General features: G+C 72.1%; 53 protein-coding genes and 5 tRNA genes (1 of these 58 cut by a window edge). 37 read left to right on the forward strand and 21 right to left on the reverse strand.

Features of this window, described 5'->3' with window-relative positions:
- Positions 1-385 precede the first annotated feature (385 nt).
- The 3 genes from ACSNOK_RS01125 to ACSNOK_RS01135 all read left to right on the forward strand — a co-directional run bounded on the left by ACSNOK_RS01125 (position 386) and on the right by ACSNOK_RS01135 (position 3,786).
- Positions 386-658, forward strand: coding sequence for a DUF1876 domain-containing protein (locus tag ACSNOK_RS01125; RefSeq protein WP_436778614.1), 273 nt, complete (start codon positions 386-388; stop codon positions 656-658).
- A gap of 789 nt (positions 659-1,447) precedes the next feature.
- Positions 1,448-2,656 (forward strand): cytochrome P450, encoded by a 1,209-nt coding sequence (locus tag ACSNOK_RS01130; RefSeq protein WP_436778615.1) that lies wholly within the window; start codon positions 1,448-1,450, stop codon positions 2,654-2,656.
- 11 nt (positions 2,657-2,667) lie between these two features.
- A complete protein-coding gene (locus ACSNOK_RS01135) occupies positions 2,668-3,786 on the forward strand; it encodes a type III polyketide synthase (protein ID WP_436778616.1) in 1,119 nt (372 codons plus the stop codon).
- A 101-nt stretch (positions 3,787-3,887) separates the two neighbouring features.
- On the opposite strand, the gene ACSNOK_RS01140 is transcribed toward ACSNOK_RS01135, so the two are convergent.
- Together ACSNOK_RS01140 and ACSNOK_RS01145 are read right to left on the reverse strand one after the other, a co-directional pair.
- Positions 3,888-4,343: a tellurite resistance TerB family protein gene (locus tag ACSNOK_RS01140; RefSeq protein WP_436778617.1), complete on the reverse strand. Its 456-nt coding sequence runs from the start codon at positions 4,341-4,343 to the stop codon at positions 3,888-3,890.
- Positions 4,344-4,532: 189 nt separating this feature from the next.
- Positions 4,533-5,567 carry a rod shape-determining protein gene (locus ACSNOK_RS01145; RefSeq protein WP_436778670.1) on the reverse strand — a complete coding sequence of 345 codons (1,035 nt, stop codon included), beginning with the start codon at positions 5,565-5,567 and terminating at the stop codon, positions 4,533-4,535.
- A gap of 315 nt (positions 5,568-5,882) precedes the next feature.
- On the opposite strand from ACSNOK_RS01145, the gene ACSNOK_RS01150 reads away from it, so the two are divergent.
- From ACSNOK_RS01150 to ACSNOK_RS01160, 3 genes are all read left to right on the forward strand, one after another.
- Entirely contained in the window at positions 5,883-6,242 is a 360-nt protein-coding gene (locus ACSNOK_RS01150; protein WP_436778618.1) for a ubiquitin carboxyl-terminal hydrolase 14, read from the forward strand.
- A gap of 258 nt (positions 6,243-6,500) precedes the next feature.
- Positions 6,501-7,385 (forward strand): NAD(P)-dependent oxidoreductase, encoded by an 885-nt coding sequence (locus tag ACSNOK_RS01155; protein ID WP_436778619.1) that lies wholly within the window; start codon positions 6,501-6,503, stop codon positions 7,383-7,385.
- A 501-nt stretch (positions 7,386-7,886) separates the two neighbouring features.
- The gene (locus ACSNOK_RS01160; protein WP_436778620.1) at positions 7,887-8,126 is read left to right on the forward strand and encodes a DUF397 domain-containing protein; all 240 of its coding nucleotides are present in this window, start codon (positions 7,887-7,889) and stop codon (positions 8,124-8,126) included.
- 13 nt (positions 8,127-8,139) lie between these two features.
- On the opposite strand, the gene ACSNOK_RS01165 is transcribed toward ACSNOK_RS01160, so the two are convergent.
- Positions 8,140-8,628: an ATP-binding protein gene (locus ACSNOK_RS01165; RefSeq protein ID WP_436778621.1), complete on the reverse strand. Its 489-nt coding sequence runs from the start codon at positions 8,626-8,628 to the stop codon at positions 8,140-8,142.
- A gap of 317 nt (positions 8,629-8,945) precedes the next feature.
- On the opposite strand from ACSNOK_RS01165, the gene ACSNOK_RS01170 reads away from it, so the two are divergent.
- The 3 genes from ACSNOK_RS01170 to ACSNOK_RS01180 all read left to right on the forward strand — a co-directional run bounded on the left by ACSNOK_RS01170 (position 8,946) and on the right by ACSNOK_RS01180 (position 12,060).
- Complete coding sequence (locus ACSNOK_RS01170) at positions 8,946-9,809, forward strand: helix-turn-helix domain-containing protein (RefSeq protein ID WP_436778622.1); 864 nt, start codon at positions 8,946-8,948, stop codon at positions 9,807-9,809.
- Positions 9,810-9,890: 81 nt separating this feature from the next.
- The gene (locus tag ACSNOK_RS01175; RefSeq protein WP_436778623.1) at positions 9,891-11,357 is read left to right on the forward strand and encodes an aldehyde dehydrogenase family protein; all 1,467 of its coding nucleotides are present in this window, start codon (positions 9,891-9,893) and stop codon (positions 11,355-11,357) included.
- A 151-nt stretch (positions 11,358-11,508) separates the two neighbouring features.
- Entirely contained in the window at positions 11,509-12,060 is a 552-nt protein-coding gene (locus ACSNOK_RS01180) for a DinB family protein (protein ID WP_436778624.1), read from the forward strand.
- A gap of 166 nt (positions 12,061-12,226) precedes the next feature.
- Here the strand turns inward: ACSNOK_RS01180 and ACSNOK_RS01185 are convergent, their stop codons facing one another.
- A complete protein-coding gene (locus ACSNOK_RS01185) occupies positions 12,227-13,642 on the reverse strand; it encodes a glutamate decarboxylase (RefSeq protein WP_436778625.1) in 1,416 nt (471 codons plus the stop codon).
- Positions 13,643-13,795: 153 nt separating this feature from the next.
- On the opposite strand from ACSNOK_RS01185, the gene ACSNOK_RS01190 reads away from it, so the two are divergent.
- The gene (locus ACSNOK_RS01190; RefSeq protein WP_436778626.1) at positions 13,796-14,554 is read left to right on the forward strand and encodes a MerR family transcriptional regulator; all 759 of its coding nucleotides are present in this window, start codon (positions 13,796-13,798) and stop codon (positions 14,552-14,554) included.
- Positions 14,555-14,605: 51 nt separating this feature from the next.
- Here the strand turns inward: ACSNOK_RS01190 and ACSNOK_RS01195 are convergent, their stop codons facing one another.
- A complete protein-coding gene (locus ACSNOK_RS01195) occupies positions 14,606-14,974 on the reverse strand; it encodes a YbjQ family protein (protein ID WP_436778627.1) in 369 nt (122 codons plus the stop codon).
- A 303-nt stretch (positions 14,975-15,277) separates the two neighbouring features.
- Here ACSNOK_RS01195 and ACSNOK_RS01200 point away from each other — a divergent pair, with 303 nt between their 5' ends.
- Together ACSNOK_RS01200 and ACSNOK_RS01205 are read left to right on the forward strand one after the other, a co-directional pair.
- A complete protein-coding gene (locus tag ACSNOK_RS01200) occupies positions 15,278-16,612 on the forward strand; it encodes a DedA family protein (protein ID WP_436778628.1) in 1,335 nt (444 codons plus the stop codon).
- Positions 16,613-16,789: 177 nt separating this feature from the next.
- Positions 16,790-18,448: a threonine/serine ThrE exporter family protein gene (locus ACSNOK_RS01205; protein ID WP_436778629.1), complete on the forward strand. Its 1,659-nt coding sequence runs from the start codon at positions 16,790-16,792 to the stop codon at positions 18,446-18,448.
- Between the two features lie 131 nt (positions 18,449-18,579).
- Here ACSNOK_RS01205 and ACSNOK_RS01210 read toward each other — a convergent pair whose 3' ends face one another.
- Positions 18,580-19,077, reverse strand: a complete 498-nt coding sequence (locus ACSNOK_RS01210; RefSeq protein WP_004940362.1) for an inorganic diphosphatase — start codon at positions 19,075-19,077, stop codon at positions 18,580-18,582.
- Positions 19,078-19,163: 86 nt separating this feature from the next.
- On the opposite strand from ACSNOK_RS01210, the gene dacB reads away from it, so the two are divergent.
- Entirely contained in the window at positions 19,164-20,630 is a 1,467-nt protein-coding gene (gene dacB, locus ACSNOK_RS01215) for a D-alanyl-D-alanine carboxypeptidase/D-alanyl-D-alanine endopeptidase (protein ID WP_436778630.1), read from the forward strand.
- A gap of 236 nt (positions 20,631-20,866) precedes the next feature.
- On the opposite strand, the gene ACSNOK_RS01220 is transcribed toward dacB, so the two are convergent.
- From ACSNOK_RS01220 to ACSNOK_RS01255, 8 genes are all read right to left on the reverse strand, one after another.
- On the reverse strand, positions 20,867-21,448 hold the full coding sequence (locus ACSNOK_RS01220) for a GTP-binding protein (RefSeq protein WP_049717346.1): 582 nt from the start codon (positions 21,446-21,448) through the stop codon (positions 20,867-20,869).
- Entirely contained in the window at positions 21,429-22,070 is a 642-nt protein-coding gene (locus ACSNOK_RS01225; protein WP_436778631.1) for a DUF742 domain-containing protein, read from the reverse strand. Before ACSNOK_RS01225 ends, ACSNOK_RS01220 begins: the two co-directional genes overlap by 20 nt.
- A gap of 84 nt (positions 22,071-22,154) precedes the next feature.
- Positions 22,155-22,568, reverse strand: a complete 414-nt coding sequence (locus ACSNOK_RS01230; RefSeq protein ID WP_436778671.1) for a roadblock/LC7 domain-containing protein — start codon at positions 22,566-22,568, stop codon at positions 22,155-22,157.
- Positions 22,569-22,578: 10 nt separating this feature from the next.
- Positions 22,579-25,704: a nitrate- and nitrite sensing domain-containing protein gene (locus ACSNOK_RS01235; RefSeq protein ID WP_436778632.1), complete on the reverse strand. Its 3,126-nt coding sequence runs from the start codon at positions 25,702-25,704 to the stop codon at positions 22,579-22,581.
- A 325-nt stretch (positions 25,705-26,029) separates the two neighbouring features.
- Positions 26,030-26,611, reverse strand: coding sequence for a GTP-binding protein (locus ACSNOK_RS01240; RefSeq protein ID WP_436778633.1), 582 nt, complete (start codon positions 26,609-26,611; stop codon positions 26,030-26,032).
- Positions 26,592-26,999: a DUF742 domain-containing protein gene (locus ACSNOK_RS01245; RefSeq protein WP_436778634.1), complete on the reverse strand. Its 408-nt coding sequence runs from the start codon at positions 26,997-26,999 to the stop codon at positions 26,592-26,594. The genes ACSNOK_RS01240 and ACSNOK_RS01245 overlap by 20 nt, the downstream gene beginning before the upstream one ends.
- Positions 27,000-27,102: 103 nt before the next feature.
- A complete protein-coding gene (locus ACSNOK_RS01250; RefSeq protein ID WP_436778672.1) occupies positions 27,103-27,516 on the reverse strand; it encodes a roadblock/LC7 domain-containing protein in 414 nt (137 codons plus the stop codon).
- 9 nt (positions 27,517-27,525) lie between these two features.
- On the reverse strand, positions 27,526-31,398 hold the full coding sequence (locus tag ACSNOK_RS01255; RefSeq protein ID WP_436778635.1) for a nitrate- and nitrite sensing domain-containing protein: 3,873 nt from the start codon (positions 31,396-31,398) through the stop codon (positions 27,526-27,528).
- A 552-nt stretch (positions 31,399-31,950) separates the two neighbouring features.
- On the opposite strand from ACSNOK_RS01255, the gene ACSNOK_RS01260 reads away from it, so the two are divergent.
- The 9 genes from ACSNOK_RS01260 to ACSNOK_RS01300 all read left to right on the forward strand — a co-directional run bounded on the left by ACSNOK_RS01260 (position 31,951) and on the right by ACSNOK_RS01300 (position 36,355).
- Entirely contained in the window at positions 31,951-32,139 is a 189-nt protein-coding gene (locus tag ACSNOK_RS01260) for a hypothetical protein (RefSeq protein ID WP_436778636.1), read from the forward strand.
- 168 nt (positions 32,140-32,307) lie between these two features.
- Positions 32,308-33,090 (forward strand): fumarylacetoacetate hydrolase family protein, encoded by a 783-nt coding sequence (locus ACSNOK_RS01265; RefSeq protein ID WP_436778637.1) that lies wholly within the window; start codon positions 32,308-32,310, stop codon positions 33,088-33,090.
- Complete coding sequence (gene gltX / locus ACSNOK_RS01270; protein WP_436778638.1) at positions 33,083-34,564, forward strand: glutamate--tRNA ligase; 1,482 nt, start codon at positions 33,083-33,085, stop codon at positions 34,562-34,564. Before ACSNOK_RS01265 ends, gltX begins: the two co-directional genes overlap by 8 nt.
- 270 nt (positions 34,565-34,834) lie before the next feature.
- Positions 34,835-34,906: transfer RNA gene (locus tag ACSNOK_RS01275), tRNA-Gln, on the forward strand.
- Between the two features lie 80 nt (positions 34,907-34,986).
- A tRNA-Glu gene (locus ACSNOK_RS01280) sits at positions 34,987-35,059 on the forward strand.
- 60 nt (positions 35,060-35,119) lie between these two features.
- Positions 35,120-35,192 (forward strand) — tRNA-Glu (locus ACSNOK_RS01285).
- A 13-nt stretch (positions 35,193-35,205) separates the two neighbouring features.
- Positions 35,206-35,277: transfer RNA gene (locus ACSNOK_RS01290), tRNA-Gln, on the forward strand.
- Between the two features lie 28 nt (positions 35,278-35,305).
- A tRNA-Glu gene (locus tag ACSNOK_RS01295) sits at positions 35,306-35,378 on the forward strand.
- 95 nt (positions 35,379-35,473) lie between these two features.
- Positions 35,474-36,355: an MEDS domain-containing protein gene (locus tag ACSNOK_RS01300; protein WP_436778639.1), complete on the forward strand. Its 882-nt coding sequence runs from the start codon at positions 35,474-35,476 to the stop codon at positions 36,353-36,355.
- Positions 36,356-36,373: 18 nt separating this feature from the next.
- Here ACSNOK_RS01300 and ACSNOK_RS01305 read toward each other — a convergent pair whose 3' ends face one another.
- Positions 36,374-37,060 (reverse strand): MerR family transcriptional regulator, encoded by a 687-nt coding sequence (locus tag ACSNOK_RS01305; RefSeq protein WP_436778640.1) that lies wholly within the window; start codon positions 37,058-37,060, stop codon positions 36,374-36,376.
- Between the two features lie 81 nt (positions 37,061-37,141).
- Between ACSNOK_RS01305 and ACSNOK_RS01310 the strand changes: the two genes are divergently transcribed.
- Positions 37,142-37,642 (forward strand): DUF4188 domain-containing protein, encoded by a 501-nt coding sequence (locus tag ACSNOK_RS01310; protein WP_436778641.1) that lies wholly within the window; start codon positions 37,142-37,144, stop codon positions 37,640-37,642.
- A 204-nt stretch (positions 37,643-37,846) separates the two neighbouring features.
- On the opposite strand, the gene ndgR is transcribed toward ACSNOK_RS01310, so the two are convergent.
- Positions 37,847-38,575: an IclR family transcriptional regulator NdgR gene (gene ndgR / locus ACSNOK_RS01315; protein ID WP_040889156.1), complete on the reverse strand. Its 729-nt coding sequence runs from the start codon at positions 38,573-38,575 to the stop codon at positions 37,847-37,849.
- A gap of 97 nt (positions 38,576-38,672) precedes the next feature.
- On the opposite strand from ndgR, the gene leuC reads away from it, so the two are divergent.
- The 4 genes from leuC (at position 38,673) to ACSNOK_RS01335 (ending at position 42,003) form a co-directional block, all read left to right on the forward strand.
- The gene (gene leuC, locus ACSNOK_RS01320) at positions 38,673-40,094 is read left to right on the forward strand and encodes a 3-isopropylmalate dehydratase large subunit (RefSeq protein ID WP_436778642.1); all 1,422 of its coding nucleotides are present in this window, start codon (positions 38,673-38,675) and stop codon (positions 40,092-40,094) included.
- A 52-nt stretch (positions 40,095-40,146) separates the two neighbouring features.
- Positions 40,147-40,740, forward strand: a complete 594-nt coding sequence (gene leuD, locus ACSNOK_RS01325; RefSeq protein WP_436778643.1) for a 3-isopropylmalate dehydratase small subunit — start codon at positions 40,147-40,149, stop codon at positions 40,738-40,740.
- A gap of 214 nt (positions 40,741-40,954) precedes the next feature.
- Positions 40,955-41,200 carry a hypothetical protein gene (locus tag ACSNOK_RS01330; RefSeq protein WP_436778644.1) on the forward strand — a complete coding sequence of 82 codons (246 nt, stop codon included), beginning with the start codon at positions 40,955-40,957 and terminating at the stop codon, positions 41,198-41,200.
- Positions 41,201-41,322: 122 nt separating this feature from the next.
- Positions 41,323-42,003: an HU family DNA-binding protein gene (locus ACSNOK_RS01335; protein WP_436778645.1), complete on the forward strand. Its 681-nt coding sequence runs from the start codon at positions 41,323-41,325 to the stop codon at positions 42,001-42,003.
- Positions 42,004-42,383: 380 nt separating this feature from the next.
- Here ACSNOK_RS01335 and ACSNOK_RS01340 read toward each other — a convergent pair whose 3' ends face one another.
- A complete protein-coding gene (locus tag ACSNOK_RS01340; protein WP_436778646.1) occupies positions 42,384-42,596 on the reverse strand; it encodes a hypothetical protein in 213 nt (70 codons plus the stop codon).
- A gap of 10 nt (positions 42,597-42,606) precedes the next feature.
- On the reverse strand, positions 42,607-43,290 hold the full coding sequence (gene cofC / locus ACSNOK_RS01345; RefSeq protein ID WP_436778647.1) for a 2-phospho-L-lactate guanylyltransferase: 684 nt from the start codon (positions 43,288-43,290) through the stop codon (positions 42,607-42,609).
- A 240-nt stretch (positions 43,291-43,530) separates the two neighbouring features.
- On the opposite strand from cofC, the gene ACSNOK_RS01350 reads away from it, so the two are divergent.
- The 3 genes from ACSNOK_RS01350 to ACSNOK_RS01360 are packed head-to-tail and all read left to right on the forward strand — an operon-like array spanning position 43,531 to position 46,507.
- Positions 43,531-44,328: a lysophospholipid acyltransferase family protein gene (locus ACSNOK_RS01350; RefSeq protein ID WP_436778648.1), complete on the forward strand. Its 798-nt coding sequence runs from the start codon at positions 43,531-43,533 to the stop codon at positions 44,326-44,328.
- Positions 44,325-45,323, forward strand: coding sequence for an NAD(P)H-dependent glycerol-3-phosphate dehydrogenase (locus tag ACSNOK_RS01355; protein ID WP_436778649.1), 999 nt, complete (start codon positions 44,325-44,327; stop codon positions 45,321-45,323). Before ACSNOK_RS01350 ends, ACSNOK_RS01355 begins: the two co-directional genes overlap by 4 nt.
- Positions 45,324-45,358: 35 nt before the next feature.
- Entirely contained in the window at positions 45,359-46,507 is a 1,149-nt protein-coding gene (locus ACSNOK_RS01360; protein ID WP_436778650.1) for a D-alanine--D-alanine ligase family protein, read from the forward strand.
- Between the two features lie 5 nt (positions 46,508-46,512).
- Here ACSNOK_RS01360 and ACSNOK_RS01365 read toward each other — a convergent pair whose 3' ends face one another.
- A complete protein-coding gene (locus ACSNOK_RS01365) occupies positions 46,513-47,058 on the reverse strand; it encodes a DUF3515 domain-containing protein (RefSeq protein WP_436778651.1) in 546 nt (181 codons plus the stop codon).
- A gap of 19 nt (positions 47,059-47,077) precedes the next feature.
- Positions 47,078-47,311, reverse strand: coding sequence for an Lrp/AsnC ligand binding domain-containing protein (locus tag ACSNOK_RS01370; RefSeq protein ID WP_004942812.1), 234 nt, complete (start codon positions 47,309-47,311; stop codon positions 47,078-47,080).
- Between the two features lie 155 nt (positions 47,312-47,466).
- Between ACSNOK_RS01370 and ACSNOK_RS01375 the strand changes: the two genes are divergently transcribed.
- Both ACSNOK_RS01375 and thiD read left to right on the forward strand, forming a co-directional pair.
- A complete protein-coding gene (locus ACSNOK_RS01375) occupies positions 47,467-48,450 on the forward strand; it encodes a thiamine-phosphate kinase (RefSeq protein ID WP_436778652.1) in 984 nt (327 codons plus the stop codon).
- 20 nt (positions 48,451-48,470) lie between these two features.
- Entirely contained in the window at positions 48,471-49,277 is an 807-nt protein-coding gene (gene thiD / locus ACSNOK_RS01380) for a bifunctional hydroxymethylpyrimidine kinase/phosphomethylpyrimidine kinase (protein ID WP_436778653.1), read from the forward strand.
- Between the two features lie 287 nt (positions 49,278-49,564).
- On the opposite strand, the gene rpmB is transcribed toward thiD, so the two are convergent.
- The gene (gene rpmB, locus ACSNOK_RS01385) at positions 49,565-49,750 is read right to left on the reverse strand and encodes a 50S ribosomal protein L28 (RefSeq protein WP_004942804.1); all 186 of its coding nucleotides are present in this window, start codon (positions 49,748-49,750) and stop codon (positions 49,565-49,567) included.
- A 306-nt stretch (positions 49,751-50,056) separates the two neighbouring features.
- Between rpmB and ACSNOK_RS01390 the strand changes: the two genes are divergently transcribed.
- The 5 genes from ACSNOK_RS01390 to coaD all read left to right on the forward strand — a co-directional run.
- A complete protein-coding gene (locus tag ACSNOK_RS01390; RefSeq protein WP_436778654.1) occupies positions 50,057-51,706 on the forward strand; it encodes a DAK2 domain-containing protein in 1,650 nt (549 codons plus the stop codon).
- A gap of 180 nt (positions 51,707-51,886) precedes the next feature.
- Positions 51,887-54,091, forward strand: a complete 2,205-nt coding sequence (gene recG / locus ACSNOK_RS01395) for an ATP-dependent DNA helicase RecG (protein WP_436778655.1) — start codon at positions 51,887-51,889, stop codon at positions 54,089-54,091.
- 118 nt (positions 54,092-54,209) lie between these two features.
- A complete protein-coding gene (locus ACSNOK_RS01400) occupies positions 54,210-54,653 on the forward strand; it encodes a cupin domain-containing protein (RefSeq protein ID WP_436778656.1) in 444 nt (147 codons plus the stop codon).
- A gap of 112 nt (positions 54,654-54,765) precedes the next feature.
- A complete protein-coding gene (gene rsmD / locus ACSNOK_RS01405) occupies positions 54,766-55,374 on the forward strand; it encodes a 16S rRNA (guanine(966)-N(2))-methyltransferase RsmD (protein WP_436778657.1) in 609 nt (202 codons plus the stop codon).
- Positions 55,375-55,403: 29 nt separating this feature from the next.
- Positions 55,404-55,597, forward strand: partial view of a pantetheine-phosphate adenylyltransferase gene (gene coaD / locus ACSNOK_RS01410; RefSeq protein WP_436778673.1) — the beginning only. 286 nt of this gene lie beyond the right edge of the window; only the first 194 of its 480 coding nucleotides appear in the window; its start codon is at positions 55,404-55,406; its stop codon lies off the right edge, out of view.

Below are 55,597 nucleotides of genomic sequence, written 5' to 3' on the forward strand. Positions count from 1 at the left end.
GCCCCAGCCCCCACCCCGACCCGGACCTCGGCCGGAGCCGAGCTGGCCTCGACCGCGGTGGCCTCGTGGCCCTGCGCGGCGGGGTCGCGTCCGTGCCCGTCCGAGGGGCCGCCCGCGCCCGCCAGGGGCCGGTACGCCGGGCGAGCCCGCGGCGGCCACGGCCCGACGCGGGGGCTCCCCGCGAGAGGACCGCCCGGAGCTCGGGGACGGTGATCCCTTTCCGCCGCCCGGGGACAGGCGGCGGTGGCCCGCGGGTGGAGTGACGTGGACGGCGGACGAGCCCGGCCCGCTGCCCGCGTGCAACCGGTCAGCCGTGGTGTGACGATGGTGATCGGGGGTGTTTTCCGGATGTGTTCATGCTGAAGGGCTGGAAGAGGGTGTTGCCATGACCGGCATGAAGAGCTGGAACGTACAGATCAGCATCAAGGAGAACGCCGAGACCGTGAACGCGGAGGCGCGACTGAGCGGAGCCGCCGCCGGGACGATGGTCGGGGAGGGCGTGGCGCGCTGCAATCCCGCCGACCGGAACGTCCCGGAAATCGGTGACGAGCTCGCCGTGGCCCGCGCCATGTCGTCGTTGTCCCACCAGTTGCTGAACACGGCCGCCACGGATATCGAGCGCCACACTCACAAGCCGGTCCGGGGGCTCACGGTCTGAGCATCATGCCGTGACGCGGTCACCATGCCGTCCGTTCCACGGCGGTCCCCGCCGCGACGGGCACGGGCTTCCGGCCGGAAAGGAAAACACTTCTTCCGGCCGGAAGAGAAAGCGGGCGGTAAGCGGATCGTTTTTCCGGCCGTCGCTTTGCCTGCCGCTCGGCCTTTTCCCGTCGGCACGGACACGGCTCCGCGTCGCCGCGCCCTGACGTCAGGCCGTCGCCACCTTCCCGCCCGGCCGCTTCGCGCACGCTGGACCCGCGGAACGCCGCCGCCCCAAGTGCCCGGAAACAGCCCCCGCCACCGGCCAGGTCCCCGTCTGCCATCACCCACTCACACCGGCGCTTCCACCACCGGCACCAAGGCCCTCACCAGCTACGACGGATTGGTGTGGTTCGCGCCGAGTTCCGTCCGCGGCTCCTGCCGGCTCAGGTGACCGGACCCCGACGGCGTCCTCCCAGACGCAGACGCAGACACAGACGGAGACACACCGCTCCGGCGACCCCGCTCTCCCCATGCCCCGAGCGAGCCGCGCACCCCGCCCAGTACGGGGCGCGTCGTACCGCTCCGTGCGCCCCCGGCATACCCCCGGGACGCTCCCGACAGGGTTCACCTACTTGGGTGAACACCTCTGGTGTGTTCGACAGAGACCTGTTTCATTTACACGGGTAAGTCCACAAATTGAGTGAATCATCCGGGTATAGGTGTGGCGTGCTTGCCCCTGCGGAATCGGTCTGTAGATATCGGCGCGCCACCAAGGCCGTGCCCTTGGGTATGGGGAGTGCTTCGCATGACCACTGAGGAATCCGAACGGACGTGTCCCTTCCGTCACGATGAAGCGCTGGAACCTGACCCGTTCATGGAGCGGATGCGCACCGAGGCCCCGGTCGCCAAGGTCCGCATGCCGTACGGCGAGGGCGAGTGCTGGCTGGTGACGCGCTACGAGGACGTGCGTACGGTCACCCAGGACCGACGCTTCAGCCGGGCCGCGCTGATCGGGAAGGACTTTCCGCGCATCACACCGGCGCCGATCGCCCAGTCGGAGGCGATCAACCTCATGGACCCGCCGGCGCTGAGCAGGCTCCGCCGCCTGGTGACCACCGGGTTCAGCAACAAGCAGGTGGAGGAGTTGCGGCCGAAGACGCAGCAGCTCGTCGACAAGCTGCTGGACGCCATGGAGGACGAGGGGTCACCCGCCGACGTGGCCCACCACCTGGCGGGCAAGCTGCCGCTGATGACCATCTGCGAGCTGCTGGCGGTCCCCATGGAGGACCGGCCGCAGCTGCGCGCCTGGGCCATGGCCATGATGTCCATGAAGCCCGCGGACAAGGAAGCGGCGGCCGAGGCCAAGGCCGGCCTCCGCCGGTACTTCGCCGGGCTGACGTCCGAGCGGCGCCGCAACCCCGGCAACGACCTGCTGAGCTCCCTCGCCACGGCGCGTGTGGGCGACGAGATGCTGGACGAGAAGGAGCTCGCCGTCATGGGCATGCTCCTGCTCGTCACCGGACACGACACCAGCACCTACGAGATCTGCAACATCATCTACACGCTGCTGACCCACCCGAAGCACCTGGCCCAGCTGCGCGAGCGGCCCGAGATCCTCCCGCGGGCCCTGGAGGAGCTGCTGCGGTACATCCCGTTCCGGCAGGGCGTCGGCATCCCCAGGGTGGCGCTGGAGGACGTCACGTTCAACGGTGTGACGATCCCGGCCGGGGATGTCGTCCACGTCTCGTACCTGTGCGCCAACCGCGACGGATCGGTCTACGAACGGGCGGACGAGCTCGACTTCGACCGGGACGACCCGGCGCCGCACATGACCTTCGGCCACGGCTCGCACCACTGCCTCGGAGCCCACCTGGCCCGGATGGAGCTCCAGATCGCCATCGGCACGCTCATCAACCGTTTCCCCGAACTGCGCTTGGCCGTACCGGCGGAGGAGGTGCAGTGGAACACCGTGTCGATCTGGCGTTACCCGCTCACCCTGCCGGTCGCCTGGTGAGGAGGCCGACCATGGCGACTCTGTGCAGACCGGCCATCGCCGTTCCCGAGCACATCATCACCAGGGAAGAGACCCTGGAACTGGCGCGCACCCTGCACGCGGACCATCCGCAGCTGGAGCTGGCGCTGCGCCTCATCGGCAACACCGGGGTCCAGACCCGGCACCTGGTGCAGCCGATCGAGGCCACCCTCAAGCATCCCGGCTTCACCGCCCGGAACAACCTCTACGAGGCGGAGGCCAAGGCCCGGGTGCCCGACGTGGTGAACCGGGCGCTGGAGCACGCGGAACTGACCGTCCAGGACATCGACATGATCGTGTACGTGTCCTGTACGGGCTTCATGATGCCCTCGATGACCGCCTGGCTCATCAACACCATGGGTTTCCGCAACGAGACCCGTCAACTCCCCATCGCCCAGCTCGGTTGTGCGGCGGGAGGGGCGGCGATCAACCGCTCCCACGACTTCTGCAGCGCCTATCCCGGGGCCAATGTGCTCATCGTGGCCTGTGAGTTCTGCTCCCTGCTCTACCAGCCCACCGACCTGGGCGTCGGCAACCTGCTCTCCAACGGCCTGTTCGGCGACGCCATCGCCTGCGCCGTGGTGCGCGGGGACGGCGGTACGGGAGTGAAGCTGGAACGCAACGGGTCGCATCTGGTGCCCGACACCGAGGAGTGGATCTCTTACGGGGTGAAGGACACCGGGTTCCACTTCATCCTGGACAAACGGGTGCCCGGCACGATGGCGATGCTGGCGCCGGCGATGCGGGAGATGGCCGAGCCGCACGAGTGGGACGTCTCCGACCTGGACTTCTACATCGTGCACGCGGGCGGTCCGCGCATCCTCGACGACCTCGGCAAGTATCTGCGGCTGGAGCAGTCGATGTTCCGCTACAGCCGGCAGACGCTCGTGGAGCGGGGCAACATCGCCAGCGCGGTGGTCTTCGACGCGCTGGAGCGGCTGTTCCAGGACGGCGGCGCCGAGCACGCGGCCCGCGGGGTGATCGCCGGCTTCGGGCCCGGCATCACCGCCGAGATCGCCCTGGGCACATGGTCGGGCGCGGTCGCCGGCAACGGCCACCGCACCCGGAAGACGTCCGCCGACCGGAACTCTTCCGTGACAGCGCCGGCCTGAGCGGACGCGGGAGCGCGGGTCACCTTCCCTCTCGGTGGCCCGCGCTCCTCGCTGCCTGAGCGCCCGAAGTCCCGTCAGATCAGGGCCTGTCGGCGGAACGCCTACAGGTCGAACTCGGCGGGCGCGATACCCAGCGCGAAGCACGCCTCCCGCACGACGGCCTGCTCCTCCTTGTCGAAGTCACCGTCCGCGCCGCCGATGACGATGCCGATCTGGATGACGGCACGCGCCTCGGTGGGCTTCTTCTGGACCTTGCCGATGGTCTGGAGGAGGCTGACCTTGCCGAAATCGAAGTCGACGGCCAGCTTCTGGCAGTAGTCCGTGAACTTCGCGTGCAGGTCGTCCGCCGGGAAGTTCTGCAGCACCTCGTTGGTGGCGATCAGCGAGGCGACCCGCTGCCGCTCCGAAGCGTCCACCGAGCCGTCGGCCGCCGCCACCAGGGCGCACATCGCCATGCTCGCGTCGCGGAAGGCGCCGCTCTTGAGGTCGTTCTTCTTCGCGACCAGCTGGCCCTGCATCGTCGTGGCCGATTCCTTGAGCCGGTCCCAGAGCGCCATTGTGCGTATATCTCCTTGTGAAAACGGGGGTAGCACTGGCAGAACTGCCCGGAACGCGTAGAAGTTCCCCCAGGGGCGGTCCGACAGGGGCATCCCCACAGAGGCAGGGGTGACGATCGCCCAAGGCCCCCGCCCCGCCCCCGCCGCCGCGGCTCGTCTCGTCTCGTATCGACGAGCCGTCACCAACCGTCAGCCGGCCGCCAGCGGGTCCAGCACCATCGGTTTGACCTTCCCCTCCATCATCGCCCCCAGCCCCAGCACCGAGCAGTGGTCCGGGTTGGCCGCGATGTGCACGGTCATCCCCGTCGCCTCCTCGATCATCGTGTCCAGCCCCGGCATCAGCGCGCTGCCGCCGGCGAGCATCACGCCGCGCGTCCCCAGGTCGGCCACCAAGTCCGGCGGGCAGTCCCGCAGCACGCGCCCTATGGCGTCCAGGACGACCGTGAGCGGGGTACGGACGGCCTCCCGCACATGCGCGGTGCTCACCAGGACGGTCCGGGAGAGGCCCGTCGCCACGTCACGGCCGCGGACCTCGGTCTCGGTGCCGCCGCCCATCCGGTCCGCGCGAAGGGCCATGTGCAGCGGGTACAGGCCCTGGGTGGGGAGCATCAACTGGTGTTCCCCGCGCAGGTGCTGGACGATCGCGTAGTCGATGGCGTCCCCGCCGACCTGCACCTTCTCGGCCGCCACGATCGCACCCAGGGAGAGCACGGCCACCTGGGTGGAGGCCGCCCCGCAGACGATGATCATCGTCGCCTCGGGCAGCTCGACCGGAAGTCCGCAGCCGACGGCGGCCGCGACGAGCGTGTCCACCAGCTCGACCCGGCGGGCGCCCAGCCCGGTCAGCGTTTCCACCGCGGCGCGCTGGGCGATCGGCTCGGCGTCGTGCGGCAGGCAGACCGCGGCCCGCAGCAGCGGCTTGCGCCGCCAGGCGCGGCGCACCTTGTCGCCGATCAGGTGGCGGAGCATGCGCTGGGCCATGTCGATGTCGACGACCGTGCCCCCGGAGACCGGGCGGACGACGCGGATGTGGGCCGGCGTCCGGCCCGCCATGCCCTCGGCGAGGGCGCCGACGGCGATGAGCGAGCCCGTCCTGGTGTTGACCGCGGCGATGCTCGGTTCGTCGACGATGAGGCCGGTGTCACGGGCGTAGACGCGTGTGCGGGACGCGCCGAGGTCGAAGGCGATGGTGCAGCGGCTCAGCTGGGCGAGGCTGAGGGTCATCACGGGTTCATCTCCCCGGCGGCGGTGCGGTGGCGCGGGACCGCCGAACGGCGGCCCTTGCGGTCATCGTGCGGTGCGGCGGGACGCCCCGCCCGCCGGACTGCGCCACTCGGAGGAACCCGAGGAGGGCAGGCACCGGCGGGCGGGCGCACCGGGGCACGCGGAGGTGAACACCCCCGTCACCCACCTCCGCGGACCCGGTGCGAAGAAGTCTGCCAGGGGGGTCTGACAACGCCGTTGACCTGCGGATTCGCCGTCATCAGGCCGGCCTCCGGCCGACGCGCGCCCGGTCCTCCTCCGGCCTACGCTCGGAGCATGAGCGCATCGAAGAAGGAACCCGGACCGGGCGCGGGGCGCCGGCCGGCGGCGTGGCAGGTCGCCGCCGACGTCGAGGGCCGCCCCGCCGACCGCGCCTGTGGCCACCTGGACCAGGTCCGCCCGGTGACGCCGAGCACCACCGAAGGCTGCGAGGAGTGCCTGCGCATCGGGAGTACCTGGGTGCACCTGCGGGAGTGCCTGGTCTGCGGCCATGTGGGCTGCTGCGACAGCTCGCCGCACCGGCACGCGAGCGCCCACGCGCACGGCACGCCCGGTCACGACCTCGCCCGCTCCATCGAGCCGGGTGAGGACTGGGCCTGGTGCTACGCGGACGAGCTGCTGCTCCTCCCGTCGTAGGTGACGGCCTTCAGAAGGGCGCGCCGGCACAGGCAGCGGACCACCGCCAGGTCACGGATCAGGGAACGGTCCCGCGGCGCGGCACTCCCACCACTGTTGAAAACCATTTTCACATAGTACCCACGATCCTCGCCGCGTCCACTGCGGCGCGAACCGGACAAATGGCCGGGACGCGCCATTGCGGGCGCAAGCCCCGCCTTCGACAATCGGGCACCACGGCGGACGCGCGGGTGGGCGTCCGGGGACGGGGGGCGGGTCATGGACACCGAGGTGAGCGTGGTCGGTCTGGGGGCGATGGGCGCCGCGCTGGCCGGCGCGTTCCTGGCCGCCGGGCGCTCGACGACGGTCTGGAACCGTACGCGCGGCAAGGCGCTGCCGCTCGTCGCGAGGGGCGCGGCGGAGGCCGCCTCGCCGGGGGCGGCCGTCGGCGCGAGCCCGCTCGTCGTCGTCTGCCTGAAGACGTACGACGTCGTGCGCGAGGTCCTGTCGCCGTGTGCCGAGGAGCTCGCCGGGCGGACGGTGGTCAACCTCACCTCCGGCTCGCCGGTGCATGCCCGGGAGGCCGCCGACCGGGCCGGGAAGCGGGGCGTCCGTTACCTCGACGGCGCGGTCCTGGCGACGCCGTCCGGCGTCGGCCGGCCGGACACCCTCCACCTCTACGGTGGCCCGCGGATCGTCTTCGACGCGCACCGCGACGTCCTGGCCGCCCTCGGCGACCCCGTGTATCTGGGGGACGACCCGGCCCTCCCCGCCGTCCACGACGTCGCGCTGCTGGGCCAGTTGTGGGCCACGCTGACCGGCTGGCTGCAGGGCGTCGCGCTCGTCGGCGCGGACGGGCCGGGCGGCGGGGTGTCGGCGACGGCCTACACGGCGGTCGCGAGCCGCTGGATGACGACCGCCGGGCGGCTGATGGACGAGTACGCCCGGCGGATCGACGCGGGGGAGTACCGGGACGGGGAGTTCCCCCTGGACCTGCACCTGATGCTGATGGGGCTGTTGGCGCACGCGGGCGAGCTGCGAGGGGTGGAATCCGGCCTTCCGGAGACGTTCCTCGGGCTGGCCGGACGCGCGGTGGCGGACGGTCACGGCGCCGACGGTTACGCCCGGCTGATCGACTACATCCGGCGCGACGCCGACCGGTGACGCCCGTCCGCCCCGGTGCGCACCCCCGCGACGACGGGCCGCGCGGCGCGCTCCGGCCTACGGCGCCCGCTCTCCGTACGCCTCCACCCGCTTTCACGGCCCGGCCGCTCCGGCCCGTTCCGAAAGGCTTCCGCCGCGGTCCCGTGAATGCGACCGGGAAGGGACCGGAGTGCGTTCGCGATACGGGAGGGGCGGGCGGCGCCGCAAAAGGACGTCCCGGGGGCGAAGTGCCGTAAAGGCGGTGACCGGACGCGGTACCGTCTCCCGGCCTTCCGCGTGCTATGCGGAGGATTTGCGTCAATGACCGCCGCGACAGCGGCAATTGTCCCGGGCAAGCGGAAATGGGTGTGGGAAATCGGCGCCGCGTCGTAGTGGCGGCGCCACCCTCAGTGCACGTGCATCTGCTCGTGCCGGGGAATGTGAACCGCGGCTATGATCCGAAGAAGTTGCCATCCCCGTAGACGAATGGGGATGCCCCCTGCGGCGATCCGGGAGACTCCAGTGCCACACGTCTACAACGGCATGGTTGCATCGGGCATCGACGGAGCCGTCTGGCGGAAGAGCCGGCACTCCAACTCACAGGGCTCCTGTGTGGAGTTCGCCAAGTTGCCGGGTGGCGGGGTCGCCGTTCGCAACTCCCGCCACCCGGATGGCCCCGCTCTCATCTACACCCCCGCGGAGATCGAGGCCATGCTCTTGGGCGTCAAGGACGGTGAATTCGACTACCTGGTGGGCGAGTGACCGCGAAATGCGGCTATTCGCGCGGCAGCCGGAACAGCGCCCAGACGACCTTGCCGTGGAGCGCGCCCGCCAGGGGGTGCCAGCCCCAGGCGTCGCTGAACGACTCCACCAGCAGCAGTCCGCGCCCGTGCTCGTCGCCGGGGGCCGCCTCCCCCGCGAGCGGCCCCTCCTCGCTCGGATCGCGTACCGCGCATACCAGCCGCGTCGTCCACCGCATCAGATGCAGGCGTACAGGGGGTTCATACCCTCCGTCGACACGGCCGGTCGGTATGGCGTAGCGCAGGGAATTGGTCACCAGTTCGGAGACCACCAGCGCCACGCTGTCGAAAATGTGCTGAACTCCCCAATGGGACAGGGTGGTTCCGGTGAAGCGCCGAGCGGTACGGACGGCTTCGAAGCGCGGTGGAAGTGCGCAGGAAGCGGAGTTCGACACCGCGGATGAGTCGAAACGGGGCAGTCCCCGCCAGGCGGGGGAGAGCACAGTCGATCCTTCGGTACCCATCCGAGGCACTCCTGCAATCGTGGACGTGACGTGCACGTGTGCGAGGTCCATCGTTCCCAATGCGCAGAGCGGATGCAAGGGCAGATGCACGTGCACGTGGGGGATTTGGGGGCGCACACGAGGATTGGTGAGCAATTATTCCTACGCCGCCGGAGGCGGGAAGCCCGCCGATGGCCGGTATCCGTAACCGGGTGTGCACACAACGGAGCCCCGGGGTGGCAGACTTCGGCGCCGGGGGCAGCGGGGGTCACCCTCGGAAGGGTGAGCGGAACGGCGGACAGGCAGGCCGGACCAGACCGGAAGGAAGGGTCGACGAGATGACCACGAGCGAGTCGAGCGGTTCCGTGGTACGCCGCATACTCCTCGGCTCCCAGCTGAGGAAGTTGCGCGAGTCCCGGGGTATCACCCGCGAGGCGGCCGGGTACTCGATCCGCGCGTCCGAGTCGAAGATCAGCCGCATGGAGCTCGGCCGGGTGAGCTTCAAGACGCGGGACGTGGAGGACCTGCTCACCCTGTACGGCATCACGCGGGAGAGTGAACGGGAGGCGCTGCTGGGCCTCGCCCGGGAGGCCAATGTCACCGGCTGGTGGCACAGCTACGGCGACGTGCTGCCCAGCTGGTTCCAGACCTACGTCGGCCTGGAGGGCGCCGCCTCGCACATCGGGATCTACGAGGTGCAGTTCGTGCACGGCCTGCTCCAGACCGAGGGCTACGCGCACGCCGTAGTGGTCCGGGGCCAGCCGAAGGCCGACGCCGCCGAGGTGGAACGCCGGGTGTCGCTGCGCATGGAGCGGCAGAAGCTGCTGTTCTCCGAGCGGGCGCCGCACTTCCACGCCGTCCTCGACGAGGCCGCGCTGCACCGCCCGTACGGTGACGCGGACGTGATGCGCGGGCAGCTCCAGCACCTCATCGACCTCTCCGAACAGCCGAACGTGACCCTCCAGGTGATGCCCTTCCGGCACGGTGGTCACGCCGGGGAGAGCGGGGCGTTCACCGTGCTCCGCTTCCCCGAGTCGGATCTTCCGGACGTGGTGTACCTGGAGCACCTCACGGGCGCGCTCTACCTGGACAAGAGGGACGAGGTCGACCAGTACGAGCGCGTGATGGGCCGGCTGCGGGCGGACAGCCTCTCCCCGTCCGGGACGCGCGACCTCATGCACCGGCTGCTTCAACTCGCCTAGCGCATCAGTACGATGACGCCCAATCAGCACGTCTGGACCAGTCCGGCCGGTCGGCCGGGCTCCGGCAGACAGGGATGACGCATGTCGTACTCCTCCGCGTTCAAGGATCTCGCGTGCCAGTACATCGACGGCCGGTGGCGGCCCGGTACCGGCTCGTGGGACATCGTCGACTTCAACCCGTACGACGGGGAGAAGCTCGCCTCCATCACGGTGGCCGGCGTGGACGAGGTCGATGAGGCGTACCGGGCGGCCGAGCGGGCCCAGGCGGCCTGGGGGGACACCAACCCGTACACCCGCCGGCTGGTCTTCGAGCGCGCCCTGCGGATCATCGACGATCACGAGGACGAGCTCAGCGCGGTGATCATGGCCGAGTGCGGTGGGACGGCGCTCAAGGCCGGCTTCGAGCTCCACTTGGCGCGCGAGTTCCTCCGGGACGCCGTCCAGCTCGCCCTGCGGCCCGAGGGCCGCATCCTGCCCTCGCCGGACGACACCCGCGAGAACCGGCTCTACCGGGTGCCGGTCGGGGTGGTCGGGGTGATCAGCCCGTTCAACTTCCCGTTCCTGCTGTCGCTGAAGTCCGTGGCGCCCGCCCTGGCGCTGGGCAACGCGGTGGTGCTCAAGCCGCACCAGAACACACCCGTCTGCGGCGGCGGGCTGCTCGCCAAGGTGCTGGAGGACGCGGGGCTGCCGCCCGGTGTGCTCAACGTGCTGGTGACGGACATCGCGGAGATCGGGGACGCGCTCATCGAGCACCCGGTGCCCAAGGTGCTGTCGTTCACCGGCTCCGACAAGGTCGGCCGGCATGTGGCGACCGTCGCCGCCGGTCACTTCAAGCGGGTGGTGCTCGAACTGGGCGGTAACAGCGCCCTGGTGGTCCTCGACGACGCGGACGTCGACTACGCGGTGGACGCGGCGGTCTTCAGCCGGTTCATCCACCAGGGGCAGGTCTGCATGGCCGCGAACCGGGTGCTCGTGGACCGGTCCCTGGTGGACGAGTTCACCGAGAAGTTCGTGGCGAGAGTGAAGGCCCTCAAGGTCGGCGACCCGGCCGACCCCGCCACGCACATCGGCCCGCTGATCAACTCCGGTCAGGCGGAGGCGATCACCTCCCTCGTGGACCAGACCGTCGCGGAAGGGGCGACCGCCCTCGTCCGCGGCCGGACGGTGGGCACCCTCGTGGAACCGAGCGTCCTCACCGACCTCCCCGAGGGCTCCCCCGTCCTCCGCCAGGAGATCTTCGGGCCGGTCGCGCTGATCATCCCGTTCTCGGGCGAGGAGGAGGCCCTGCGGATCGCCAACGCCACGCCCTACGGGCTGAGCGGCGCCGTCCACACGGGCGACGCCGAGCGGGGCGTCCGCTTCGCCAAGCGGGTGGACACCGGGATGATGCACGTCAACGACGGCACCGTGCACGACGAGGCGATCGTGCCGTTCGGCGGCGAGAAGCACTCGGGCCTCGGACGGCTCAACGGCGATGCCATGGTGGACGCCTTCACGACCACCAAGTGGATCTCCGTACAGCATGGGCGCAGCACCTTCCCGTTCTGATCCTTTCCGGCCCGGCCCCTCCGGTCCGTTCGTGTTCGCCGCGGTTCGCGCCCGAACCGGTGGCCCCAGTAGGTCACTTCCTGACCTACTGGGGGCCTACTGTTGCTTCGTCAGCAGGCAGTGAGAGAAGCGACGGAAGGAACGGCGAACCATGCCTACTCATGTGGTGGAAAAGGACGTCAGTGACGAGCGCGGCACCCTCCTCGCCTTCCTGGAGGCCCAGCGCGGCGGCATCCGCCGCGCGCTCCTCGGCCTGACGGCCGAGCAGGCCCTGTCCCGGCCGAGCGTCAGCGAGATGTCGCTGGCCGGCCTGCTCAAGCACGTCGACCAGGCGGAGAGCAACTGGCTGACACTCGCCGGCGGCGATGTCCCCGACATCAGCTTCGACGAGGCGATGAAGCAGTTCGAGGCGGGCTGGCGCCCGGAGGAGCGCGAGACCGTCCCCGCGCTCCTCGCCCGCTGGGAGGAGACGGCCGCCGCGGTGGAACGATTCATCCGCGCCGTGCCCTCGCTGGAGGACACCTTCGCCCTGCCGGACGCCCCCTGGTTCCCCAAGGGCTCCCGGGTGTCGATGCGCTGGCTGCTGGTCCACCTGATCGAGGAAGTCGCCCGGCACGCGGGCCACGCGGACATCATCCGCGAGTCGATCGACGGCAAAACCGCGTTCGAACTGGTCGAGGAGGAGCAGAAGCAGGCCGGCTGACAGCCGCCCGGAGCCCTCGCCCACCCCTGCCCGAGCACGCCGCCCGACCCGGACCCGGGACACCGGACCGGGCGGCACCGCCGGAACGGGGGTGGGCCCGCCGCCCTCAGCGGTGACCCGCCGCCCTCAGCGGTGACCCGCCGCCCTCAGCGGTGACCCGCCGTCCTCAGTGGTGGAACGCCGTGGCCGCCTCCTGCGGCCTCCCGAGCGGCGCGGGCTGCCGCCGCAACTCCGGCAGCAGCGCCGTCAGATCGCCCAGGAACAGATCGGCCAGATCCATCGAGAAACCGTTCCGGCACACGACCCGCAGCACCGACAGGTCCTCCCGGTTCGGCGGGAAGGTGTAGGCGGGAACCAGCCATCCCTTCTCCCGCATCCGCCGCGACACGTCGAAGACGTCGAACCCCGACACGCCCTCGGCCGTCGTGAAGGCGAACACCGGCAGCTCGTCCCCGCGCGTCAGCAGCCGGAAGTCGCCGAGCTCCCCGATGCGCCCGGCGAGCGAACGGGCGACGTCCCGGGCGTTGCGCTGCACGGCGCGGTAGCCGTCCCGGCCCAGCCGCAGGAACGTGTAGTACTGCGCGGCCACCTGGGCGCCCGGCCGGGAGAAGTTCAGCGCGAAGGTGGGCATGTCCCCGCCGAGGTAGTTCACCCGGAACACCAGCTCCTCCGGCAGCGCCGCCCCGTCCCGCCACAGCGCCCAGCCCACGCCCGGGTACACCAGCCCGTACTTGTGCCCCGAGGTGTTGATCGACGCCACGCGCGGCAGCCGGAAGTCCCAGACCAGCTCCTCGTCCAGGAACGGCGCGATCATCGCGCCGGAGGCGCCGTCCACGTGCACCGGCACGTCCAGCCCCGTCCGCTCCCGCAGCGCGTCCAGGGCCGCGCAGACCTCCGCCACCGGCTCGTACGATCCGTCGAAGGTGGATCCCAGCACGGTGACGACGCCGATGGTGTTCTCGTCGCAGAGGGCCGCCGCCGCCTCCGGGTCGAGGTGGAACCGGTCCCCCTCCATCGGCACCTGCCGCGCCTCCACCTCCCAGTAGGCGCAGAACTTCTCCCAGCAGACCTGGACGTTCGCCCCCATCACCAGATTCGGCCGGGCCTCCGCCGACGGATAGCGGTCCGCGTTGCGCAGCGCCCAGCGCCGCTTGAACGCCAGCCCGGCGAGCATGCACGCCTCGCTCGACCCGGTCGTCGAACAGCCGACGGCGGCCGTCGGGTCCGGCGCGTGCCACAGGTCGGCGAGCATCGCCACGCACCGCCGCTCCAGCTCGGCGGTCCGCGGGTACTCGTCCTTGTCGATCATGTTCTTGTCCCGGCACTCGCTCATCAGCACCCCGGCCTGCGGTTCCATCCAGGTGGTGACGAAGGTGGCCAGATTGAGCCGCGCGTTGCCGTCCAGCATCAGCTCGTCGTGGACGAGCTGGTAGGCGGCGTGCGGGGGCATCGGCCGGTCGGGCAGCCGGTGGCGCGGCGGCTCCAGCACCATGTCCGCGACGGGGTCGGCCTCGCCGTAGAAGGGGTTGAGGGAGTGGCCGCGCCGCGGCGCGCGCTCGTGTCCGCCCTGGTGGAGTGCCATGCCGGAGACGTACCACCCGCCGGCCCGCGCCACGCTCGGACGGGGGAGAGGAAGGGATGCGGAGGAGTTTTTCCGCCCGTACCTCGCCCTCGACTTGCACGTCACGCCACGTGACCCCGCACCGTGGAGCGGGACGGAAGAAGGAGCGCGGACGTGAGTTACAGCGTGGGACAGGTCGCCGCCGTCGCCGGCGTGACCAAGCGGACACTGCACCACTACGACGAGATCGGGCTGCTCGTGCCGAGCGGGCGCAGCCACGCGGGGCACCGGCGGTACGAGGACGCCGATCTCGACCGGTTGCAGCGGATCCTGTTCTACCGGGAGCTCGGGTTCCCGCTCGACGAGGTGGCGGAACTCCTGGACGACCCGGGCACCGACCCGATGGCGCACCTGCGGCGCCAGTACGGGCTGCTCACCGAGCGGATCGCCCGGCTCCGGAAGATGGCCGCCGCCGTGGAGCACGCCATGGAGGCACGGAAGATGGGCATCAGGCTGACCCCCGAGGAGAGGTTCGAGGTCTTCGGGGACTTCGACCCCGACGCGCACGCGGCGGAGGCGGAACGGCGCTGGGGCGGCGGCGACCCCTACCGCGAGTCACAGCGCAGGACCGCCGCGTACGGCAAGGAGGACTGGCTGCGCATCAAGGGCGAGACGGACGCCCTCAACGCCCGGATCGCCGCCCTGGCCGCCGAGGGCGCCTCCCCGGAGTCCGAGCCCGCCATGGACCTCGCGGAGGAGCACCGGCAGTTGATCAGCCGGTACTTCTACGCCTGCTCCTACGAGGTCCACACCGGGCTGGCGGAGATGTACGTCGCGGACGAGCGGTTCACGGCGGCGTACGAGGCGATCCGGCCGGGGCTGGCGGTCTTCCTCAGGGACGCGATCCTCGCCAACGCCGTCCGCGGGGCCTGAGAGAACGGGGGCGGGAGCGGCTTCGTACCGCGCCCGCCTCCGTCCGGTACGTCACGAATGCGGTGCGATCACCACCGCCGTCCCGTACGCGCACACCTCGGTACCGACGTCCGCCGCCTCGGTGACGTCGAAGCGGAACATCAGCACCGCGTTGGCGCCCCGGGCCCTGGCCTGCTCGACCAGGCGCTCCATCGCCTGGTTGCGGGTCTGGACGAGAGTCTTGGTGAGCCCTTTGAGCTCGCCGCCGATCAGCGACTTCAGGCCGGCGCCGATCTGGCTGCCGACGTGCCGGGACCGCACGGTGAGGCCGAAGACCTCGCCGATGACGCGCTCCACCCGGTAGCCGGGCACGTCGTTCGTCGTGACCACGAGCACATCCGCCTGCTCGTGCTGACCGCCGCCAAACTCGTCGATCCCCATCCCAGCCCACCTTCGTCCGTTCGGTCCGTACGGAAATTCTTCCGCCTGAGGAGCGGGACGCACCCCGGCGCCTTCCAGTTGCCCCGACCGGGTGACGCACGGGGAGTGGCCGGGAGAGCGGCGGGGGCGCGGGCCGGGAGGGGCGAGCGCGGGCGGTGAGCGGGGGTGCGGACGGAGGCGCCTGGAACCGGGGGAGTACCGGTCGCGTTGCTACCGTTGAGCGGCACGCCTTCTCCCCCCGCCTGTGCCCGGGCCTCGCACGAGCCTGCGCCCTCGACCCAGGAGCCTGTCACCGTGACCCCCGTGACCACACTCGCGCTCGGCCCCCAGTGGCTGGACGCGGACTACCTGATCGGCCAGTTCGGCCTGCTCGGTGTGTTGGCGATCGTCTTCGCCGAGTCCGGCCTGCTGATCGGTTTCTTCCTCCCGGGCGACTCGCTGCTCTTCACCACGGGTCTGCTGGTGACCACCGGCAAGCTGGACGACTACCCCCTGTGGGCGGTGTGCGCCATGGTCGTGCTGGCGGCGGTCCTCGGCGACCAGGCGGGCTACCTCTTCGGGCGGAAGGTGGGTCCCGCCCTCTTCCGGCGGCCGGATTCCAAGCTCTTCAAACAGGAGAACGTCGAGAAGGCGCACGAGTTCTTCGAGAAGTACGGTCCGAAATCGCTGGTCCTGGCCCGGTTCGTACCGATCATCCGGACCTTCACGCCGATCATCGCCGGCGTGAGCCGGATGAACTACCGCTCCTTCCTGATCTTCAACATCGTCGGCGGCACCCTGTGGGGCGCCGGGGTGACGCTGCTGGGTGCGGTGCTCGGCAAGATCGAATTCGTGCGGACCAACATCGAGATGATGCTGGTCGCGATCGTGCTGATCTCGGTCGTGCCGGTCGCGATCGAGTTCCTGCGGGCCCGCTCCAAGTCCCGCAAGGCAGGACCGGCGCCGGACGCCGGCGGGGTGCCCAGCGGGCCGCAGCCGCCCCGCCAGTACACCGAGGTCCCGCCGCACTACCAGGACGTGCAGCCGTATCCGCTGCGGCAGACCGAGCAGCAGCCCGGGAAGCGGCAGTCCGGGAAGCAGCGGCCCGCGCCCCAGCCGCAGCCGGGACAGGGGCCGGGGGCGGCGCCGCAGCCGCAGCCGGGGCCGGTGCGGGGATCGGTGCCGGACGACGTCCGTGATCCGCACCGGCCGCCGACCGCCCAGCCGCCGCAGGGCGCCCCGTACCCGCGGCCGGACGGGCAGCCGCAGCCTCCGCAGCATCCCCAACCTCCGCAGGCCGGTCAGTACCCCTACGCGCCGACTTCGCAGGTGCCGCAGGTGCCGCAGGCCGCGCAGAGCCCCCAGCACCCCCAGCAGCACCTCCAGAACGCCCCCTACGCACCTGGATACCCCCAGGCCGCGCATCAGCCGCATCAGCCGCAGCAACCTCCGTACCCGCAGCAGTCTCACTACGGGCAGCAGCCGCATCAGCCCCCGTACCCGTTCCAGCCGCAGCCCGCGGGGGACCTCGGATACACCCCGTACCCCCAGCCCCCGCAGGACGCACAGAACCCGCACGGCCCGCACGGCCCGCACGACCCCCAGGACCCGCAGGATCCGCACCAGGGCGGCCCGCGCGGACGGCACGCGCGCCGCTGACGCCCGTCCCGCCGCCTCACCCCGTCCCCTCCCGCCCGTCCGCTCATTCGTCCACCGGCGAGGATTGCCTCACCCACCAGGCCATCTGAGTTCACACGCGTCCCGCCACCCCCACTGGGCACTCGTACTCCTGATCGGGCATGGTTGACCTGGGCAGGAGGCGTGGAGGAGCGCGTGGTGGCTGATCGGCAGCGGGGCGGCGGCCCACCGGATCCCGGCGAGGACCGCAAACCGCAGAGCGACGAGGCGCGCAGCGCGTTCACGCCGCCCCTCGGGGTGCCCGTCCCGCCGCCGCCGGAGGACGAGCACCCGACGTCGGAGTTCGCCGTCCCGGAGGGCGTGGCGGAGCCGGAGGACCGGCGTCCGGAGGGCTCGGCCTTCAGCCGGCCCGCCTCCCTCTCGTACCCGGAGATCACCCCGCCGCTCGGCACCCCCCTCGTCAGCCTCACCAAGGACGCGCCCTGGCAGGACCGGATGCGGACCATGGTCCGGATGCCGGTCGGCGAGCGGCCGCTGCCCGAGCGCGCGGTCAAGGAGGAAGAGGACACCGGTCCGGCCGTCCCCCGCGTGCTCGACCTGACCCTGCGCATCGGCGAGCTGCTGCTCGCGGGCGGCGAGGGCGCCGAGGACGTCGAGGCGGCGATGTACGGCGTCGCGCACGCCTACGGGCTGCACCGGTGCGAGCCGAACGTGACGTTCACCCTGCTGTCCGTCAGCTATCAGCCGTCCCTCGTGGACGATCCGGTCACGGCCAGCCGCACGGTGCGCAGACGCGGCACGGACTACACCCGCCTCTCGGCCGTCTTCCGGCTCGTCCACGACATCACGTCCCACGGGCTCACGCTGGAGGAGGCGTACCGCGGCCTCGCCGAGATCCGCCGCAACCGGCACCCGTACCCCGGCTGGACGCTGACCCTGGCCGCCGGGCTGCTCGCCGGCGCGGCGAGCATGCTGGTCGGCGGCGGGGTGGTGGTGTTCCTGGCTGCGGCCGTCGGCGCGATGCTGGGCGACCGCCTGGCGTGGCTGGCCTCGGGGCGCGGGCTGCCGGAGTTCTATCAGTTCGTGGTGGCCGCGATGCCGCCCGCGGCGATGGGCGTGGCGCTCAGCACGGTCCAGGATCACGTCCACGTCCAGGCGTCCGCCGTGATCACGGGTGGGCTGTTCGCGCTGATTCCCGGGCGGGCGCTGGTCGCGGGCGTCCAGGACGGCCTGACCGGCTTCTACATCACCGCCTCGGCCCGGCTGCTGGAAGTGATGTACCTGATCGTCGGCATCGTCTGCGGCGTGATGATGGTGCTTTACGGCGGCGTCCGGGTGGGCGGTACGACCCTCGACCCGGAGGCGGTCCTCCAGCACCGGGAACGGCCGGTCATCCAGATCATCGCCGCGATGCTGCTGGTCTTCTCGTTCGCCCTGCTGCTCCAGCAGGAACGTCACACCGTGCTGTACGCGACGCTGAACGGCGGTGTCGCCTGGGTGGTCTACGGGGCGCTCGCCGACACCGGCGGCCTCGACCCGGTGCCCGCCACGGCCATCGCCGCCGGGCTGGTGGGCCTCTTCGGCCAGTTGTTCTCGCGCTACCAGCACACGTCCGCCCTGCCGTACGTCACGGCGGCGATCGGGCCGCTGCTGCCCGGTAGCGCGGTGTACTTCGCGTTGCTGAACTTCGCCCAGAACGAGCTGGACACCGGCATGGCGAGCCTCACCAAGGCGGCGGCCCTGGCGCTGGCCATCGCCATCGGGGTGAATCTCGGGTCGGAGATGGCCCGGATGTTCATCGTGGTGCCGGGCGGGGCGGCGTCCCGGCGCGCGGCGAAGCGGACGCGCGGCTTCTGAGTCTTCTGCGGCACCGGTGACGCCCGGGCCCGCGACCCGGCCCCGGAAACGCGGACGCGCGGCCTCCGAGGAGCCCCTCCGGGGCCCTCAGGAGCCGCGCGTTCCGTTCGGGCGCGTCAGATCACCACGGATCAGTGGTGGGAGCCGCCCGCGGCCTCCAGGCGCTTGTAGGACGCCTCGATCTCGGCCTCGGCCTCCGCGCGGCCGACCCACTCGGCGCCCTCGACCGACTTGCCCGGCTCCAGGTCCTTGTAGACCTCGAAGAAGTGCTGGATCTCCAGGCGGTCGAACTCCGACACGTGGTGGATGTCGCGCAGGTGCTCGACGCGCGGGTCGTTGGCCGGGACGCAGAGCAGCTTGTCGTCGCCGCCCGCCTCGTCCGTCATACGGAACATGCCGATGGCGCGGCAGGTGATGAGGCAGCCCGGGAAGGTGGGCTCGTCCAGGATGACGAGGGCGTCCAGCGGGTCGCCGTCCTCGCCGAGGGTGTTCTCGACGAAGCCGTAGTCGGCGGGGTAGCTGGTGGAGGTGAAGAGACGGCGGTCCAGACGGATGCGACCGGTCTCGTGGTCCACCTCGTACTTGTTCCGCGAACCCTTCGGAATCTCGATGGTGACGTCGAACTCCACGAGTGGCTCCTTCATGATCAACACATACGTCTGGTGATTAAGTGTCCCCTACGCAGGTGTGTGCTGGCGAAAGGGGCTGGTCCGTCATGCCCGAGAGCTTCCGGCGGCAGGCCCGGTGGTGGCCCGGCGCCCTGCCCCCGCTGTCCGTTACCGGGCGGTTCGTCGCGGCCTCCACCGTGGTGGGGCTGCTGGCCGCGGCCGGCGCGGTGGCGGCCGCGGGGCCCTGGGACGGCGGACAGCGTACGGCCGAACGGGTCCGCGCCGCAGCCGCCGACCGGGCGGCGTCCGCGGAGGGGTCCCCCTACGGGTCCGCCCGGGCCGGGGCCGTGCTCGTCGGTGTGCCGGGGGTGACCGGCGCGGGCTCCGCGGGATCCGGCGGGCCGGGGAGCCCGGCGGGAGCGGCCGGCCTTGCCGCCGCGCTGGAGCCGCTGCTCGCCGACGAGGCGCTGGGCTCCCGCGTCTCGGCGTCCGTCGTCGACGTGGCCACCGGCGACCGGCTGTTCGGGGCCGGCGAGGGAACGGCGGTCACGCCCGCCTCCACCGTCAAGCTCGCCACTTCCGCCGCGGCGCTCTCGGCGCTCGGCCCGGACCACCGCATCGAGACCTCGGTGACGCTCGGCGCCGACGGCATCGTCCTCGTCGGCGGCGGCGACCCCACCCTCACCGCCCGCCCCACCGCTCCCGGCGGGGAGCAGGCCGGCCTGCCGGCCCTGGCCGACGCCACCGCCCGCGCGCTCAAGGCGCTCGGCACCGACCACACGGCGCTGCGCTACGACGTCTCGCGCTACAGCGGGCCCGTACCGCACCCGATCGGCCCCAACGAGAACCTGGCACCGGTCAGCGCCCTCATGGTGGACGAGGGCCGGCTGGACGACAGTGACCACGGCCCCGCGGACCGTACGACCGACCCCGCCGGGGACGCCGCACGGAAGTTCGCCGCCCTGCTGGGGGAGCGGGGCGTACGCGTCGAGGGCGAGCCCGCCGAGGGCCGCTCGCCCGCCGGTGCGCGGCGGCTGGCCGTCGTCTCCTCCGCCCCGCTCTCCGACCTCGTGGAGCGGGCCCTGACCCACAGCGACAACGACATCGCCGAGGCGCTGGCCCGGCAGACCGCCCTCGCCGACGGGCAGCCGGCGAGCTTCGAGGGCGCGGGACGGGCGGTGGCCGCCCGGCTGGCCCGGCTCGGCCTGCCGACGGCCGGCGCGCACTTCGCCGACGGCAGCGGCCTCGACCGGGCGGACCGGGTCTCCGCCGACCTCCTGGCCCGGCTTCTGGCCCGCGCCGGCGAGCGGGGGTCGCCCGAGCTGCGTTCGGTGCTCACGGGGTTGCCGGTGGCCGGTTTCAGCGGGACGTTGCGGGAGCGTGTCGCCGGTGGGCGGGGGGTGGTGCGGGCCAAGACGGGCACTCTCACCGGGGTGAACGCGCTGGCCGGGACGGCGGTCACGGGGAGTGGGCGGTTGCTGGCGTTCGCCTTCCTGGCGGACGCGACGTCGGATTCGGAGGGGGCCCAGCGGGCTTTGGACGCGCTGGCGGCGGCGGTGGCCGCTGCGCGGTGAGGGTGCCCCGGTCCCGCCCTTTCGCCGTTTCCCGGGGGCTGCGCCCCAAACCCCGCTGATCGCGGCTTCGCCGCTCGTCCTCAAACGCCGGACGGGCTGGATAGTGCGCCCGAGCGCATCACTCAGCCCGTCCGGCGTTTGAGGACAACCGCGCGGAGCGCGGTTTCGGGGGTCTGGGGGCTGGCCCCCAGGAATCGGCGAAGGGGTGGGACCGGGGCACAGCCCGCCGCAGGCGCCTACCGCAAGCGCGCCATCAGCGCGTGCTCCACCAGCGTGATCAGCGCACTCTTCGCCTCGTTCCGATGCCGCGCGTCAGTCGTGATGATCGGCGCGTCCGGCCCGATCTGAAGCGCCTCACGGACCTCGTCCGGCGTATAGGGCTGGTGCCCGTCGAAGCCGTTGAGGGCGATCACGAACGGCAGACCGCTGTTCTCGAAGTAGTCGACAGCCGGGAAGCAGTCGGCGAGACGCCGCGTGTCCACCAGGACGACCGCCCCGATGGCACCGCGGACGAGGTCGTCCCACATGAACCAGAACCGGTCCTGTCCGGGCGTACCGAACAGGTAGAGGATCAGGTCCTGGTCCAGGGTGATCCGGCCGAAGTCCATCGCCACGGTCGTCGTGGTCTTGTCCGGCGCGTGCGTGAGGTCGTCGATGCCCGCCGAGGCGGAGGTCATGACGGCTTCGGTGCGCAGCGGGTTGATCTCCGAGACCGCGCCGACGAACGTGGTCTTGCCCACGCCGAAACCACCGGCCACCACGATCTTCGCGCTGGTGGTGGAGCGGGCTGCCTCGCCGCTAGAGGTTCCGAAGTCCACTGAGCACCCTTTCGAGCAGTGTCACGTCAGGCTGGCCGCCGGCGGACGCGTCGCCGCCGGGCTGATGAATGGCGACGAGCCCGGCCTCGGCCAGATCGGCCACCAGGATTCGGGCGACGCCGAGCGGGATGGACAGAAGTGCGGAGATCTCGGCGACCGACTTGATCTCGCGGCACAGGTGGCAGATGCGCTGGTGTTCCGGCAACTGCCCTTGAAGCTGGGCCGGCTGGGCCGTGGTGTGCACCAGCGCCTCGATGGCGAGCTGGTAGCGCGGCCGGGTCCGGCCGCCGGTCATGGCGTAGGGACGGACCAACGGGTTGTGCTTGCCACCCGACGGCGATCCCGAACGCCGGTGCTGCGGCCCCTGTCCCGGGCGGTGGCCCTGCCCCGCCGGGGGCGGGACATGGCCGGTCGGGACGTGACCGGGCGGAGCGTACCCGCCGCCGGGCACCGCGTTCGGCGGCGGCGCCTGGTGCTGCGGGGTGTACGGCACCTGCGAGGGGTGCTGATGGGCCTCCGACCGGTCCCTGGGGGTGGGCGCGGAGGGGAAGTTGAAGCGGTTCAGCGGCGGGTTCTCCTGCTGGTCATTGCCATACGGGTAACCGCCTGGGGGCGTTGCCACGGCTCCTCCTCCGACTTTCCTGTCTGCTGCTGGTCGCGCCACCGCACCTTAAGGCGCGGTGGCGCGAAACGCACTGCCTCTTTGCTAGTTGAGAAGACTCCCCTGCAGTTCGGCGCGGAGGTCGGGCGTCAGGACGTTGCCCGCGCGGTCGACCAGCAGGGCCATCTCGTAGCCGACGAGGCCGATGTCGCACTCCGGGTGCGCCAGCACGGCCAGCGAGGAGCCGTCGGAGATGGACATGATGAAGAGGAAGCCGCGCTCCATCTCCACCACGGTCTGGTTGACGTGCCCGCCCTCGAAGATGCGCGAGGCACCCGCGGTCAGGGAGGTCAGGCCGGAGGCCACCGCCGCCAGCTGGTCCGCGCGGTCCCGCGGAAACCCTTCGGACATGGCCAGAAGGAGTCCGTCGGCGGAGACCACGACGGTGTGGGACACCCCTGGGGTGTTCTCCACGAAACTGGTGATCAACCAGTTCAGGTTCTGCGCCGCCTGGCTCATCGGGCTCACACTAACGCTCCTGCTCGTAGGTGCCGCCGGGGCCGAAGCCCTGGTCGTGTTGCTGATGCTGCTCCTGCGCGGTGATCGCGGGGAACTCCGAGGAGTCCGTCCCCGCGCTGCGCCCCTGCTGGACACCGCGGCGCAGGTTGGCGAGCCTGCCGCGGACGTCCTCGGGTGCCCGGGAGATCTGCGGGCCGCCCTGGGAGGTCTCCGCCGCCTTGCCCTCGACCAGATTGGCCCTGGGCACCCGGCGCGGGAGACCGGAGGAAGTCGTTCCGCCCGCCTTCGGCACCCGGAGCTGCTCGGCGCGGTGCCAGCGCTCGTCGTTGGCCGACTGCCCGGCGGACGCGTCCCCCTCGTTCCGAGGCCGGGAGATGTCCTGCTGGGACTGCTCGGGTTCTCCGCCGCCCCTCGTGGCCTCCTCGCCCGTCTCCGGCTGCTGCCACTGCCGATCGCGGCGCGGCAGACCGGACCCGGTCAGCGAGGGAGGGCCGCTCGAGGCGGGGCCCGGACGGTCGAACTCTACGCGCTCCGGCTGCGCCGTGTCAGCGGACGGCTGAGATTCCGATTCCGCTCCGTAACCCGGCGCGTACTCGTGCCGGTACGGAGTGGTCTCCGGAGTCGATCCGGCCCACTCGCCTTGGTAGGCGGGGGCGTTGAAGTCGCCGTAGGTCTGCTGGTCGGTGAAGCCCTGCTCGCTGTAGGCGGCTTCCGTATACGGCTGCTCACCCGTGGCCTGCGGGGCGAACGGAGTCTGCTGGGTGTCGTGCGGCGAGAGCCGCTGACCCGGCAAGTCCGTGCCCGGCTGCCCGGACGCGTAGCCCTGCGGGTCCTGGGCGCCCTGCTGGGGGAGCCCGTCGGCACCGGACTGCGCGGCGTTGTGCGCCTCCAGCGCGGCCCGCCGCTCCTCACGCAGCCGCGAGCGGTTGAGCGGGTCGAGCACCGGGGCGCCGGCCGCGTCCGCCGCGCCCGCTTCGTAGCGCGAGTCGTCGAAGCCCAGCTCCGCGGCGGTCCGCAGACCGCCGTTCGTCCCGACCGCGCCGGCCTGCTGCTCGGGGACGATCCGGGAGACCGTGAAGTCGTCACCGGCCAGCTCGTCCTCGCCGCCGCCACCGTGGGTGATCGGCTCCGGGAGCATGACCAGCGAGGTGGTGCCGGCCTGCTCGCCCGAGGGGCGCAGCTGGACCCGGATGCCGTGCCGCATGGCCAGCCGGCCGACCACGAACAGACCCATCCGCTGGGACACCGTGGCGTCCACGGTCGGCGGGTTGGCCAGCTTGTGGTTGATGTCCGCGAAGTCCTCGGGGGTGAGCCCGATGCCCTTGTCGTGGATCTCGACCATCACCCGGCCGTCGGGCAGGCGGGTGGCGTTGACGCGGACCTTGGTGTGCGGGGAGGAGAACGTGGTCGCGTTCTCCAGCAGCTCGGCGAGCAGGTGCACGAGGTCGGTCACGGCGAGGCCGTGGATCTCGGCCTCCGAGACGTTGTCCAGCTCGATGCGCTCGTACGCCTCCACCTCGGAGGAGGCCGCGCGCAACACGTCCACCAGCGGGATCGGCTGGTCCCAGCGGCGGCCGGGCTCCTCGCCCGCGAGGATGAGGAGGTTCTCGCCGTTGCGGCGCATACGGGTGGCCAGGTGGTCCAGCCGGAAGAGGTTCTCCAGCTGGTCCGGGTCGGCCTCGTTGTTCTCCAGCCCGGTGATGAGCTCCAGCTGGCCCTCGATCAGGCTCTGGTTGCGCCGGGAGAGGTTGGTGAAGATCGCGTTGACGTTGCCCCGGAGCATCGCCTGCTCGGCGGCGAGCCGGACGGCCTCCCGGTGCACCTGGTCGAAGGCGCGGGCGACCTCGCCGATCTCGTCCTTGGTGTCGATCGGGATGGGCTGCACCCGGGTGTCGATCCGGCCCGGCTCGGTGCGCGAGAGCTGGTCGACCAGGGCCGGCAGCCGCTGCTCGGCGACCTCGAAGGCCGCACCGCGCAGCCGGCGCATGCTGCGGCTCATCGAGCGGGCGATGCGCCCGGCGACGAAGAACGCGGCCAGCAGCGCCACGATCATGATCGACCCGTTGACGATGGCGTCCCGGCGGGCGTCCGAGGCGACCTGCGAAGCCTCGTCCACCGCGTGGTCGGCGAGGTACGCCTCGACGGAGCGGTAGGCGTCGAACTTGCCGGTGGCCGTGGTGTACCAGGTCTCCGGAGTGACGCCCAGGGCCTTGAGCTTCTGCGGGGACTCGCCGGACATGATGGCGAGCGCCATCTTGTTCTGCTGCTCGACCTGCGCCTTCTCCTTGAACGCGGTCTTCAGCCGGTCGATGTCCTGCTGGCTGCCGCCCGTCGTGTACTCGTCGTGGGCGATGTACTCGAGGAAGTTGTAGGAGGAGAAGGACGTCAGCAGGGCCCGCCGGTCCTTGGCGGGCATGTCCGGCTTGGCCAGCAGGTGCGTGCCCATGGAGCGCTGCAGCGACTCGGCGGCCTTGGCCAGCGAGACGGCGTAGACCATGCGGCCGTACGAGGTGACGGTGCCGGTGCCCAGGCCGAGTTCGTTGGTGAAGGCCATCAGCGGACGCTGGATGGAGCCGTAGGCGTCCTCGGTCCGCGCGGCCTCCGACGCGTAGGCGGTCTTCCGGATCTGCGGCAGCTTCTTCTCCGCGTCCCGGACGGCCGCGAGCCGGCGCTGCAGGCTCGGGGTGTCGGGCATGCCGCGGACGGCGTCGTCGAAGGCGGAGGCGGCGGCGTCCGTCGCCTCGCGGGCCTTCTTGACGTTCTCGTCGTCCCGCTGCTGTGCCAGCAGGGGGACGACGCTCTTGTCACGCTCGTCGACGACGGCCTGGGCGTAGTCGGCGGCGGCACGCACCACACGGGCGGTGTCGGCCGCGTCCTCGGCCTCGGTCCAGGTGTCGACCGAGTTCTTGATGCCGAGACCACCGAAGACCAGCGCGACCAGCACCGGGATGAGGAGGATCGCGTTCAGCCGGGTGGCCACCCGCCAGTTGCGGGGGGAGAGCCGGCCGCCGCGGCCGGCGGGCGCGGCAGGGGTCCGGGGAACGTCCGAGGGCGGCACCGCGGCCTGCGACGGCGGTGTGAAGTTGCCCCGCGCGTCTTTCGCCTGCTGCGCGGTGCCGGTCTTTCTTCGCCTCACTCGTCCAACAACCTCTCGGCGTCGGCACAGTCGTCGTGCCGTCTTTCGGCTGGGCCACGACGGCCCAGTTCGGGAAATTCCAGCACGCCGGACCGGTGCGTTCCAAACAGTGGGCAAAGCCGACGGCCGGAGGAATGCGCCCGACATAAAACGGGCATTAAGAGCGAGCGACGCCAAAAGGCGGGCGAAACATGTGCGGAGGGGAACCGGGCGGCTGCGGCCTGTTGCGGCGGGCCTGTCGCGCCCCGGTCAATTCTCTGTCGAAACGTTATGAACCCCGGGGGCGGCCCGTGGCATATCCCACACGGCCGCCCGCTCCCGTCGGCTACTTCAGCCGCGCCATCAGGGCGTGCTCGACGAGGGTGATGAGTGCGCTCTTCGCCTCGTTCCGGTGTCGCGCGTCGGTGGTGATGATGGGCGCGTCCGGCCCGATCTGCAGTGCCTCGCGCACCTCTTCGGGGGAGTAGGGCTGCTCTCCGTGGAAGCCGTTGAGGGCGATGACGAAGGGCAGGCCGCTGTTCTCGAAGTAGTCGACCGCCGGGAAGCAGTCGGCGAGGCGGCGGGTGTCCACCAGGACGACCGCCCCGATGGCACCGCGGACGAGGTCGTCCCACATGAACCAGAACCGGTCCTGTCCGGGCGTGCCGAACAGATACAGGATCAGGTCGTCGTCCAGCGTGATGCGGCCGAAGTCCATGGCGACGGTGGTCGTCGTCTTGTCCTGGACGTGGCTCAGATCGTCGATGCCCGCCGAAGCGGACGTCATCACGGCCTCGGTGCGCAGCGGGCTGATCTCCGAGACCGAACCGACGAACGTGGTCTTGCCCACGCCGAAACCACCGGCCACCACGATCTTCGCGGAGGTCGTGGAGCGGCCGGTGTTCCCGCTAGAGCTTCCGAAGTCCACTGAGCACCCTTTCGAGCAGTGTCACATCCGGCGTTCCGCCGGTCTCGCCGCCGCCGCCCGGCTGATGGATCGCCACCATCCCGGCCTCCGCCAGGTCGGCCACCAGGATCCGCGCCACGCCGAGCGGCATGCTCAGCAGCGCGGAGACCTCGGCGACCGACTTCACCTCGCGGCAGAGGTGGCAGATCCGCTGGTGCTCGGGCAGCAGATTGACCAGCTGGGCCGGGTCGGCGGTCGAGCTGACCAGTGCCTCGATGGCGAGCTGGTAACGCGGCCGGGTCCGGCCGCCCGTCATGGCGTAGGGACGGACCAGGGGCTGGTCGCCTTCACTCCCGTACGGCATGTGGTGCGAGGCGCCGTACGGGCCGGGCGAGACGGGCGGGGTCATGAATCCTCCGGGCGGGACAGCAGGAAGGCAATGATGCCGTCGAGCGGGGGCCGGTGGGAGCTTTCGGCCGTACGGTCGGACGGGACTTGCGGTGTGTCTACGGTCAGTTCAGCAGGCTTCCCTGCAGTTCGGCGCGGAGGTCGGGCGTCAGGACGTTGCCCGCGCGGTCGACCAGCAGGGCCATCTCGTAGCCGACGAGGCCGATGTCGCACTCCGGGTGCGCCAGCACGGCCAGCGAGGAGCCGTCGGAGATGGACATGATGAAGAGGAAGCCGCGCTCCATCTCCACCACGGTCTGGTTGACGTGCCCGCCCTCGAAGATGCGCGAGGCACCGGCCGTCAGGGAGGTCAGGCCGGACGCCACCGCCGCCAGCTGGTCCGCGCGGTCCCGGGGGAACCCCTCGGACATGGCCAGCAGCAGTCCGTCGGCGGACACCACCACCGTGTGGGACACCCCCGGGGTGTTCTCCACGAAGTTGGTGATCAACCAGTTCAGATTCTGCGCCGCCTGGCTCATCGGACTCAACTAACGCTCCTGCTGGTAGGTGGGGCCAACGTGGTGGCTACCGGTGGCCGGGCTGGTGCCGGCCTGACGTCCTTGCTGAATGCCGCGGCGGAGGTTGGTCAGCCGGCCGCGCACGTCGTCGGGCGCGCGCGAGACCTGCGGACCCTCCGGCAGCGCCTGCTGCTGGGCCGTGCCCTCCACGAGGTTGGCACGGGGCACGCGGCGGGGCAGCCCCGACGAGGTGGTCCCGTCGGCGGCGGGCACCCGGACCTGCTCGGCCCGGCGCCAGCGCTCGTCGTTGGGAGACTCGCGCCAGTCCGGCAGCGGGGTCTGGGTGGTGACCTGCGGGGACTCGGGCGCGGCCGGGGCCTCGGCGCGCGGGGCCCGGCGCGGCAGACCGCGCGGCGCCTCCGGCTCCGGCGCCCGCTCGCGGGCCTCCTCCTGCTCGCGGAACCAGTGCGACTCCAGCTCCTGGAAGAGCGGCGTCGTCTCCTGCGCTCCGTTCCCGTCCCCGGCGTGCCCGGCGTCCTGCCGCCCGAAGCGGTCGTCACCGGCAGGCGGAACGATCCGCCCGGTGCCCTCGGCGTCCGGCACGGGCGCCAGCTGCGGGAAGGCGGCGGTGTCGGCCGGGCCGGCCGCGTCGCGCGCGGGCAGCGCGTGCCGGCCGGTGCTGCCGCTCTCCGGCTCGGGCACCGGCGCCAGGCGCGGGAACTGCCCGGTGGCACCGGGGCCGTCGGCCTCGGGACGGTCGAACCGCCCGGCGCCGTCGGGCGCGGCGGGCAGCGCGTGCCGCCCGGTGCTGCTGCTCTCGGGCTCGGGAACGGGCGCGAGCTGCGGGAACTGCCCGGTGGCGCCCGGACCGTCCGCGGGGCCCTCGCCCCGGCCGCCGGCCGTGCGCTCGGGCGCCTCGACGCTGTCGTGGCCGCGCGGGGTGTCCCGCTCGGCGCGCGACGAGCCGTTCGAGGCGAGCGGCCAGTCGTCCACCGGCGCGGCGGGGGAGCGGTCGTTGCCCCAGCTCGGCGCCGGACGGGCCGGCGGCTCGGCGGGGGTGTTCTTGCGGTCGCCGCGCTTGGGCAGGCCGGAGAGCGCGTTACGGGCGGGCAGGCCGTTGCCGGCGCCGCCCCGCTTGGGCAGGCCGCCTTCGGCGCCACCCCGCTTCGGCAGGCCGTTCTCGGTGGTGCCGCGCTGCGGCAGACCGCCCTCCGTACCGCCGCGAACGGGCAGTTCGGGCAGGGCGGACGGCGTGCCGCCACCCCGGACCGGGAGCTCGCCGGGCGCGCCCTTGCGGTCGCCGCGCTTGGGCAGACCGTTGTCGGTGCCACCGCGGACGGGCAGGTCGGAGCCGCCGTTCTCGCCGCGCTGGGGCGGCTGCTGCGGACGGCGGCCGTTGCCCACCGGCGCGATCACGGCGGGCCGCTTGCCGCGCGTCGGGAGGCCCGAACGGCCGTCGGCGCCCTTGCCCCCGGCGGAGGCGTCGTCACCCGCGCCGGTGAGCGGGGCGTCGAAGAGGCTGGGGCCACCGGTCGGGGCACCCGCGCCCGGCGTGCTGCCGGGGACGCGCGTCGGCAGACCGCTCTGGGTCAGACCGCCGGCGCGCGACGGGTTGGCCGGCGGACGCGGGCCCTTGGGCGGCAGCTGGCCGCGGTCGCGGGCCGGCGCCTGCGGCGCACCGCCGGAACCGGGCAGGCCGGGCGCGGCCTTGCCGCCGGGGACACCCGGGACGCCAGGGACGCCCGTGCCGGGCATGCCGCCGGGGGCGCCGCCACCGGGCAGGCCGGGGCCGCCGGGCGCGCCGGGGCCGGGCTTCTTGCCGCCCTGGGCGACGTCGACGGGCAGCATGACGAGCGCGGTGGTGCCGCCGGAGTCCGACGGACGGAGCTGGATGCGGATGCCGTGTCGCAGGGACAGGCGGCCGACCACGAACAGACCCATGCGCCGCGAGACGGAGACGTCCACGGTCGGCGGGCTGGCGAGCCGCTCGTTGATCGCCGCCAGGTCCTCCTGGGACAGGCCGATGCCGGTGTCGTGGATCTCGACCAGCACCCGGCCGTCCGGCAGGGCGTGACCGGTGACCTTGACCTTGGTCTGCGGCGAGGAGAACGACGTCGCGTTCTCCAGCAGCTCGGCGAGGAGGTGCACGAGGTCGTTGACGACGCGGCCGGCGACCTCGGTCGGCGGCACGCCGGTGAGCTCGATGCGCTCGTACTGCTCCACCTCGGACGCGGCGGCACGGAGCACGTCGACGAGCGGGACGGGGCGGGTCCACCGGCGGCCGGGCTCTTCACCGGCGAGAACGAGGAGGTTCTCACCGTTACGCCGCATTCGGGTGGCGAGGTGGTCGAGCTTGAACAGCGAGGACAGCTGGTCCGGGTCGGCCTCGCGGGACTCCAGTTCGGAGATGAGCGACAGCTGACGCTGGATGAGGCCCTGGGAACGCCGCGAGAGGTTGGTGAACATCGCGTTGACGTTGCCCCGGAGGAGGGCCTGCTCGGCGGCGAGGCGGACCGCCTCGCGGTGCACGTCGTCGAAGGCCGCGGCCACCTTGCCGATCTCGTCGCGGCTGTGCACGCCGACGGACTCGACGGAGGTGTCCACGTCCTGCGGGTCGGTCTCGGAGAGCTGCTTGACCAGCTCGGGCAGACGTTCCTGGGCGACCTTCTGCGCGGTGTCCTGCAGACGGCGCAGCGAGCGCACCATCGACCGGGCCACGACGAAGGCGCCGACGAGGGAGATGCCGAGGACGAGGATGATCAGCGCACCGTTGAGGTACGCCTCCTGCTGTGCGTCGTCACGGAGTTCGAGGGCCTTCTGCTCCATCTCGCTGAGCAGCGTGCTCTCGATCTTGGTCATCTCCTGGATCTTGACGCTGTCGCGGTCGAACCAGTCGCGGTAGGAAAGGCTGTCCGCGCCGCGCAGGCCGTCGTTGCGCATCAGCACGCGCTCGGCGTACGAGTTCGCCTGCGAGATGTCGTACTGGCCGCCGTTGAGGCCCTGCAGCAGCTCCTTGTCCTGGTCGCCGTGGATCTGCAGGAAGCGCTTGGTGACCTGGCCTTCGCTGGTGTACGTCGACTGGCCGAAGAGCCGGTCGTTCTCGGAGAGGGAGTGCGGCGTACGGGCCAGCGCGGCGCTGATGAGCGCACGCTGCATGGACGCGTACTCCTTGGCGGAGGAGAACGAGGCCAGGGCGCGGGTGGAGGCGATCATCTCGCTGTTGCTGGACGCCAGCGCCATGTCCTGGGAGAGCGTGATCAGCTGGCTGACCAGGCCGTTGTAGGCGTTGACCGTCCGCGAGATCTGGTCGTCGTTCTTGTAGGCCTCGCCCCGGATCTTCTTGATCTCCTGGAGCTGCTTGGTGATCTCGACCATGGTGGCGCCGACGCCGACCATGGACTTGTCTTCCGGCCGCACCTGGTTGGTGAGCTTGGTGAAGTCCTCGATCGCCTGGTCGGTCCGCTGCCGCGGCGCCACGACGTCGTCGCTCTTCTCGTCCTTGGTGATCAGCGGCCCGGCCGAGCGGTCGCGCTCCTCCTGGAGGGCGTTGGCGAGGCTGGTGGCCGCCTTGGTCATGTCGGTCAGCAGCTTCATGTGATCGAGCTGATCGACGTTCTCCAGCGAGGTGTCGATACGCATCGCACCCAGGGTCGTCGCGGCGACGACGGGCAGGGCGAGCAGGGACACCAGGCGGGTGCTGATTCGCCAGTTGCGCAGGGCTATTCGTGAGCCCGGCCCGCTGGGTCCCTTCGCCTTGTTCGCCTTGCCCTTGGCCTTCGCGCCGTCGGCGGGCGCACCTCCGGCCGGCGCGTCGGCGGGCGTGCCGCGGTCGCCGCCTGTCGCCGCACCGTGCGGCTCCGGCTCCGCCGCAGCGCTGCCATCCCTCTTGAAACGTCCCTGCACTAGCGTCGCAACCTCTGGACCAGGCGTTCCCCCGGATGAACGGAGGAACGGTGTCGAGTCGTGGGGGGACCGCGGTGCCCCCCTGGCGGTCCGTGGAATTCCAGCACAGTGCCGGATGCGCCAACAAGGCCGGTGCGTCCCACCGTGAATCGGTGACGGACGGTAGCCCGGCTTGTCGCTCTCCGTCGAGAGGCCACTCCTATCAATTCGGACTTTCGCGGGCGAATGTTCCGCGTCTCGTCGCGCTGCGCGACCTGTCCCAGTCGCCATGATCAGGAGCGGAACGTCAGGTTCAGTCCGGTGATGTCCGTTTCGTGCGGGCGGTCCACGCGTCGGCTATGCGGCATTTATCCCGAGCTTCGTGAGGAAACTCACAGGTGACACCCCGCATTCCGCTCGGTATGGCGGGGAAAGGCGCGCCTAGCCTGGACCCTTGCGCGGACGCGACGACCGCCGAAGGCCGCGGGCGACCCGCAAGGCCGCGGCCGACCACCCGTGAAAGCCGCGACGACCGCGAAGACCCCTGAGACGACAACGCGAGGCAACCGCACAGTGAAGACCACGAGCCCCTCCCGGAAGACCGCCAACCCGCGCCGCACCACGCTCGCGCACCTCAAGGACACCAAGGCCCTCTTCGAGGCCGAGCGCCCGCAGCACTCGGCCGAGCTCCCCACGGTCACCGCCAACCCGCGCCGCACCATCCTGATGACCGCCCCGGCCCCGGTCGCGGTCGAGGACTGACGCGTCCGCGCGCCCGAGCGCCAGGAGGGGCCCGCCGGATCCGGCGGGCCCCTCCGCTCGTCCCGGCCGGCCCGGCGCACCCGGCCGCCGCGCACGGCGGCCCGCACGGCCCCCGCGATAGCCTGAAGTGTCAGACTCCGGCCGGATCAGTGAGGGGCTCAGCTTCCCGTGCGCATCGCCAGATTCTCCATCGACGGCAACGTCGGCTACGGCGTGGTCGAGGGGGACGCCTCCACCGAGGGCGGTCCCGTCCTCGACATCATCAAAGGCATTCCCTACGGCGACTTCGAACGCTCCGGCACCAAGGTGCCGCTGAGCAAGGTCCGCCTGCTCCCGCCCGTCCTGCCCAGCAAGGTCGTGGCCATCGGCCGCAACTACGCCGAGCACGCCGCGGAGCTGGGCAACGAGGTGCCGGAGGTGCCCGTCGCCTTCTTCAAGCCGTCCACCTCTGTCGTCGGCCCGGGCGATCCCATCGCGTACCCCTCCTTCAGCAGCGAGCTCCACCACGAGGCCGAGCTCGCCGTCGTCATCGGCCGTATGTGCCGCGAGGTGCCGCGCGAGCGCGTCAAGGACGTCATCCTCGGCTACACCTGCGCCAACGACGTCACCGCCCGCGACGTCCAGCAGCGCGAGAAGCAGTGGGCCCGCGCCAAGGGCTTCGACTCCTCCTGCCCCCTCGGCCCCTGGATCGAGACCGAGGTCGACCCGGGCGACCTGGCGATCACCTGCACGGTCAACGGCGAGCTGCGGCAGAGCGGCCGCACCGCCCAGATGCTGCGCTCCGTCGAGGAGCTCATCGTCCACATCACCGAGGCGATGACGCTGCTCCCCGGCGACGTCGTCCTCACCGGCACCCCCGCCGGGGTCGGACCCCTGCACGACGGCGACGAGGTCGCCGTCACCATCGAAGGCATCGGCACTCTCACCAACAAGGTGATCAAGCGTGGCTAACCCCCTGGACGCGAACGTCCGCGTCCGTTTCTGTCCCTCGCCGACCGGCAACCCCCACGTGGGCCTGGTCCGCACCGCCCTCTTCAACTGGGCGTTCGCCCGCCACCACGGCGGCACCCTGGTCTTCCGCATCGAGGACACCGACGCGGCCCGCGACTCCGAGGAGTCGTACGAGCAGCTTCTCGACGCCATGCGCTGGCTGGGCTTCGACTGGGACGAGGGCCCCGAGACCGGTGGCCCCCACGCGCCCTACCGGCAGTCGCAGCGCATGGACATCTACCGGGACGTCGCGCGGAAGCTGCTGGACGGCGGCTACGCCTACCACTGCTACTGCACCACCGAGGAGCTCGACGCCCGCCGCGAGGCCGCCCGCGCCGCCGGCAAGCCGTCCGGCTACGACGGCAAGTGCCGCGTCGTGAGCCCCGAGCAGAAGGCCGCCTACGAGGCCGAGGGCCGCCCGTCGATCGTCCGCTTCCGGATGCCCGACGAGCCGATCACCTTCACCGACCTGGTCCGCGGCGAGCTCACCTTCACCCCGGAGAACGTGCCCGACTACGGCATCGTCCGGGCCAACGGCGCGCCCCTCTACACGCTCGTCAACCCCGTCGACGACGCGCTGATGGAGATCACCCACGTGCTGCGCGGCGAGGACCTGCTGTCCTCCACCCCGCGCCAGATCGCCCTCTACAAGGCGCTGATCGAGCTGGGCGTCGCCAAGGCCGTTCCGGAGTTCGGCCACCTGCCGTATGTCATGGGCGAGGGAAACAAGAAGCTCTCCAAGCGCGACCCGCAGGCCTCCCTCAACCTCTACCGGGAGCGCGGCTTCCTGCCGCAGGGCCTGCTCAACTACCTCTCGCTGCTCGGCTGGTCGCTCTCCGCCGACCAGGACCTCTTCTCGATGGACGAGATGGTCGCGGCGTTCGACATCAAGGACGTCAACGCCAACCCGGCCCGCTTCGACCTCAAGAAGGCGGAGGCGATCAACGCCGACCACATCCGCCGGCTGGACGTCAAGGACTTCATCGCGGCCTGCGAGCCCTGGCTGCGCGCCCCGCACGCCCCCTGGGCGCCCGAGGCCTTCGACGCCGCCGCCTTCGCGGAGCTGGCCCCGCTCGCCCAGACGCGCCTCACGGTCCTCTCCGACATCACGGCCAACGTGGACTTCCTCTTCCTCGACCGGCCGGTGGAGGACGAGGCGTCCTGGACCAAGGCCATGAAGGAGGGCTCGGACGCCCTGCTCCGCACCGCCCGCGAGAAGCTGGCCGCCGCCGAGTGGAACGCCGAGGCCCTGAAGGCCGCCGTGATCGCCGCCGGCGAGGAGCACGGGCTGAAGCTCGGCAAGGCCCAGGCCCCGGTCCGGGTGGCCGTCACCGGCCGCACGGTCGGCCTGCCGCTCTTCGAGTCGCTGGAGGTCCTCGGCCGCGAGCGGACCCTGGAGCGGGTGGACGCCGCGCTGGCGAAGCTGGCGGGCTGACGGCCTTCCCGTACGCCCTGAGGGGCCCTGGAGCCGCGCGAGCGGCTTCCGGGGCCCTTCGCCGTCTCCGCGGCGTCCCCGGGGCCTCCGCGGCCCGGGAGGACCTCTCCGGTGCCCGTCCGGCCCGCCCCGGGGCGGGCGCCGGGTTATCGATTTTGGTGCCCCGTCCACCTTCGGGTAATGTTCTTCCTGCGCCGCCCGGGAGGGCCGAGAGGCCGGAGCGGAGGGCGCGAGCCCGAGCAAGACCCCTTCAAGGGGGTCGAGTTCTGGTGGGGTATGGTGTAATTGGCAGCACGAGTGATTCTGGTTCACTTAGTCTAGGTTCGAGTCCTGGTACCCCAGCAAGAGAAATTCACTGGAAATTCTCTCGCAAATCTACTGGTAAAGTAGAAACCGCGCGAAAGCGCAAAAGCGAAGTGCGAGCCCCCGTTGTGTAGCGGCCTAGCACGCCGCCCTCTCAAGGCGGTAGCGCCGGTTCGAATCCGGTCGGGGGTACTGATCCTGAATCCGTCACCATCCGGAAATTGCCGGAGGCGATGTCGAAGGATCGCTAGGGCCCCCGTTGTGTAGCGGCCTAGCACGCCGCCCTCTCAAGGCGGTAGCGCCGGTTCGAATCCGGTCGGGGGTACTGGTAATCACCATGGGCTATGGTGTAATTGGCAGCACGAGTGATTCTGGTTCATTTAGTCTAGGTTCGAGTCCTGGTAGCCCAGCGCAAGACTTCCGAGTCTGCAAAAGCAAGCCCCCGTTGTGTAGCGGCCTAGCACGCCGCCCTCTCAAGGCGGTAGCGCCGGTTCGAATCCGGTCGGGGGTACGCAAGGCAAATGCCCTCCGTGCGATGCGCGGAGGGCATTTGCCGTTTCTCGTGCGCCCTTCTCGTCCAGGGGCGCCGTCGCCATAATTCCCGGCATGGCCCTTCCCCGTGGTGCGCTCCACCGGATCCCCGTCGGCGACCTCCGGCCCGGGGACCACGCGTGTCTGCTCTTCGCCTCCGACGAGGAGCGGACCGTGGTCCTGCGGGAGTTCGTCCGCGGCGGCCTGGACGCCCAGGACAAGATCCTCTACCTGGCCGGCCGGCGAGACCCCCACGACCCCGCGGCCCTGCTGGACCACTACCGGCTGCCGGCCCCGCACGGCGGCCGGGTGGAGATCCTCCCCCTCGACGAACTCCGCACCCCCGACGGCCTGTTGGAACCCGCCGCCCTGCTGGGCCGGTTACGCGCCGCCGCGACCCGCTCCCGCGCCGAGGGCTACCGCGCCCTGCGCATCGCCGGGGAACCGCGCCCGGCCCCCCGCGACGGACGGGACGCGCGCCGGCTGCTGCGGTACGAGTCCCTGCTGGGCGAGGAGTTCGCCGCCGGCCGGGCGCTGGCCGTCTGCCAGTACGACGTCCGGCACTGCGTCCCGGAGGCGCTGGACGCCGTCACGTCCGCCCACACCCGCGGCGTGGGCCCCGACCCGCTGGTCAGAACCGCCGACCTGCTCGTCGTCCGCACCTACCGCCCGCCCGGCCTGCGCCTGGAGGGCCGGGTCGACGCCTCCGCCCACCGGCAGCTGCGGGACGCCCTGCGCTCGGTGGCCGGAGTGCGCGGAGAGCTCCGCCTGGAGATGTCCGGCGTCGAGTTCCCGGACCTCGGCGGCCTCCGGCTGCTGATGACCTTCGCCCGGGCCCGCGCCGCCCGCCACCGCTCCGTCGAAGTGACCGGCCTCGCACCGGAGCTCTCCCAGGTCATCACCCTCATCGGCTGGGATCGCACCCCCGGCCTGCGGCTGGCGGAGACGGTCGCCTGAGCGGCCGCCGGCGGACCCTCAGCCCTCGCCGTCCCCGCACTCCCCGCATCCCTTTTCCTCGCAGCCGCTTCCGAACCGCCGCGCCGACTCGTCCGCGTGCGCCATCCGCCGCAGGCTGAGCAGCACCGGCTCGTAGAGCACGGTGAGCGCCACCGCCGCCTCCACCTGCCCCTCGGCCGTCGGCTCCGCCGTCACCATGTCCAGATCCGTGACGGCGATCTCCGCGGCCACCCGCCCGTACGGCAGCAGGTCGTCCGTCCCGCAGGGGTAGCCGAGCCGGGCCAGGGCGGCCACCGAGTCCAGCAGCGTCCGGTAGGCGGGGGAGGAGGTGACCCCCACCCGGGCCGGGTCCCAGCCCAGCCGGGCCAGCAGGCCGTCCACGGCCGCGCGGGCGGCCTCCGCCGCCTCGTCGCCGGCCTCCGGCGCCGGGACCCGGGGCAGCGCCCACGTGGCCGCCCCCAGCCGCGTGTGGTGGTCCAGGGACGTGTCCTCCGCCGCGGCGACCACCTCCCGGGCGGCGGCCACCGAAACCCCTCCCACCTGGATCAGGGCCCGCACCAGACGCAGCCGCCGCAGATGGGCCTCGCCGTACTCGGCCTGGGTGGCCGACACCCGGCGTCCGGGCTGCAACAGCCCCTCCCGCAAGTAGTACTTGATCGTCGCGGCGGGGACACCGCTGCGCTCGCTGAGCTCGGCCAGTCGCATGGCTCTTGCGCCCTTCCTCGGATAGTGCAACTATCCAAACATGGATAGCATCGCTATCCAATGACGGATGGGAGTAACGCCATGGGTGCGTCACCGATCGAGGGCCGGGTCACCGCGGCGGCCGACGGGGATGTGGTGGTCTTCCTGATCGGCATGCGGGTCAACCGCTGGCGCTCCGTGCGCCACTGGGCGCCCGTGTTCGGGGCGATGCGGCGGATGCTCACCGAGCTCGCCCGGGATCCGGACGCCGGGCTGCTGGGCCACCGGCTGCTGACCTCCGGCCCGCGGGAGTACACGGTTCTGCAGTACTGGGAGTCGCGCGAGAAGCTGCTCGCGTACTCGGCCGACCGGGACCGGCTCCACCGGCCGGCGTGGGCCGCGTTCAACCGGCGGGCGCGGGATGCGGCGGGGCGGGTGGGGATCTGGCACGAGACGTACGTCGTGCCCGCGGGGTCGTACGAGACCATCTACAGCGGGATGCCGCGGCACGGCCTCGGGGCCGCTTTCGGGGTCGAGCCGGTGGGCCGGCGGGGCGAGCGGGCCGCGGAGCGGCTCGGTGCGGCGGCCCCTGCGGGGGGCTGAGCCCCTGGCCCGCCCCTTCGCCGATTCCTGGGGGCAAGCCCCCAGACCCCCGAAACCGCGCTCCGCGCGGTTGTCCTCAAACTCCCCCAGAGGGGGTGCCCCCAGACGGGCTGGAGTGGGCGCCCTATTCAGCCCGTCCGGCGTTTGAGGACAGCGCCCGGAGGGCGCTTCGGGGGTGCGGGGGCTTGCGGGACCGGGGCAACCTCACCCGTTGCGCCGCAACGCCTCCGTCAGCCGCACCGCCGCGTCAAGCACCGCCTGAGCGTGCATCCGCCCCGGATGCCGGGTCAGCCGCTCGATCGGCCCGGACACGGAGACGGCCGCGACCACGCGATTGGACGGCCCCCGCACGGGAGCGGAGACCGACGCCACCCCAGGCTCCCGCTCCCCGATCGACTGCGCCCACCCCCGCCGCCGCACACCGGAAAGCGCCGTCGCCGTGAACCGGGCCCCCTGCAGCCCGCGGTGCAGCCGCTCCGGCTCCTCCCAGGCCATGAGGACCTGGGCCGCCGAGCCGGCCTTCATGGGCAGGGTGGACCCGACCGGCACCGTGTCCCGCAGTCCGGACAGCCGTTCCGCCGCCGCGACGCAGATGCGCATGTCGCCCTGGCGCCGGTAGAGCTGGGCGCTCTCGCCCGTCACGTCCCGCAGATGCGTGAGCACCGGGCCCGCCGTGGCCAGCAGCCGGTCCTCGCCGGCCGCCGCCGCGAGCTCGCTCAGCCGGGGGCCGAGGATGAACCGGCCCTGCATGTCGCGCGCCACCATCCGGTGGTGTTCCAGCGCCACGGCGAGCCGGTGCGCCGTAGGACGCGCCAGCCCGGTGGCCGTCACCAGCCCGGCGAGCGTCGCCGGGCCCGACTCCAGAGCGCTCAGCACCAGGGCCGCTTTGTCGAGAACGCCCACTCCGCTCGAGGCGCCACCAGAATTGTCCATGCAACGATACTCGCGTCTCACACTATGAAACGCAAGTTCACGTTTTCCCGGAAGCCGCCAACCTGTATCCACGGCACCCCGATCCGGAGGAAGAGCGATGGGACGCACACTGGCCGAGAAGGTCTGGGACGAGCACGTGGTGGCGCGGGCCGAGGGCGAGCCCGACCTCCTCTACATCGATCTCCACCTGCTGCACGAAGTCACCAGCCCGCAGGCGTTCGACGGGCTGCGCAAGGCCGGCCGGCCGGTGCGGCGCACCGACCTGACCATCGCCACCGAGGACCACAACACCCCCACCCTCGACATCGACAAGCCCATCGCGGACCCCGTCTCGCGCACCCAGCTGGAGACCCTCCGCCGCAACTGCGCCGAGTTCGGCGTCCGGCTGCACCCGCTGGGCGACGTGGAGCAGGGCGTCGTCCACGTAGTGGGACCGCAGCTGGGACTGACCCACCCCGGCACCACCGTGGTCTGCGGCGACAGCCACACCTCCACCCACGGCGCGTTCGGCGCCCTCGCCTTCGGCATCGGCACCAGCCAGGTCGAGCACGTCCTGGCCACCCAGACGCTGCCCTTGTCGCCGTTCCGCACCATGGCCGTCACGGTCGAGGGCGAACTGCCGCCGGGGGTGACCGCGAAGGACCTGATCCTGGCCGTCATCGCGAAGATCGGCACCGGCGGCGGCCAGGGGTACGTCATCGAGTACCGCGGGCCCGCGATCGAGAAGCTCTCGATGGAGGCCCGGATGACCGTCTGCAACATGTCCATCGAGGCCGGCGCCCGGGCGGGCATGATCGCCCCGGACGAGACCACCTTCGCCTACCTCAAGGACCGCCCGCACGCCCCCAAGGGCGCCGACTGGGACGCGGCCGTCGCCCACTGGCGCACCCTGCGCACCGACGACGACGCCGTCTTCGACCGCGAGGTCGTCATCGACGCGTCCGCCCTCTCCCCGTTCGTCACCTGGGGCACCAATCCGGGGCAGGGCGCGCCGCTGTCGGCGGCCGTCCCCGACCCCGCCTCGTACGAGGACGCCTCGGAGCGCTCGGCGGCCGAACGGGCCCTGGAGTACATGGGGTTGACGGCGGGTCAGGCGCTCCGCGACATCCGGGTGGACACCGTCTTCGTGGGCTCCTGCACCAACGGCCGGATCGAGGACCTGCGCGCCGCCGCCGACGTCCTGCGGGGCCGCGCGGTCGCCGACGGAGTGCGGATGCTGGTCGTCCCCGGCTCGGTCCGGGTGGCGCTGCAGGCGGTCGAGGAGGGGCTCGACGCGGTGTTCACCGCGGCGGGCGCCGAGTGGCGGCACGCCGGCTGCTCGATGTGCCTGGGCATGAACCCGGACCAACTGGCGCCGGGCGAGCGGTCGGCGTCGACCTCCAACCGCAACTTCGAGGGCAGGCAGGGCAAGGGCGGCCGGACGCACCTGGTCTCGCCCCAGGTCGCCGCCGCCACCGCCGTGCTCGGCCGGCTGGCCTCGCCCGCCGACCTCCCGGCCGGCCCGGTCCTCGCCGCCTGAACGGCGCAGGGCACCCTACCCCAGCACTCCACCCAGCGAGGAAGAGCAGCTCATGGAAGCGTTCACCGCACACACCGGCCGGGCCGTGCCGCTGCGCCGCAGCAACGTGGACACGGACCAGATCATCCCGGCGCACTGGCTGAAGAAGGTCACCCGCGACGGTTTCGAGGACGGCCTCTTCGAGGCGTGGCGCAAGGACCCGGACTTCGTCCTCAACGAGCCCGCCCGCGCGGGCGCCTCGGTGCTGGTCGCCGGGCCCGACTTCGGTACCGGCTCCTCCCGGGAGCACGCCGTCTGGGCGCTGCAGAACTACGGCTTCAAAGCCGTGATCTCCGCACGGTTCGCGGACATCTTCCGGGGTAACTCGCTCAAGAACGGTCTGCTGACGGTCGTCCTGCCGCAGGAGACCGTCGAGCGGCTCTGGGAGCTGACGGAGGCCGACCCGGCGGCGGAGGTCACGGTGGACCTCGTCGCCCGTCAGGTGCGGGCCGAGGGCATCACGGCCGATTTCCGCCTTGACGACAACGCCCGGTGGCGGTTGCTGGAGGGGCTGGACGACATCGGGCTGACCCTCCGGCACGAGTCGGCCATCGCCGCCTTCGAGGCCCGCCGGCCGTCCCACAAGCCGTCCACGGCCCTGGTCTGAGGCCCCTTCCGGGCGGGTTCCGGCCCGGATCCCGCCCGGTTCCCGGCCCGTTTTCCCGCCCGTTCGGCCCAGCCTCAGGACCCCGGAACGACCCTCGATTTCCGCTGTTCACCCCGCGTTTGGCATGATGCGCCCCCTGTCTTCGGACAGGGGGCGCATCGCTTTGTTGAGGCCCTGTGAGGCGACAACTCGCCTCAGATGGCACAATCGGTGCATGGAACGCGGCAGCCAACTCGAGCTCTACCGGCTCGTCGCCGACCAACTCAAGGAAGCGCACTCCCGAGTGCGCGCACTGCAAGTCCCGGAGGGCGTACGGATGGCGCTGTCCCGGAAGCTGCTGGCCATCACGGCCGCGGCGAAGCACGATCTCTCAGGCGCGGCAATGCGCCTGGACCGGCTGATGAAGGACCTCGACGAGGGCCGTTTCCCTTCAGAGCGCGGCACCGACGGAACTCCGTGATGGGTCGGGTTCGTTGCGGCACAAGGGTGATTAGACCGTTTCGTGTTTGATTTGCGGTATATATCTGCCTAACGTGCGAAAAGGCTGGAACAAATTCCAGCAGTGTCTCCGAAGGGGAAGACGTGAACAAGGCGCAGCTCGTTGAAGCCATTGCCGACAAGCTCGGCGGCCGTCAGCAGGCCGCTGACGCCGTCGACGCGGTACTCGACGCGATCGTCCGTGCCGTCGTCGCCGGCGACCGGGTCTCGGTCACCGGCTTCGGCTCGTTCGAGAAGGTCGACCGCCCGGCCCGTTACGCCCGCAACCCGCAGACCGGCGAGCGCGTCCGGGTCAAGAAGACCTCGGTGCCCCGCTTCCGCGCCGGCCAGGGCTTCAAGGACCTGGTGAGCGGCTCGAAGAAGCTGCCCAAGGGCGGCGAGGTCGCGGTGAAGAAGGCGCCCAAGGGCAGCCTTTCCGGTGGCAAGGCCACCACGAAGGCCGCGGCCAAGAAGGCCACCGCCAAGAAGACGGCCGCCAAGAAGGCGACCACGGCCAAGAAGGCGACCACCGCCGCCAAGGCCACTCCCGCCAAGAAGACCACCACGGCGGCGAAGAAGACCACGGCGAAGAAGACCGCCCCCGCGACGAAGGCGGCGGCGAAGAAGGCGACGCCGGCGAAGAAGACCACCGCCGCGGCGGCCAAGAAGACCACGGCGAAGAAGACCGCGCCGGCGGCGAAGAAGGCCACGGCGACCAAGGCGCCCGCGCGCAAGACCACGGCGCGCAAGACCACCGCCAAGAAGACCGCGGCCAAGAAGAAGTAAAAAGCCGCGGACGGCGTCACGCGCCGGGCCGGGCTCCCTTCGGGGAGCCCGGCCCGCGGTGCGTTCGTCTCCTGCGCGGCGGCGGACGGGAGAACCGGGCGTCGTGGCCGGTGCCCGCGGGAGCGGCTGTGCGGCCGCTGAGGCCCGTACACGCCCGGAAGGGCATCCCCCTGACGCCCGGCCCGCCGGGGGAGTTCAGACCGGCCTCCAGGCCCCGGGAAACGCGTGAGAGATCGGGAGCGTGCCGGAGTCCGTGCTTCCGGAAGTGCGGTCCGGCGTCTCGGGGGAACGGCCGTCCCGGGGGCGGTGTCTCGTGAACGCCCGGCCGGGCCCGGCGTCTCGCCGCCCGGACCGGAGCCTGAGGACGCCGGAGCCCGGACCTAGAAGGTCTGGAGCGTCACCAACGTCACACGGCGCGGCTCCGGCCCGTCCGCCGTGTCCGTCATCTCGATCCGCACCCGCTGCCCCGGCCGCAACAGCCGCAGACCGCCCGCGTCGAACGCCGCGGCGTCGAACGGCACCGGGGTGCCGTCGTCGAGGAGAACGCTGCCGCAGCGGGTCTCGGGGTCGTAGGTGTACGCGGTGGCCTGCATGCCCGAAAGCCTAGTCCGTCACCGTGCCGGCGGACCCCCGCGCCGGACCGGCCGCCGCCCACGCCCCGGCGACCGCCGCCGTGCGCGGCCCCACGCCCAGGTCCAGCGCGGCCCGCAGATCCGCCAGGGTGTCCACGTCACGCCGTACGGAATCCACCCCGGGCAATCCGATTTCCCGCGCCCCGGACGCCCGGTGCCGGGCGCGCGAGCGGCCCTCGAACGCCGGCGCCAAAAGCATTCCGGGAGCCGCCGCCAACAGCGTCGTCCCGATTCCCTCGGCATCCGCGAGAAATGCGCGCGGGAATTCCGACGCCGAATCGAGCACCCGCCCGAGTTCCGCCGCGCGCAGTGCCGGGAGATCCGCGTTCAGTGTCGCCACGCCCGAGCGCGGGCGGTGCGCCCGGACCGTCCGCGCCCCGTGCGCGAGGGCCGCGTTGAGGCCCCCGCCGCCCGCCGGTTCGGCCACCGTCCGGGCGCCGGCCGCGGTCAGTTCCGCCCCGGCCAGCGGGTCGTCGGTGACAACCACCACATCGCGGACCGCCGCGCAGGACAGCGCCGCCGCCACCGTGTCCACCGCGAAGGCCAGCGCCAACGCCGCGCGGTCGGCGCCGGGACCCGTCCCCCGGCCCGCCGCCGCCAGCCGGCTCTTGGCCCGGGCCAGCGGTTTCAACGGCACCACCAGCGTCCAGAGCACGGCAACTCCTCTCCCCGGGCCTTCCCGGCCGCCTCGCCACCGGCCCCCGTACCGGCCCATTGTCGCCCGCCGCCGCGCGCCCGGGCGCGCGCCCTCGCTCCGGGAGTCCGGCCGCTGCCGCCGGAGGGGCACGGGGTTACGGTGTTCTCGACAGACCGGGTACCTGGCGCCACACTTGTCCGGCCCCGGGAGAGCAGCAGGCCCGCGGAAGCTTCCAGGTCCCAAGAGAAGGGTGTACGGGTGTCCCGCCACAGAATCGGCTTCTGGTACCGCTTTACGGCGGTGTTGGCGAAACCGCCGCTCGTGGTTCTGTTCAAGCGGGAGTGGCGCGGAATGGAGCACATTCCCGCCGACGGCGGCTTCATCACCGCCATCAACCACAACTCCTACCTGGACCCGCTGTCCTACGCCCACTTCCAGTACAACACCGGGCGCGTCCCCCGCTTCCTCGCCAAGGCCGGCCTCTTCCGCAACGGTTTCATCGGCACCCTGCTGCGCGGCACCGGACAGATCCCCGTCTACCGCGAGAGCACCGACGCGGCCAACGCCTTCCGCGCCGCCGTCGACGCCATCAACAAGGGCGAGTGCGTGGCCTTCTACCCCGAGGGCACCCTGACCCGCGACCCCGACCTGTGGCCCATGGAGGGCAAGACCGGCGCCGCCCGCGTCGCCCTGCTCACCAAGGCGCCCGTCATCCCGGTCGCCCAATGGGGGGCCCACGAGGCCATGCCGCCCTACGCCAAGCAGAAGAAGGTCCGCCTCTTCCCGCGCAAGACCCTCCGGGTGATGGCCGGCCCGCCTGTGGACCTCAGCGAGTTCCACGACAAGGAGCCGACCGCCGAGGTGCTCCGCGCGGTCACCGAGAAGATCATGGCCGCGATCACCGAACTCCTCGCCGAGCTCCGCGACGAGCCCGCCCCCGCCGAGCCGTACACCCTCAAGAAGGCCCGGGCCGCCGCTGCCGCCCGCCGCCGGGCGGGCGCCGACCGCGAGAAGACCGACCACGAGAAGGCCGACCACGAGGAGGGCGCCAAGTGACGCGCTGCGCCGTCTTCGGCACCGGATCCTGGGGCACCGCCTTCGCGATGATCCTCGCGGACGCCGGCTGCGAGGTGACCATGTGGGGCCGACGTGCCGCCGTGGTGGACGCCGTGAACAAGGGCGCCAACCCCGACTACTTCCCCGGCGTCGAGCTGCCCTCCGCCGTCCGGGCCACCACCGACCCCGCGGAGGCCGCCGCCGGCGCCGCGTTCACCGTGCTGGCCGTGCCCTCCCAGACGCTCCGCGGCAACCTCGCCGCCTGGAAGCCCCTGCTGGCCGACGGCACCGTCCTGGTCTCCCTGATGAAGGGCGTCGAACTCGGCACCGCCAAGCGGATGAGCGAGGTCATCGAGGAGGTCGCCGGCGTCGGACCCGACCGGGTCGCCGTCCTCACCGGCCCCAACCTCGCCAAGGAGATCGCCGACCGGCAGCCCGCCGCCGCCGTCGTCGCCTGCCGCGACGAGGAGGTCGCCAAGCGCCTCCAGGCCGCCTGCCACACCGCGTACTTCCGCCCGTACACCAACACCGACGTGGTCGGCTGCGAGCTCGGCGGCGCGGTGAAGAACGTCATCGCGCTGGCCGTGGGCATCGCCGACGGCATGGGCCTGGGCGACAACGCCAAGGCGTCCCTCATCACCCGCGGCCTCGCCGAGACCACCCGGCTCGGCCTGGCGATGGGCGCCGACCCGCACACCTTCGCCGGCCTCGCCGGGATGGGCGACCTCGTCGCCACCTGCTCCTCCCCGCTCTCCCGCAACAACACCTTCGGCCGCAACCTCGGCCGCGGGCTGAGCCTGGAGGAGACCATCGCCGTCACCAAGCAGACGGCGGAGGGCGTCAAGTCCTGCGAGTCGGTGCTCGATCTGGCGCGCAGGCACCATGTCGACATGCCGATCACGGAGACCGTGGTGGACATCGTCCACGAGGGCAAGCCGCCCATGGTCGCCCTGAAGGAGCTCATGGCGCGCAGCGCCAAGCCGGAGCGGCACTGAGAACCGGCGGGGCCACCAGGTAGTCTCAACGCGATATGAGCAGCGAGAACCCCACCCAGAGCCCCGGCCGCAAGCCGCGCGTCGCGATCGTCTTCGGCGGACGCAGTTCCGAGCACGCCATCTCCGTGGTCACCGCCGGAGCGGTGCTGCGCGCCATCGACCGCACGAAGTACGACGTGCTGCCGATCGGCATTACGCAGGACGGCCGTTGGGCGCTGACCACCGACGACCCCGAGCGCATGGCCATCGCCGGCCGCACGCTGCCCAGCGTCGACCGGCTCGCCGAGTCGCCGGAGGGCGAGGTCGTGCTGCCCGTCGCGCCCGCCAACCGCGAGATCGTCTACACCGAGCCCGGGTCGGTCCCCAAGGCCCTCGGCGAGGTCGACGTGGTCTTCCCGGTGCTGCACGGCCCCTACGGGGAGGACGGCACCCTCCAGGGCATGCTGGAACTGGCCGGCATCCCCTACGTGGGCGCCGGTGTGCTCGCCTCGGCCGTCGGCCAGGACAAGGAGTACATGAAGCGGATCTTCATCTCCTACGGGCTGGCCGTCGGCCCCTACGAGGTGATCCGCCCGCGCGAGTGGGAGAACGACCGCGAGGCCGCCCGCCGCAAGGTCCTGGACTTCGCCGGCGAGCACGGCTGGCCGCTGTTCGCGAAGCCCGCCCGCGCCGGCTCGTCCATCGGCATCAGCAAGGTGGACGACGCATCCGGCCTGGACGAGGCCATCGAGGAGGCCCGCCGCCACGACCCGAAGATCCTGGTCGAGGCGCTGCTGCGGGGCCGGGAGATCGAGTGCGGCGTCCTGGAGTTCGAGGACGGCCCGCGCGCCAGCGTGCCCGCCGAGATCCCGCCGGTGGAGGCGCACTCCTTCTACGACTTCGAGGCCAAGTACATCGACTCCGCCTCCGGCATCGTCCCCGCGCCGCTGACCGAGGAGCAGACCCGCCGGGTCCAGGAGCTGGCCGTCCAGGCGTTCGAGGCCGTCTCCTGCGAGGGCCTGGTCCGCGCGGACTTCTTCCTCACCGAGGACGGCGAGTTCGTCATCAACGAGGTCAACACCATGCCGGGCTTCACGCCCATCTCCATGTACCCGCGCATGTGGCAGGAGACCGGCGTCTCGTACCCGGAGCTGGTGGACCGGCTCCTCCAGGCCGCGCTGCGCCGCTCGACGGGCCTGCGCTAGGAGACCTACGGGAGGTCGGCGTCGTCCGGGACATCGGACGGCACCGCCTTTTGGACGGCGGCGGTCAGATCGACGAGCGCGCTCATGTCGCCGCCGTCGCCGACCACCTCCTTCGGCAGCGTGACCTCGATGTACACCGGCCGCAGAGGGGTGGTGCAGCGGATGCTCCCGTCCGACAGCCGCTCGGGGGCCCACCGCACGCCGTCGATGTCCACGGCCTTCGTCCGCACGTCCTCGAAGGCCTTCGGCCGCGGCACCCCGCAGCGCAGCTCGATCCACGGGCCGTCGCCCCAGGCGGCGGTGAAGTCCGAGGCGGGCTTCGTGGCGTGCCGCTTCAGCCCGCCCACCTCGTCCGGCAACTCGCCGTGCAGCGCCCGGCAGAGCGTCGCCTCCCGGGCGGTGGGGGTCGGCACGGCCGGATGCGGAGCGTCGTCCCCCGCCGAGCATGCGACGGCCGCGCACAGCAGGGCCGCCGTCAGGGACAGGGCGGCCCGCCGGCGCGGCCGGACGGGCGGGAGGGAACGAACGGAACGGGCGGGCACAGTGCTCACCGGCCGAGCATACGAGGGGCTACAGGTGGACGACCGGGCAGGTCAGCGTCCGGGTGATGCCCTCCACCTGCTGGACCTTGGCGACCACCATCCGGCCGAGCGCGTCCACGGTGTCGGCCTGGGCGCGGACGATGACGTCGTAGGGACCCGTCACGTCCTCGGCCTGGATCACGCCGTTGATCTTCGAGATGACTTCGGCGACGGTCGACGCCTTGCCGACCTCGGTCTGGATCAGGATGTACGCCTGTACCACGGAACCTCCAGGGCGGCTTCGAGGATCATGTGGGGAGAAGAGACGCCACCGTACCGCGCCGCCGCACGGCACGGGGAGACCCGCGCCACCTGCGCGGCGCGCGGTTCCTCGGGAACCGCGAGACGACAGCACCTGATACTCCGAGGAGGAGCGCAGTGAAAGGCACCGTCGGCGAGTTGGGGGAGTTCGGCCTCATCAGGGAGCTGACCTCCCGGCTCACCACCACCCCGGCCGTCCGGCTCGGGCCGGGCGACGACGCCGCGGTGGTCGCAGCGCCCGACCGGAGGGTCGTGGCCAGCACGGACGTGCTCCTGGAGGGACGGCACTTCCGCCGCGACTGGTCCACCGCCTACGACGTGGGCCGCAAGGCCGCCGCCCAGAACCTCGCCGACATCGCCGCCATGGGCGCGGTGCCGACCGCCGTGCTGCTCGCCCTCGTCGTCCCGGCCGAACTCCCCGCCACCTGGCCGGTGGAGCTCATGGACGGCATCCGCGACGAATGCCAGGTCGCCGGCGCGGCGGTGGTCGGCGGGGACGTGGTGCGCGGCGAGACCATCACCGTGTCCATCACGGCGCTGGGCGACCTCCGCAACCACGAACCCGTCATGCGCTCCGGCGCGCAGCCCGGCGACGTCGTCGCCGTCACCGGCTGGCTCGGCTGGTCGGCGGCCGGACTCGCCGTCCTCTCCCGGGGCTTCCGCTCCCCCCGCGCCTTCGTCGAGGCGCACCGCCGCCCCGAACCCCCGTACCACGCGGGCCCGGCCGCCGCCTCGCTCGGCGCCACGTCCATGACGGACGTCAGCGACGGGCTCATCGCCGACCTCGGGCACATCGCCGAGGCCAGCAAGGTCCGGATCGACCTGCACACGGCGGCCATCGACGTGCCCACGCAGATGTCCGACATCGGGCAGGCCGTGGGCGTCGACCCGCTCCAGTGGGTGCTCACCGGCGGCGAGGACCACGCCATCGTCGCCACCTTCCCGCCGGACGTGAAGCTGCCCGCCCGCTGGAAGGTGATCGGCGAGGTGGTCAACCCGTCCGCCCTGCCGCAGGTGACGGTGGACGGCGCGCCCTGGGAGCGGACGGGCGGCTGGGACCACTTCGGCGACGAGGACCTGCCGGAGACGGAGGAGGACTGAGGGGCGCGTAGGTTGTCCCCATGCCGATACCCGTGCCCGTGCCCGTTCCTCCGCGTGTGCTGACCGTCGCCGGCTCCGACTCCGGCGGCGGCGCCGGCATCCAGGCCGACCTCAAGACGATGCTCGCCCTGGGCACGCACGGCATGAGCGTCGTCACCGCCGTCACCGCCCAGAACTCCCGCGGCGTACAGGGCGCGTGGCCGCTGCCGGCGGAGGCGGTACGGGCGCAGTTCCGCAGCGTCGTCGACGACATCGGGGTACAGGCGGTCAAGACGGGGATGCTGGCTTCGGCGGAGCTGGTGGAGACGGTGACCGAGTTGCTGACGGGCGTCGGGGCGCCTGTGGTCGTCGATCCCGTGGGCATCTCCAAGCACGGTGATCCGCTGTTGGCCGCGTCGGCGCTCGACGCTCTTCGTCTGAAGCTGCTGCCGCTGGCGACGGTGGCCACGCCCAATCTCGACGAGACGGCGTGGCTTACGGGTGTTCGGGTCGCCTCCGAGGACGATCTCCGGCGGGCCGCGGAGGCCGTCTTGGCCTTCGGGCCGCAGTGGGTGCTGATCAAGGGCGGCCACCTGCCCGGTGACGCGGTGGACCTGCTCACGGACGGCACGTCCGAGCACCTGCTGCGGGCTCCGCGCCATGACAACCGGCATACGCACGGGACGGGGTGCACGCTGGCGAGTGCGATCGCTTGCGGGCTCGCGAGGGGTCTGGCCGTGCCGGACGCCGTCTCGGCGGCCAAGGAGTACGTCACCGGGGCGATCGCCGCGGGGTTCCCGCTGGGGGAGGGGATCGGGCCGGTGGATCACGGGTGGGCGCTGCGCTGAGTCCGCCTGCGGCGGGCTGGTGCCCCGGTCCCGCCCTTTCACCGTTTCTTGCGGGGGCGGGCCCCCGCACCCCCGAAACCGCGCTCCGCGCGGTTGTCCTCAAACGCCGGACGGGCTGTATCAGCCCGTCCGGCGTTTGAGGACGAGCGGCGGAGCCGCGAAAACAGGGGTCTGGGGGCCCGCCCCAGGAAACGGCGAAAGGGCGGGACCGGGGCACAGCAAAAGGCCGGTCCCCCCAGGGGACCGGCCTTCAGCAACCGGAAAGGGCTGCGCGTGGCGCGAAGCCGCTAGCGCGAGACCTTGCCGGCCTTGATGCACGAGGTGCAGACGTTGAGCCGCTTCGGCGTCGCCCCGACCTTCGCACGCACCCGCTGGATGTTGGGGTTCCAACGGCGGGAGGTACGGCGGTGCGAGTGCGAGATGTTGTTGCCGAAGCCCGGCCCCTTGCCGCAGACGTCGCAGTTGGCAGCCACGGGTTACTCCAAAGACGGGTCACCCTCGCTCACGCGAGGACGACAGGCACGTACGGTGAATCCCTGCGTGCCGAGATCTCAGAGAGTGACCGGCAGTGTCAGGGGGATGGCCTGACTCTCGTCAGGCAACCGGAGCAGCATACAACGACCGCTCCAGGACAACGAAACTACCATGACCGGCCCGTATCCCGCCCGGCCGGCCCATTCGGGCGGCCCGCACGACTACTGTGCCCACCGTCACCGCCCACCGCCACTGTCACCGTCACGGTCACGGTCACGTCATCGTCGCCCCGAGGAGGACCCCAGGTGCCGCACCCCTTCGACGCCGCCGCGGTACGCGCCTGGTGCGCCCTGGCGCTCGAAGCGCTCGGCCGGGCCCGCGAGGAGATCGACGCGATCAACGTCTATCCCGTGGCCGACGGCGACACCGGGACCAATCTCTATCTGACCGTCGAGTCCGCGGGCCGCGCCGTCGAGGCCGTCTTCGAGGCGCACGCCACCGCGGGGCCGGACGCCCGCCCGGGCCTGTCCGAGGCGGTCCGGGCCATGGCGCACGGCGCCCTGATCGGCGCGCGCGGCAACTCCGGCACGATCCTGGCGCAACTGCTCCGCGGCATGGCGGAGGTCCTGACGGACGACGGCGACGAAAGTGACGGGAGTCACCTGCTGGGCCGCGCGCTGCGCCGCGCCGCCGACTCCGCGTACGAGGGCGTCGCCCGGCCCGTCGAGGGCACCGTCCTCACCGTGGCCGCCGCCGCGGCCGGCGCCGCCGCCCGTACCGAGGGCGGTGCCGCCGCCGTGGCCCGCGCGGCGCACGCCGCCGCCCGTACGGCCCTGGAGGCCACCCCCTGTCAGCTGGAGGCGCTCGGCGAGGCCGGAGTGGTCGACGCGGGCGGCCGGGGGCTGGTGGAGGTCCTGGGGGCGCTCGTGGCGGCCCTGGAGGGCGGCGCCGCGCCGGCCGGCCGGCCGGTACGGGCGCCTCGCGCCGCCCGGCCCGTCGGCGCCTGCCCGGCCGAGGCCGCCCCCGGCACCGCGCCTGGCACGGGCCCCGCCTACGAGGTCATCTACCTGCTGGAGGCGGACGACGCCGCCGTCGCCCGGCTCCGCGCCCGGCTGGACGCCCTGGGGGAGTCGCTCGTCGTCGTCGGGGGCGACGGACTCTGGAACGTGCACGTCCACGTGGACGACGCGGGGGCCGCCGTCGAGGCCGGCGTCGACGCCGGACGCCCGTACCGGATCCGCGTCACCCACTTCGGCGCCGCCGCCGAGGAGCGCCCCCGCGTCCCCGAGCGCGTCCAGCGGGCCGTCGTGGCCGTCGTCCCCGGTGAGGGGCTGGCCGCGCTGTGCGCGGAGGCCGGCGCGACCGTCGTGCCCGTCCGGCCCGGCGAGCCGCCCGCCAGCGGCGAGCTGGTCGAGGCGGTCCGGCGCGCGCACGCCCGCGAGGTCGTCCTGCTGCCCAACGACCCCGACCTGCGGCACACCGCCGCCGCGGCGGCCGAGCAGGCCCGGGCCGAGGGCGTCCGCGTCGCCCTCATCCCCACCCGCTCCCCGGTCCAGGGCGTCGCCGCGCTCGCCGTCCACGAGCCCGGCCGCCGGTTCGACGAGGACGTCGTCGCCATGACCTCCGCCGCCGGGGCCACCCGCTACGCGGAACTGACGGTCGCCGAGAGCCGGTCCTGGACCATGGCGGGCGTCTGCCAGGCCGGCGACGTGCTCGGGCTGATCGACGGGGACGTCGCCGTCATCGGCGCCGACCTGGCCGCGACCGCCGCCACCGTGCTGGACCGGATGCTCGCGGCCGGCGGCGAACTGGTCACCCTCGTCGTCGCCGACGACGCCCCGGCCGGCTTCGCCGAGGGGCTGGAGCGGCACGTCCGGGGCGGCCACCTCGCCGTGGACACCGTCGTCTACCGGGGCGGCCGGCAGTCGGCGCCGCTGCTCATCGGCGTCGAGTAGGCGATCGGTCGATCCCGTGAGCAGGCGAAACCACCGGATGCCCGGCGTTGTCAGTGCCGTGGTGTGCAATGGGACCGTGCCCGCGCTCGACACCGCAGCCCCCGGGGCGCTCCCGGACCCCTGCCCGGAAACGACCCGGACGGCCCGGAGCGCCGCCCGGAGAACGGCCTGGAGAACCCCGTGCAGCTCGATCAGCCCCTGAAGAAGATCCTCGGCGGCACCACCGCGAAGGTGATGGCCGAGCACCTCGGCCTGCACACCGCCGGCGACCTCCTGCACCACTACCCCCGCCGCTACGCCGAGCGCGGCGAGCTCACCCGCCTCGCCGACCTGCCGCTCGACGAGCACGTCACCGTCGTCGCCCAGGTCGCCAAGGCCGCCATGAAGACCTTCAACCACGGCCGCGGCGTCCGGCTGGAGGTCGTCGTCACCGACGGCAGCGGCGCGCTGACCCTCGTCTTCTTCGGGCGCGGCGCCTACGCGCGCGAGAAGGAGCTCGTCCCCGGCCGCCGCGGCATGTTCGCCGGCAAGGTGTCGCTCTTCCACCGCACCCGGCAGCTGCTGCACCCCGACTACGAACTGCTCGACCGCGACAGCGGCGCCGAGGCCGCCGCCGACTTCGCGAACCGGCTGCTGCCCCTCTACCCGGCCTGCAAGCAGTTCCAGTCCTGGAAGCTCACCAAGGCCGTGGACACCCTCCTGGACCTCTTCGAGGCCGACGGCTGGCGGGGCCTCGTCGACCCCCTGCCGCCCGCGCTCCGCGAGGGCCGCGGCCTGGCCGAGCTGCCGGACGCCTTCCGCAAGGTCCACCGGCCGCGCACCAAGGCCGACATCGAGGACGCCCGCGCCCGCCTGAAGTGGGACGAGGCGTTCGTCCTGCAAGTCGCCCTCGCCCGCCGCCGGCACGCCGAGACCCAGCTCCCGGCCGTCGCCCGCAAGCCCGTCCCCGGCGGTCTCCTCGACGCCTTCGACGCGAAGCTGCCGTTCACCCTCACCGACGGCCAGCGCACCGTCTCCGCCGAGATCTTCGACGACCTGGCCACCGAACACCCCATGCACCGGCTGCTCCAGGGCGAGGTCGGCAGCGGCAAGACCATGGTCGCGCTGCGGGCCATGCTCGCCGTCGTCGACGCGGGCGGGCAGGCGGCGATGCTGGCGCCCACCGAGGTGCTGGCCCAGCAGCACCACCGGTCGATCACCGAGATGATGGGGGAGCTCGCCGAGGGCGGCATGCTCGGCGGCGCCGACCAGGGCACCAAGGTCGTCCTCCTCACCGGCTCCATGGGCGCCCCCGCCCGCCGCCGCGCCCTGCTGGACCTGGCCACCGGCGAGGCCGGGATCGTGATCGGCACCCACGCCCTGATCGAGGACAAGGTGCAGTTCCATGATCTCGGGTTGGTCGTGGTGGACGAGCAGCACCGCTTCGGCGTCGAGCAGCGGGACGCGCTGCGGTCCAAGGGCAAGCAGCCGCCGCACCTGCTGGTGATGACGGCCACGCCGATCCCGCGCACGGTGGCCATGACCGTCTTCGGCGACCTGGAGACCTCCGTCCTGGACCAGCTCCCGGCCGGCCGCTCGCCCATCGCCACCCACGTCGTCCCCGCCAAGGACAAGCCGCACTTCCTGACCCGCGCCTGGGAGCGGGTACGCGAGGAGGTCGAGGGCGGCCACCAGGCGTACGTGGTGTGCCCGCGCATCGGCGACGAGGAGGAGAGCGCTCCCAAGGGCGGGAAGAAGCAGGCCGGCGAGGGGCCGGACGACCCCGAGAAGCGGCCGCCGCTCGCCGTCCTCGACGTCGCCGCGCAGCTGGCCAAGGGGCCGCTGGCCGGCCTCCGGGTGGAGGTGCTGCACGGGCGGATGCAGCCCGAGGCCAAGGACGACGTCATGCGCCGCTTCGCCGCCGGCGAGGTGGACGTCCTCGTCGCCACCACCGTGATCGAGGTGGGCGTGAACGTCCCCAACTCGACCGTCATGGTGATCATGGACGCGGACCGGTTCGGCGTCTCCCAGCTGCACCAGCTGCGCGGCCGGGTCGGCCGCGGCTCCGCCCCCGGCCTGTGCCTGCTGGTCACCGAGGCGGGCGAGGCGAGCCCTGCCCGGGCCCGGCTGGGCGCGGTCGCGAGCACCCTGGACGGCTTCGAGCTCTCCCGCATCGATCTGGAGCAGCGCCGCGAGGGCGACGTCCTCGGCCAGGCCCAGTCCGGCGTCCGGTCCTCCCTCCGGATGCTCACCGTCATCGACGACGAGGAGGTCATCGCCGCCGCCCGCGACGAGGCGGCGGCCGTGGTCGCGGCCGACCCGGAGCTGGAGTCCTTCCCCGAGCTCCGCACCGCCCTGGACGCCCTGCTGGACGAGGAACGGGAGCGGTACCTGGACAAGGGCTGAGCCCGCTCCACTCCGGAGTCGTGTTGCCGTTTGCGCAACAAAGGTTGCCCGTTCCACCGCACCGGTCGCAGCCTGAGGACCGGCCGAAGGGGCCGGAGACATCTCAGGGAGGCAGACGATGACCGTGCGGGAGAACGCCGCGACCAAGCCGGGCACCGACGGGGCCGCGCGGCCGAACAACCGGGTCCACCACGTCCGCGCCGGGGAACTCGACGGCTACGCCGCCATCAGCGGCCACACCGTCGGCTCCCGGCGGCTCTGGATGGGCCTGGTGGAGAACCCGCCGCTGAGCGCCACCGACAACCACCACCACGGCGCCTCGGAAGCCGGTGTCTACGTGGTCAGCGGCCACCCGGTGTTCGTCTTCCACGACGGCACCGAGGAGGTGCGGATCGCCGCCCACCCCGGGGACTTCGTCCTGGTGCCGCCGTACGTCCCGCACCGCGAGGAGAACCCCTCCGCGGACGAGCCGGCGGTCGTGGTGATCGCGCGCACCACGCAGGAGCCGATCAAGGTCTCCGTCCCCGAGCTCTACCAGTTGACGGAGGTGCCGGGGGAGTAGGGGAGCGGCCCCCGGGGAACGCCCCGGGGCGGGGCCCCGGGCCACGGCCTACGCTGAGGGCAGCGGCGAACCCCCGCCGCCCTCCGCCCGTACCCGAAGGACCCTGAGCCCCATGACCCGCGTGATCGCCGGAACCGCCGGCGGACGCCGCCTCGCCGTACCGCCCGGCACCGGTACCCGCCCGACCTCCGACCGGGCGCGCGAGGGCCTGTTCTCCACCTGGACGGCCCTGCTGGGCCCGCTGGACGGAGCCCGTGTCCTCGACCTGTACGGCGGGTCGGGCGCCGTCGGCCTGGAGGCGCTGTCGCGCGGCGCCGGGCACGCGCTGCTGGTGGAGGCCGACGCCCGGGCCGCGAAGGTGATCCGGGACAACGTCCGGACGGTCGGCCTGCCGGGCGCCGAGGTGCGCACCGGCCGGGCCGAGCAGATCGCGGCGGGCCCCGCCCCGGCCGCCCCCTACGACATCGTCTTCCTCGACCCGCCGTACGTCGTCACCGATGACGAACTGCGGGAGATCCTCCTCACACTCCGTACCGGCGGCTGGCTCGCCGAGGACGCGCTGGTCACCGTCGAGCGCGCCACCCGGGGCGGCACGTTCCACTGGCCCGAGGGCTTCGAGGGGCTGAGGGCCCGTCGCTACGGCGAGGGGACCCTTTGGTACGGTCGCGCCGCCTCGGCGTGCAGCACCGACACCGCCCCGAGCACGTCACGCACGCCATGAACGCACCGGAGAGCGAGGAACCACCGTTGTTGCGCCGCGCCGTCTGTCCGGGGTCGTTCGACCCCGTCACCAATGGACACCTCGACATCATCGCCCGCGCTTCCAGGCTGTACGACGTCGTGCACGTGGGCGTGATGATCAACAAATCGAAACAGGGCCTCTTCACGGTGGACGAGCGGATAGACCTGCTCCGCCAGGTCACCGCCGAGTACGGGAACGTGGA

The organism is Streptomyces sp. URMC 126, from assembly GCF_051386555.1.
Lineage (GTDB): Bacteria > Actinomycetota > Actinomycetes > Streptomycetales > Streptomycetaceae > Streptomyces.

Excerpts from the sequence above, each read along its gene's own strand:
- leuC (WP_436778642.1), top strand. The coding sequence starts at position 38,673 with ATGGGACGCACACTGGCCGAGAAGGTCTGGGACGAGCACGTGGTGGCG.
- ACSNOK_RS01250 (WP_436778672.1), bottom strand. The coding sequence starts at position 27,516 with ATGAGCCAGGCGGCGCAGAATCTGAACTGGTTGATCACCAACTTCGTG.
- ACSNOK_RS01145 (WP_436778670.1), bottom strand. The coding sequence starts at position 5,567 with ATGACCCTCAGCCTCGCCCAGCTGAGCCGCTGCACCATCGCCTTCGAC.
- ACSNOK_RS01155 (WP_436778619.1), top strand. The coding sequence starts at position 6,501 with ATGGACACCGAGGTGAGCGTGGTCGGTCTGGGGGCGATGGGCGCCGCG.
- ACSNOK_RS01175 (WP_436778623.1), top strand. The coding sequence starts at position 9,891 with ATGTCGTACTCCTCCGCGTTCAAGGATCTCGCGTGCCAGTACATCGAC.
- ACSNOK_RS01400 (WP_436778656.1), top strand. The coding sequence starts at position 54,210 with ATGACCGTGCGGGAGAACGCCGCGACCAAGCCGGGCACCGACGGGGCC.
- ACSNOK_RS01165 (WP_436778621.1), bottom strand. The coding sequence starts at position 8,628 with ATGGGTACCGAAGGATCGACTGTGCTCTCCCCCGCCTGGCGGGGACTG.
- ACSNOK_RS01125 (WP_436778614.1), top strand. The coding sequence starts at position 386 with ATGACCGGCATGAAGAGCTGGAACGTACAGATCAGCATCAAGGAGAAC.
- ACSNOK_RS01310 (WP_436778641.1), top strand. The coding sequence starts at position 37,142 with ATGGGTGCGTCACCGATCGAGGGCCGGGTCACCGCGGCGGCCGACGGG.
- ACSNOK_RS01305 (WP_436778640.1), bottom strand. The coding sequence starts at position 37,060 with ATGCGACTGGCCGAGCTCAGCGAGCGCAGCGGTGTCCCCGCCGCGACG.
- ndgR (WP_040889156.1), bottom strand. The coding sequence starts at position 38,575 with ATGGACAATTCTGGTGGCGCCTCGAGCGGAGTGGGCGTTCTCGACAAA.
- ACSNOK_RS01140 (WP_436778617.1), bottom strand. The coding sequence starts at position 4,343 with ATGGCGCTCTGGGACCGGCTCAAGGAATCGGCCACGACGATGCAGGGC.
- ACSNOK_RS01245 (WP_436778634.1), bottom strand. The coding sequence starts at position 26,999 with ATGACCCCGCCCGTCTCGCCCGGCCCGTACGGCGCCTCGCACCACATG.
- ACSNOK_RS01230 (WP_436778671.1), bottom strand. The coding sequence starts at position 22,568 with ATGAGCCAGGCGGCGCAGAACCTGAACTGGTTGATCACCAGTTTCGTG.
- ACSNOK_RS01130 (WP_436778615.1), top strand. The coding sequence starts at position 1,448 with ATGACCACTGAGGAATCCGAACGGACGTGTCCCTTCCGTCACGATGAA.
- rsmD (WP_436778657.1), top strand. The coding sequence starts at position 54,766 with ATGACCCGCGTGATCGCCGGAACCGCCGGCGGACGCCGCCTCGCCGTA.
- ACSNOK_RS01340 (WP_436778646.1), bottom strand. The coding sequence starts at position 42,596 with ATGCAGGCCACCGCGTACACCTACGACCCCGAGACCCGCTGCGGCAGC.
- ACSNOK_RS01330 (WP_436778644.1), top strand. The coding sequence starts at position 40,955 with ATGGAACGCGGCAGCCAACTCGAGCTCTACCGGCTCGTCGCCGACCAA.
- ACSNOK_RS01180 (WP_436778624.1), top strand. The coding sequence starts at position 11,509 with ATGCCTACTCATGTGGTGGAAAAGGACGTCAGTGACGAGCGCGGCACC.
- dacB (WP_436778630.1), top strand. The coding sequence starts at position 19,164 with ATGCCCGAGAGCTTCCGGCGGCAGGCCCGGTGGTGGCCCGGCGCCCTG.
- leuD (WP_436778643.1), top strand. The coding sequence starts at position 40,147 with ATGGAAGCGTTCACCGCACACACCGGCCGGGCCGTGCCGCTGCGCCGC.
- ACSNOK_RS01360 (WP_436778650.1), top strand. The coding sequence starts at position 45,359 with ATGAGCAGCGAGAACCCCACCCAGAGCCCCGGCCGCAAGCCGCGCGTC.
- thiD (WP_436778653.1), top strand. The coding sequence starts at position 48,471 with ATGCCGATACCCGTGCCCGTGCCCGTTCCTCCGCGTGTGCTGACCGTC.
- ACSNOK_RS01300 (WP_436778639.1), top strand. The coding sequence starts at position 35,474 with ATGGCCCTTCCCCGTGGTGCGCTCCACCGGATCCCCGTCGGCGACCTC.
- ACSNOK_RS01170 (WP_436778622.1), top strand. The coding sequence starts at position 8,946 with ATGACCACGAGCGAGTCGAGCGGTTCCGTGGTACGCCGCATACTCCTC.
- ACSNOK_RS01185 (WP_436778625.1), bottom strand. The coding sequence starts at position 13,642 with ATGGCACTCCACCAGGGCGGACACGAGCGCGCGCCGCGGCGCGGCCAC.
- ACSNOK_RS01135 (WP_436778616.1), top strand. The coding sequence starts at position 2,668 with ATGGCGACTCTGTGCAGACCGGCCATCGCCGTTCCCGAGCACATCATC.
- ACSNOK_RS01150 (WP_436778618.1), top strand. The coding sequence starts at position 5,883 with ATGAGCGCATCGAAGAAGGAACCCGGACCGGGCGCGGGGCGCCGGCCG.
- ACSNOK_RS01195 (WP_436778627.1), bottom strand. The coding sequence starts at position 14,974 with ATGGGGATCGACGAGTTTGGCGGCGGTCAGCACGAGCAGGCGGATGTG.